Consider the following 57,671-nt stretch of genomic DNA (forward strand, 5'->3'; position numbering starts at 1 on the left):
AGAGCTTTTAAATAAAATATTAAAAATAGTAAGTTTTAATACTGTTGAAATATCTGAAGAAACTGAAAACAGCAATATAAATGGCAAAACATTTGTAATAACAGGTGACCTTAATAATTTTACAAATAGAAAAGAACTTCAAAATAAAATTGAAAGTCTTGGAGGAAAAGTTACAGGTAGTGTCACAAAAAAAACTAACTATTTGATAAACAACGATATACTTTCAGAGTCATCAAAAAATAAAAAAGCAAAAGAATTGGGAATACCTATAATAACAGAAGAAGATTTTATAAAAGAATTTTTAAATCAATAAATAAACTGAAATACCTAAAAATACATCAAAGACCTTGTGACATAATAGTTTCAAGGTCTTTCATTTTTATTATTACTATTGTATAATAATTATTCAGATAAAATATTTTTTGGAGGAATTAAATTGAATTATGAAGATGCCGTTTTTTATATAGAAAACGGAAGCGTAAGCACAGAAAAACCGGGACTTAAAAGAATGGAACAACTTCTTGAAAAGTTGGGAAATCCTCATAAAAATCTAAATATAATACATATTGCAGGAACAAACGGAAAAGGTTCTTCCTGTTCTATGATTAGTAATATACTAATAGAGGAAGGATATAAAGTAGGTTTATATACATCTCCTCATCTTGATAAATACAATGAAAGATTTATCATAAACAATGAATGTATTTCAGATGAAAAATTTGTATATTATACATTGAAGATAAAATCTGTATGTGATGAAATGACAAAATGTGAATATGGCAGACCAACAGTATTTGAGATACTTACAGCTTTAGGATTTTGTTATTTCAATGATGAGAATGTTGATTTTGTTGTTTTGGAAGTGGGACTTGGAGGAAGATTTGACGCTACAAACATTGTTGAAAAACCTGTTGTGTGTGGCATAGCCTCAATAAGTTTTGACCATACAGCTTATCTTGGCAATACACTTTCAGAGATAGCCTTTGAAAAAAGTGGTATAATAAAGAAAGATTGCCCTGTTGTTTTGTATTCTCAAAGTGATGAAGTTTATAATGTTGTAAAAAATATTGCTTTTGATAGAAATGCTCCTTTTTATTATACTGAGGATATAGGTATAAATATAAAAAGTGAAAATATTGAAGGTACTGTTTTTTCAGTTAAAAATAAATATTGTGACTATGAAAATATAAAATTAAATCTTCTTGGAGAATATCAGCCTTATAATTGTGTTTTTGTTCTCACAATGTGTAAAGCATTAAAAGACAGAGGAATAAAATTGTCTTATGAAAATATAATAAAGGGACTAGAAAATACAAAATGGAATGGAAGAATGGAGATATGTTCTGAAAATCCATTGATTATAATAGATGGTGCTCATAATGCCGGGGGAATAGATATGCTTTCAAAGTCCATAAAAAGATATTTTGAAAATAAAAATATAACCCTTGTTTTAGGTGTTTTGGGAGATAAAGAATATAAAAAAATGATAGAACTTATTATGCCTGTTGTTCATAAAGTTGTAATAACAGAACCTGAAAGTATAAGAAAACTTAATATTGAAAAACTTAGTGAAACTTTATCTGGTTATAATAAGTCTGTATTTAAAGAGAAAAGTATTAAAAAAGCTGTTGAACTTGCTAAAAGCATAACAGAAGAAAATGGAGTCATAATATGTTCCGGTTCTCTTTATATGGTTGGAGAAATAAGAAAAATTTTAAAATTATAATAGTATAATACTCTTATTTTTATGGGAGGTTTAATATATGATTGATTTCAAAAGTGAACTTGAAAAATATCAGCCTATGATGGAAATGGAAAACATAGAAAATTCCATACATACCGAAGAATTTCAGGATATTCTTGATATGCTTTCTTATATATCAAAACAGAATGATTTAAAAAGTAAGTGATAAAGTAAGGAGAGATATATTTTATGAAATGTCCAAACTGCGGGAAATCTTTCAGCTTTGGAAATATCTGTCCTCATTGTAATGCCGATATATATTTATATAATAAAACAATAAATGCTTCAATTAAACTTTATAATAAAGGACTTGATATGGCAAAGAAAGGAGATATGGCTTCTGCTGAAAAATTTCTTGAACATAGTGTAATGTTTAATAAATATAATGTAACTGCAAGAAATCTTTTGGGACTTGTATATTTTGAGAGAGGCAGAATTGGAAATGCTTTAAAAGAATGGATTGTAAGTTCATCAATTAAAAAAGAAAACAATCCAGCAAAAACATATATAGACAAAGTTTATAAAAATCCTCGTGAAATGGATAAAATGAATGATGCAGTACATATGTATAATCAAGCTATTATATATGCAAAACAGGATACAATTGACCTTGCTATAATACAGCTTAAAAAGGCTGTAAGTGTCAATCCTAAACTTATAGAGGCATATAATTTGCTTGTTCTTTGTTACATAAAAATAAAGAAATATAGTCTGGCAAGAAAATATTTAAACAGACTTTTAAAAAGAGAAAGAAAAAATGAAAAAGCACTAAAATATTTAGTTGAGTTAAATATTTTGAGTCCTTCAAAGTCTAAGAAATCACAAATTGATTATTATGATGATGAAATTGAAAATGTCAGTTCAAGAAAAAAAGCTAAAAATTCTCTGCCCTATAAAGAGTATAAAAAAAGATTTATAAAGAAAGGTGAGATTATAGCTTTTATTACAGGAGCTTTTTGTTCGGCTGCTGTTGTAATGGCTCTTTTGTTGCCTTCAATGATTGATACAAGAGACAACGAGATTATAAATCTTAAAAATCAAATAGAACAGATTACATCAACAGAAACAGATGAAAAAACTTTGGAAATAGAAAATCTTAAAGCAGAAAATGAAAATTTGAAAAAACAACTTGAGAAAAATCAAAATATTTTATATACTCAAGAAAATACAGCGTTGGTGAAGGAAGCCTTAAATCTTGAGGCTGAAAATAATTATGAAGAATGTGCTGTAAAAATTTTGGAAATTAAACCTGAGTATCTTGCAGAAAAAGAAAAATTACAGTATGATACACTTGTGGAGAGTGTTTATCCAAAAGCTTCTCAGAGTTTTTATAATAAAGGAAAATCTGATTTTTTGAGTAATAATTATAATGAAGCAAAAATAAACCTTGAAAATTGTCTTAAATTTGCAAACGGTGAAAATTTTGTTGATGATGCAATATATTATCTTGGAAAAATAGCCGAGAATAATGGAGATATTGACACAGCTAAAAGTTATTATCAAAGAATTATATCAGAATTTCCACAATCAAACCAATATAAAAATGCTGAAACCAGCCTCGGTAATATAGAGTAATTTAATTTGTATAGGGGGAACTTTTATGAAAAATATTTTATCTGAAAGCACAAAGGTTGCATCATATCTTTTGTGGGAGAAAACAAGACATAATTCAGCTCTTGACCTCTGGTACTGTTGTGAGAATATAGCATTATATCTTGAACAGAATGACATTATATCTATAATAAAACTTGAGGAAATTATCAAGAAAAATAAATCTGCCTATGAATACATAAATTTTGTGAGAAATATATCTTTTAGAATTTATCTTGTATCAAGGGACAGAAGTTCTCTTGAAAATTGGTATGTTGCTGAAAGTCTTTTAAATGATTATGAGTGGTGTCGAGCTATTGTAAATATGGCTTATGTTTATAGAGCTACAAGAGAAGGAAAAATTGAAACAACTGTTAGAAGTGAATGGATAAGACGAGAACTTGAAAAAAAATAAAGTTTAAGGTACAGATTTTCTGTACCTTTTTGTTTTTTGAAAAAATTAAAAAATGCTATTGATTTTTTATATTAAATGTGCTTTAATATTTATTAGCGATTTTTGCATAAATATTAAGGGGGATTTAAGATGAAAAAATTAATTTCAGGGGTTATTGCACTTGCAATGGCTTTAACATCTGCTATGCCTGTGTTTGCTTGTACAGGTACATATGTTGGAAAATATATGTCAGAAGACGGAAGTAGAATGGTTGCAAGAACAGAAGATATAGGAGGAGGACACACTAAGAGATTTGAGGTTATTCCTGCTACTACTTATAAAAACGGTGAATACTTTGTTGATGAACAGACAGGTTTTAAATATCCACAGCCAAAAGAAGCGTATAAATATACAGCTGTACCAGATTCAGAAGTTGAAGATGATGGTATATATGCAGAAATAGGATTTAATGAACATGGTGTTGCTGTTGATGCAACTGTATCAGCCAGTGCAAATGAGGCTGCTCTTGCTGCTGACCCGCTTGTATCTGATGGTCTTCGTGAGGCTAATATACCTACAATAGTTCTTCCTCGTGTTAAAACTGCAAGAGAAGGCGTTGAGCTTATTGCTTCAATAGTTGAAACACAGGGTTCTGCTGAGGGTAATGTTCTTATGATTGCTGATAAAAATGAAGCTTGGTATGTTGAGATATATACAGGACATCACTATGCAGCTATAAAAATGCCTGACAATGTTGTTTCTGTATTCCCTAACTGCTTTATGCTTGATTATGTAGACCTTTCAGACACAGAAAATGTTATAGCATCTGATGACCTTATAGATTTTGCAAAAGAGAACGGTTTTTATAAAGAATATAATGGAAAATTCCACGCTGCTCTCTCTTATGGTGAAGAACTTGAAACAGGTAACAGAGACAGACTTTGGGGAGGAATAAACTTCCTTGCTCCAGAACTTAATATACCTTATGATGCAGAAGTGTTCCCACTTTTCTTTAAACCTTCTGAAAAAATATCTCTCAAAGATGTTATGGAATTACAGAGATACAGATATGAGGGAACAGAACGTGACCCTGAAACTGCAACAGATGAAGTTCGTGTTATAGGAACAGAGAGACAGGCTGAATGTCATATACTTCAGTTTAAAGATGAATACCCAACAGATTTAGGCGGTTTAATGTGGCTTGCAATGGGAAATGCTGAACATTCTGTATATCTTCCTACATACGGAAATATAACAGACACAAATGAAGAATATAAAGTTAAAACAGCTGATTATGATAGCAATTCTGCATATTGGAAATTTAGAGGTCTTTCAACTCTTGCTGAACTTAACAGAGAAAAATATGGTCAGAGTGTAAGAGATTTCTGGAGCAAATATGAAGATGAACTTATTGCAAAACAGGAAGAAACAGACAAAGTTTTAATTGATTTATATGAAGAAAATCAGATAACAACAGCTGAAAAATATGCAACAGAACTTGGAATGAGTATTGCTGATGATGCTATGGAAAAAGCTGATACAATATATAACGAGCTTATGGCTTATGTTGCAACAGAGGCAGGAAGAGCTAATAAAAATCCTTTCACACCTTCAATTGCAGAGGAAAGTGCAGAATAATTAGTATAAAATAATAAAAGGTATCTGTAAATTTACAGATACCTTTTTTATTTAATAAGGACTGTTCCAAAAAATACCCTTTCCGTTGGAAACTATTTTTGCATCAGCTACATATATTTCACTTTCATTCCACACTCTGCCTTCATTATCAATGAATAAAGGATAACCCATTTCCATATGAAATCTTATAGCATCATTATCTTCTTCAGTGAGTCCTATCATTGTATCATAGTTGAATTCTTCCATAAAATTAAAACCTCCTTTTAGAATAATTATATTTTATATAAATAATGTTGTCAAAAAATAAAAATTCATATTATTTATTGAAATAAAAATATATATTATAGTATAATACCATTTAACAATAAAATAATATATTAAAATTTATAGAGGGGTACGTTTATATGCAGTTATTAAAAGATAGAATTTTAAAAGACGGTGTTGTAAAAAAAGGAAACGTATTAAAGGTTGATAGTTTTCTCAATCACAAAATGGACATAGAACTTTTTGAAGAAATAGGAAAAGAGTTCAAGAGAAGATTTGCTGACTGCAATATTAATAAAATACTTACAATAGAAGCTTCTGGAATAGGTATTGCTTGTATTGTTGCTCAGTATTTTGATAATGCACCAGTTGTCTTTGCAAAGAAAACTCAAAGCATAAATATTGATGGAGAAGTTTACAGTACAAAAATTCAGTCTTTTACACACAATAAAATTTATGATGTAATAGTATCAAAGAAATTTTTAAACAAAGATGATAGAGTACTTATAATAGATGATTTCCTTGCAAATGGTTGTGCTCTTGAAGGTCTTGTTGAACTTGTAAAAAGTTCAGGGGCAACTATTGAAGGTATAGGAATAGTTATAGAAAAAGGTTTCCAGAGAGGTGGAGACATTATACGTGAAAAAGGTTTACGTCTTGAGTCTCTTGCTATTGTGGATTCTATGGATGATGAAAAAGGTATAGTATACTTTAGATAAAATTTGATCAAATAAAATAATGGGATTTAAGCCTGTTGTCCTATTTTGTGACAGCAGGCTTTTTATATAGTAACTGATTAATATATAAAATATATATAATATACAGAAAATAATAAAAAAGTATTATTTATTTAAAACATTCATATAAATGGAACAATTATAAGTCTCTTTCAAATGTATTTTGTGATATTCCACAACTTGACAACAGAGCTATAAACTATACTTTTAAAAAATATCTTAAAAACTCTGTTGACTTGACAAATTTATATTTTGGCACATAAAAAAGAAGCTGCAAAATGCAGCTTCTTTTATTTTTGAAGAATATTTATTAATATGCTCTACCCCAGTAAACCATATGTTTTGCTTTCTTTCCACAGCATACACAAGTATCTGAAAGTTCTTCCTGTTCAAAAGGAATACATCTTGATGTTGCAGCTGTTTTTTCTTTTATAGCATCCTCACAAACCTGGTCTCCACACCACATAGCTTTTATAAATCCTGGAGTTTCGTTTATTGTCTTTTCAAACTCTTCCATGTTCTTTGCAACATATGTTTTGCTGTCGCGGGAAGCTCTTGCTTTTTCAAGAAGGTTTTTCTGAATATCATCAATAAGCTCTTTAACTTTTGTTTCAAGTTCGTCCATAGAAATAACAGTCTTTTCTCCTGTGTCACGTCTAGCAAGTACAACCTGATTGTTTTCAATATCTTTAGGACCTACTTCAAGTCTTACAGGAACACCTTTCATTTCATATTCAGAGAATTTCCAACCTGGAGAACGGTCTGTATCATCAACTTTAACTCTTGCAATATTTGCAAGTCTTTCTTTAAGTTCATAGGCTTTATCAAGAACACCTGGTTTCTGCTGTGCAACAGGAACAATTACAACCTGTATAGGAGCTACTGCTGGAGGGAGAACAAGACCACTGTTGTCACCATGTACCATTATTATTGCACCTATAAGACGTGTTGTCATACCCCATGATGTCTGATGAACATACTGGAGTTTGTTTTCTTTGTCTGTGTACTGAATATCAAAAGCATGAGCAAAACCATCACCAAAGTTATGGCTTGTACCTGACTGTAAAGCTTTTCCGTCATGCATAAGGCTTTCTATTGTGTATGTAGCCTTTGCACCTGCAAAACGCTCTTTTGCTGTTTTTTCACCTTTTACAACAGGTATTGCAAGAATATCGTTACAGAAGTCAGAATATACATTAAGCATTTTAATTGTTTCTTCCTGTGCTTCCTCAGCTGTTGCATGAGCTGTGTGTCCTTCCTGCCATAAGAATTCCATTGTTCTTAAAAATGGTCTTGTTGTTTTTTCCCATCTTACAACAGAACACCACTGATTGTAGAGTTTAGGAAGGTCTCTATGAGACTGTATTATATTTGAATAGTGTTCACAGAAAAGTGTTTCAGATGTAGGACGAACACAAAGTCTTTCTGTAAGCTTGTTTTCACCACCGTGAGTTACCCAAGCAACCTCAGGAGCAAAACCTTCAACGTGGTCTTTCTCTTTCTGAAGAAGGCTTTCAGGAATGAACATAGGCATATATACATTTTCATGTCCTGTCTCTTTAAATCTTCTGTCAAGCTCTTTCTGTATAAGTTCCCATATAGCATAGCCGTAAGGTTTTATAACCATACAACCTCTAACACTTGAATAGTCTACAAGTTCAGCTTTTTTAACAACGTCTGTATACCACTGTGGAAAATCAACTTCCATATCTGTTATGGAAGAAACAAATTTTTTGTCTTTTGCCATTTTAAAAACTCCTCTCAAAAATTTTAAACATAAAAAAAGCCTTCATCCCAACAAAAAAGGGACCAAGGTAAATTTTCGGCGGTGCCACCCTAATTGATATTTTTTAAAATATAAAAAAATATCCTCTCAAAACCTTTTAACGGGGGATACCGTCGCACTTTTATTCCTGCGAAACTCAGGGAGCAGGTTCGAAATACTATCATAAAGGCTTTCATCAACCGCCTTCTTTCTGTAATGAAACATAAATCTACTATTTCCCGTCACAGTTTTTACAATATACAAAAGTATAATAAACCAGATTTTATACTGTGTCAAGATAGTAAAATTAAATTTAAAAATAGGTTTATTTATTATATAATTAAAATATAAATTTTTAGTGATTTTATTATATGGAGGTGTTTTATATGAAAAATACAGGTATTTGTCCAAAATGTAATGGTAATGATATTTTAAAAGTTCCGGGAAAATCGGGGGCTTATGGTTCGGGAAATAATATTCAAGTAGGCTTAACTATTTTTTCAGCAGTATTAGTTGATAGATATGTTTGTTGCTCCTGTGGATATTCTGAAGAATGGATTAATAAAGAAGATATTGAAACATTAAAAGATAGATTTTAAAATAATTAAAATGTATTTATATATATTGTTTATTATTATAATTATATGATAGGATATACAATAGAAATAATTTGATATAATTTGACATAAAAAGGAATGAGCATTTTGAAAGATTACAGATTGGAAAAACTTGCAGATATACTTGTAAATTATTCAACAGAAGTAAAGAAGGGTGATAAAGTAGCTGTCTCTGGTGAGGAGGTCTCTTTACCTTTTATAAAAGCTGTTGCAAAGGCTGCTATAAAAAAAGGTGGAATTGTAAAATATTTTGTTGATATTCCTGAGATTGATGAATGTATAATAAAAGAGGGAAATGATGAACAATTAAAAGAGCCTAACTTTAGATTTGGTGAGTGTGCCAAAAGTGATGTTTGGATAAGTGCATGGGGTAGTGATAATTTAAAAACTTTTGTTTCTGCGTCTGGAGAACGACTTAAAAAAAGACGTCTTGGAAATATTGAAAACAGAAAAATATATAATAAACGTTCAGCAACAGGAGAATTACGTTGGTGTGGAACACAGTTTCCGGCAAATGGTGATGCTCAATGTGCTAATATGAGCCTTGATGAATATGAGGATTTTGTATATAAGGCAGGATTTATATATGAAGATGACCCAATTTCTAAATGGAGAGAGATTGAGAGTTTTCAAGAAAAATGGGTAAAATATCTTGATACAAAAAAAGAGCTTCATATTATAAGCGTTGATACAGATATAAAAGTTAATATTTCAGGTAGGAAATGGATAAACTGTTGTGGAAAAGAGAATTTCCCAGATGGTGAAATATTCACTTCACCTGTTGAGAATGATATAAACGGTTATATAACATTCTCATATCCTGCTATATTAAACGGTGATGAATTTGAAAATGTTAAATTTACTGTTAAAAATGGAAAGATAGAGAATATTGACTGTAAAAATAGAGAAAGCCTTGATAAACTTATTTCTTATATAGATACAGATGAAGGCTCAAGATTTTTTGGAGAGGTTGCTATTGGTACAAATTACAGTATAGATAGATATACAAAGAATATACTCTTTGATGAAAAAATGGGCGGTACTATGCATATGGCTGTTGGTGCTGCTATGGAGGAAGCCGGAGGAAAAAATGACTCCGCTATACATTGGGATATGATTAACGATATGACAAAATGCGGAGAAATTTACGCAGACGGTCAGCTTTTTTATAAAAATGGTCATTTTTTGGATGAAGTCTTAAAATAATTTGATTTTAAGGAAAATTTATGTTATTGTTATAAAATAGGTTTTTTATGTAAAGACTAAAATACCTTTTAGGTATAAAAATAGAAATTTCAGAAGGAGCGATATTAATGGAATATGTTACAGGAAGCTGTCAGCCAAAAGATATGGAAATATCCGATTTAATGCTTTTGGAAGACGGTGCTGAAGCAAAAACTCATGGTATGGTTTATTCTATAAAAGACATGGGTGATTTTGGTTTTGTTACTTTAAGAAAGAGAAACGGACTTGTTCAGTGTGTTTATGAGAAAGGTAATTCTCACTTTGAACTTTCCGATATAATGACAGAAGCGTCAATACAGGTTACAGGAAATGTTAAAAGAGATGACAGAGCTCCAAATGGCTTTGAAATCCACCTTGTAGACTTAAAAGTTCTCTCAACGCCTAAGGAACAGACTCCTGTAAATCTTTCAAAAAGAAAACTTGGAATGTCTCTTGAAACAAAAGTTTCAATGCGTCCTATAACTTTAAGAAACAACAGAGAAAGAGCTGTTTTCAAACTTCAGGAAGGTGTTGTAAGAGGATTTAGAGAATACTTTGAAAAAGAAGGATATACAGAAATCCGTTCACCTAAAATCGTTGCAAGTGGTGCTGAAGGTGGAGCTAATATATTTAAACTTGATTATTTTGGGAAAAAAGCATATCTTGCACAGAGCCCTCAGTTCTACAAACAGACTCTTGTAGGTGTATATGAGAGAGTATTTGAAATTGGACCTGTTTTCAGAGCTGAAAAACATAACACAACAAGACATCTTAATGAGTATATTGGTGTTGACATGGAACTTGGTTTCATTGATAGCTTTGTTGATGTTATTGATGCTGAAACTGGTGCTTTAAAACATATGTTTGAAGTTCTTAAGAGAGACTATGACAGAGAACTTAAAATATTAAATATTACACTTCCTGTTATAGATAAAATACCTATGGTTAAATTCAAAGATGCAAAAGAAATGGTTGCTGCTGAATATAACAGAAAAATTAAAGACCCATATGACCTTGAGCCAGAAGAAGAACAGCTTATTTCAAAACTCTTTGCTGAAAAATATGGCAGTGAATTTGTATTCGTAACACACTACCCTGTTAAAAAACGTCCTTTCTACGCTATGGACGACCCAGAAGACCCTAAATATACATTGAGTTTTGACCTTCTTTTCAGAGGTATGGAAATTACAACAGGTGGACAGAGAATTCATGATTATGATACACAGGTTGCTAAAATGATTAGCAAAGGTCTTGACCCTAATGACTTTGAGTCTTATCTTATGATACACAAATATGGTATGCCACCTCATGGCGGTCTTGGAATGGGACTTGAAAGACTTTGTATGAAACTTATGGACGGTGTAAACGTTCGTGAAGCTTCAATGTTCCCAAGAGATATGACAAGACTCGTACCTTAATTTTTAAAAATTTTTTGTATAAGAAGGTGTAAGTATATGAAAATTACAGACGAAATGATAGATTACATCAGCCAGCTTGCCCGTCTTGAACTTTCTGGAGAAGAAAGAGAAAAGGGTAAAGAGGAAATTGGAAAAATCATTGATTATATGGATACATTAAATACTCTCGATACAACTGATATTGAAGCTATGTCCCACGCTTTCCCTGTAAAAAATGTATTTAGGGAAGACGTTGTAAAACCTTCCGTTGACCGAGACATTATAACACTTAATGCTCCTAATAAGAAGGAAGGCTGTTTCAAAGTACCTAAAACAGTTGAGTAAAGGAGGAATTTACAAATGGAAATTACAGGTCTTTCAGCCCTTGAATTGGGTAAAAAGATTAAAGCTGGTGAAATCGGCGTTGTTGAAGCTACAAAAGCCAGCCTTGACAATATAGAAAAATACGATAGCACATATAACTGCTACGTTACAGTATGTAAAGATGAAGCATTAAAGAGAGCTGAAGAAGTTCAGAAACTTATTTCTGACGGCACTCTTACATCACCTCTTGCAGGTGTTCCTATGGGTGTTAAAGATAATATGTGTACAAAAGGTATACAGACATCTTGTGGTTCAAGAATGCTTTCAAACTTTAAACCAACATATACATCAACAGCAGTTTCAAAACTTGAAAATGCTGGTGCCGTAATACTTGGTAAACTTAACATGGACGAATTTGCTATGGGTAGTACATCAGAGACATCATTCTTTGGTGCTACAAAAAACCCTTGGAATACAGACAGAGTTCCTGGCGGAAGTAGTGGCGGTTCTGCTGCTGCTGTTGCTGCTGAGGAAGCATTCTGTACACTTGGTTCAGACACAGGTGGTTCTATAAGACAGCCTGCTGCTTTCTGTGGTGTTACAGGTCTTAAACCTACTTATGGCTCTGTTTCAAGATATGGTCTTGTTGCTTATGCTTCATCTCTTGACCAGATTGGACCTATTGGTAAAAACGTTGAGGACGTTGCTGAAGTATTCTCAACAATAATGGGACATGACCCTAAAGACAGTACATCTGTTAAACAGGAAGCAAAGAAATTTGTTCTTGATAACAATATTAAAGGTATGAAAATTGGTATACCTACAAACTATTTTGGAAAAGGTCTTGACCCTGAAGTTAAAGAAAGTATACTTGCATCAGCTAAAGTTCTTGAGGGAATGGGAGCTGTTGTTGAAGAATTTGAAATGCCTGCTCTTGACTATGCTATACCTGCATACTATATAATAGCTTGTGCTGAGGCTAGCTCAAACCTTTCAAGATATGACGGTATCAAATATGGATACAGTGCTAAAGATTTTGATGGTCTTGTTGACCTTTACTATAAATCAAGAAGCGAAGGTTTTGGAGAAGAAGTTAAGAGAAGATGCCTTATAGGTGCATTCGTTTTAAGTAGTGGATACTATGATGCATACTATAAAAAAGCATTACAGGTAAAAGCTGTTATCAAAAAATCTTTTGATGATGCTTTTGAAAAATATGATGTTATATTAACACCTACTGCTCCTACAACAGCCCTTAAGATTGGTGAAAACTTAAGTGACCCTCTTAAGATGTACTTAGGAGATATTTATACAGTATCTGTAAATCTTGCAGGTCTTCCAGGACTTGTTGTTCCTTGTGGATTTGACAAAGAAGGTCTTCCAATAGGTATGCAGCTTATAGGAAAACCATTTGGTGAGGATACACTTTTAAATGCTGGTTTTGCTTTCCAGAGCACAACTGACTATCATACAAAGAAACCTGTTCTTAAATCAGGAAAGGAGGCATAAAACAATGGAATTTGAAACCGTCATGGGTTTGGAAGTCCATGTAGAACTTTCAACTAAAACAAAAATATTCTGCTCTTGTACAACAGAGTTCGGAGGCGAACCTAATACACACGTATGTGAAGTTTGTACAGGTATGCCTGGAACACTTCCTGTACTTAATGAGCAGGTTGTAGAATATGCAATCCGTACAGGTCTTGCTACAAACTGTGAAATAACACAGTACAATAAATTCGACAGAAAAAATTATTTCTATCCTGACCTTCCAAAGGCTTATCAGGTGTCACAGCTTTATCTTCCAATATGCCGTAATGGACATATTGATATTGAGGTAAACGGTGTTAAAAAATCAATCGGTATCCATGAAATACACATGGAGGAGGACGCAGGAAAACTTATCCATGACCCATGGGACGATTGTACACTTGTAGATTATAACCGTTGTGGTGTTCCACTTCTTGAGATTGTAAGTGAACCTGATTTCAGAAGCGGTGAAGAAGTTATAGCTTACCTTACAAAACTTAAACAGATTTTACAGTACATTGATGTATCTGACTGTAAAATGGAACAGGGCTCAATGCGTGCCGATGTTAACCTTTCTGTAAGACCTTTCGGACAGGATGAATACGGTACAAGAACAGAAATGAAAAACATCAACTCTTTCAAAGCTATTGCAAGAGCTATTGAAGGAGAAAGAGCAAGACAGATTGAGCTTATTACAGAAGGTAAAAAAGTTGTTCAGGAAACAAGAAGATGGGACGATAACAAAGGCTCATCCTTCGCTATGCGTTCAAAAGAGAATGCACAGGATTATAGATATTTCCCAGAACCAGACCTTGTTCCTATTGAGATAAGTGATGAATGGATTGAAAGAGTAAGAGCTTCACTCCCAGAACTTCCAACAGAGAAAAAAGAAAGATATATGAAAGAGTATAAACTTCCTGAATATGACGTTGATATTATCACAGGAACAAAAGCTCTTGTTAAAATATTTGAAGAGGCTAACGCTGTATGCAATAATCCTAAAGAGGTTTCAAACTGGATTATGGTTGAAGTTTTAAGACTTGCTTCTGAAACAAACACAGACCCAGATGACATTAGCTTTGACCCTAAAAACCTTGGTGTACTTATAAACCTTGTTAAAAATGGTGTTGTAAATAGAAATACAGCTAAAGAAGAAGTTCTTGCAAAAATGTTTAGTGACAATGTTGACCCTGAACAGTATATCAAAGACAATAACCTTCAGATGGTAAGTGATGACAGCCTTGTTAGAGATATTGTTACAGCTGTTATTGCTGCAAATCCAAACTCTATTAAACAGTACAAAGAAGGTAATGAAAAAGTTGTTAAATTCCTTATGGGACAGTCTATGAAACAGCTTAAAGGAAAAGCAAATCCTGCTGTTGTTACAAAAGTTCTTGAAGAAGAACTTGCAAAACTTTAATATATAAATAAAAACAGTATCTCTTTTGAGATACTGTTTTTTTATATTTCCTCTGTTCCTGGAAGAACAACTTTAAATATATTTTTCTTTGTAAGATTTACAAATTTTACTTCATGTCCCTTTGTTTCAAGTGTATCCTGTACACATTTTAAACCTAAAGTTCCTGGAGTAAATCTCTGTTTTTTGTCAAATATAAGTAACCTTTGATAAAGCCAAGAGTTTCTTCGAGGAGGATTTATTTCAGAGTCTATATTTATTATACCTTCATTTCTCCAAACAGCTCCAGGATTTTCAATTTCAATCATTTTAGGCTCAATCCTAACAGTTATTTCTCTTGTATTATCCCAATAATCTCTATGAACAACAGCATTATATAAAGCTTCAAGAACAATATTGAGAGGATAGTTTTCATTTTTTATATAACTGTGTAGTATTTCTTCTGCTTTATCTAACATTGAAGGTATATTTCCCTCTATGTGTATTCTTTTTTTACAGTAGTCTATATTTATGCCTGTTGAAGGCAAAAAGTTTTGAGGATTTTTTCCAAAGAGTAACATTCCGCCAGCAGTAGGGTGGTATTCTGAACGCTCTGTATCTCTCCCTAAAATTCCTGTTGCCTCAAGAAGAAGTATTGTTTTTTTGTAGTCATCAGAAAAACTACTTGAAAAATATTTCTTTAAAAGTTCAAAATCAAGGTCTTTAAAATATGCATTTGGTAATATTGTAGTTTCGTAGGATAATATACCATTTTCCTGTAACATTGAAGCAACTTCATATCTTCTTGCAATGTCTGTTGTTGAGCCTCGTCTTACATAAAATGTGCCTGTCTGTAAAATTTGGTGAGGTCTTTGATTGCTTTTAAATATTGTAAGAACGAAAAGTTTTTTGTTTTTATATATTATTTCTTCCATACGAATTGGAACAGGAGGGTCACACCTTCCGCATATAAGTTGTTGTATTCTTTCTTCTTCAATTTTTTTGGCTGTAACTCCAACAATTTCTTTTTTCTTATCTTCTACACCAAATATAATGTATCCTCTGCCACCTTTTGAATTGGCTATTGCTGTAACATCTTTTACAAATTCCCGTTTTGATGATTCTTTATCAATATTAAAATCCAGCTTAAAATCAAGTTTTTCATACTCTGAACGTGAAATCAATTCTTCTAATTTCTGTATGGTCATAATATCACCTACCTATATTATTAATATAATAAAAAAATATACTTGTGTCACTATATAATTTAGTAATAATTGTTAAAAAATTAAAATGTATAATTTTTTAAGTTTAATATTTAAACAGTTAAAAATTGTGAGCTTTTTACAAAAATATAGTCGTAAAATAATGCAATTTGTATTCTGTTAATATTTTCTTAATAAATATATAATAATTTCGTAGGTATTCCTTAAAATTCCTTGACATATACTTGTAAATTAATTATAATAATACCTGTAATAAATATGTAATATTTATAGTGTTTTATTTAATTACGGAGGTTTTGCCGATGGGTTTTTTTAAACTTGCAGGTAGAGTTGCTGTTATAGGCTCCCTCGTTTCTATTATGGGTGCATCAACAGTGTTCGCTGCTGCATTTGGAGTGGTTTCAGGTAATAATGTTAATATACGTTCACAGGCTTCATCAACAGCTTCAGTTATAGGTAGTGCAAATGTTGGAACAGAGTTTAACGTTCTTGGAAAAGAAGGAGACTGGTACAACGTTATGTATAACGGTACTTCTGGTTATGTTTCTTCACAGTATCTTACTGTTAATAAAGTTGAAGCTACTGTTGTGGGAAATGGTGTTAATATAAGAAGTGCTGCAAGTACAGAAAGCAATGTTGTTTCTACTGCAAATAGTGGACAGGCTGTAACTGTTACAGCTCAGAATGATGAATGGTACAAACTTAGTGATAACTCTTTCATAAGTAAACAGTATGTTGAAGGTTCTCTTATTGAACTTGTTACAAACATGGAAAATACTACTGTTCAGGCTTCTGCTACAAAAGAGGAAACTTTAATGCAGAATACATATGGTATTGTTTTAGCAACATCAGGACTTAATCTTAGAAGCTCAGCATCAACAAATGGTGATATAATTGATGTTCTTCCTTATGGTGAGGTTGTAGATGTTTACAGCTACTCAAAATCATGGGTAAAAGTTAAAACTGCTGATGGACAGGAAGGATATTTAAGTGCTGATTATTGTTCAGTAAGAACAGGAGAAAAACCTTCAAGAAGTCTTTCTTCATCAAAAGGTGAACAGGTTGTTTCTTATGCAAAACAGTTTATGGGAACTCCTTATGTATGGGGTGGCACTAATCTTAATAGAGGTGTTGACTGTTCAGGATTTGTATACTCTGTATACAAAAACTTTGGTATAACACTCAACAGAACTTCTGCTTCAATGGCATCAAATGGTGTTGTTGTTTCTAAATCACAGCTTATACCTGGAGACCTTGTTTTCTTTGATACAACAGGTGTAAATAACGGTGGAATTTCACATGTTGGTATATATATTGGAAACGGTCAGTACATACATGCTTCATCAGGAAAAGAATATTGTGTTACTATATCAGACTTAAATAATTCATATGGACTTAGTACATATGTAACAGCTAGACGAGTAATAAGATAATTTTTCTTTTAGGAAATAAGACATTTTAATATAAAATGTCTTATTTTTTTGTCTAATATAAAATCCATATTTTTGTTAAATAATTATTGAAGTTACAATAATTTTGTATTATACTCTATTCATTGAGCATACAGAGTTTTTCGCTCAAAATAAAATAAAAAGCGTTGTATCTCTATTTTGAGAACGATAGCAGGAGGTAAAAATGAATACTAACAAAAAAACTCTTGAGCTTGTACAGCTCGCACTTTTTATTGCTATAATTGTTATTATGGCATTTACACCATTCTTGGGATATATCCCACTTTTTGTTACAAGAGCTACAATTATCCATGTTCCAGTTATAATAGGTGCTATACTTATGGGACCTAAAAAGGGAGCTATACTTGGATTTGTTTTTGGACTTACTAGCTTTGTAAACAATACTATCAATCCAACAGCCACATCTTTTGTTTTCTCACCTTTTTACAGCATAGGAGATGTAAGTGGAAACTTTTACAGTATTATAATATGTTTTGTTCCTAGAATACTTGTAGGAGTTATTCCATATTTTGTTTATAAACTTTTATCAAGAAATAATAAATCAAGCACTGCTGCATTAGCTGTTGCTGGTGTTTCAGGTGCTTTAACAAACACACTTCTTGTAATGAATTTTATATATTTATTCTTTACAGAAAGTTATGCTGCTGCTAATAATGTTGCACCTACTGCTCTTTATACTTTTATTATAGGTATAATAGGCACAAATGGTGTGCCTGAGGCAATAGTTTCAGGTATTTTAACTGCTGCAATATGTAAGGTGCTTATTAAATTAAACTTTGGAAATAGATGATTTTACATATAACTATATTTAAAAAGAGGTAAATTTTATGCTTAAGGATAAAACAGTTGTACTTGGAGTTACAGGAAGCATTGCGGCATATAAAATTGCAAATCTTGCCAGTATGCTTGTCAAAAAACACTGTGATGTACACGTTATAATGACAAAAAATGCTACTAATTTTATAAATCCAATAACTTTTGAAACTCTTACAGGAAATAAATGTCTTGTTGAGACTTTTGACAGAAATTTTCAATTTCATGTTGCCCATGTTTCTCTTGCCAAGAAGGCTGATGTTATGCTTATAGCTCCAGCCTCTGCAAATGTTATAGGAAAACTTGCCCATGGAATTGCTGATGATATGCTTACAACAACAGCTCTTGCTTGTAAGTGTAAAATAATAGTTTCACCAGCTATGAACACAAATATGTATAACAATATTATTGTTCAGGATAATATCAAAAAACTTGAAAACTATGGTTTTGAGATAATAAAACCGGATAAAGGTTTTCTTGCCTGTCGTGATGAGGGAGACGGCAAAATGCCTTCAGAACAGGTTTTATTTAGCTATATAGAAAAAGAAATCGCCTGTGAAAAAGATTTAAAAGGTAAAAAAATACTTGTGACAGCAGGAGCAACTCAGGAAAGTATAGACCCTGTAAGATATATAACAAACCATTCTACTGGGAAAATGGGTTATGAAATTGCAAGAGCTGCAATGCTTAGAGGAGCGGAAGTTATTCTTGTAAGCGGTCAAACAAATATACCGGAAGTGCCTTTTGTAAAAACTATTAAAATAAAGAGTGCACAGGATATGTTTGAAGCTGTAAGAGATAATTTTGAACAGTGTGATATTGTGATAAAATCTGCCGCTGTTGCTGATTATAGACCTGCAACTGTAAGTGATGATAAGATAAAGAAAAAAGACGGCGACATGATTATAAATCTTGAGAGAACAACAGATATTTTAAAATATATAGGTGAACACAGAAATAATAATCAGTATATATGCGGTTTTTCAATGGAAACAAGAGATATGATAGAAAACTCCAGGGCAAAACTTCATAAGAAAAATATTGATATGATTGTTGCTAATAATCTCAAAGAGAGTGGAGCTGGATTTGGTGTTGATACAAATAAAGTTACTCTCATTACAAAAGATGAAGAAATATCTCTTGAGCTTATGAGTAAACAGGATGTTGCTTTTACACTTATAGATAAAATTATTGAGAGAATGAATTAAATAAAAAAGCAGTTTATAAATTAATTTATAAACTGCTTTTTTATTGTTTATAATTGAAATTGACCTACATTGACAAAATATAAAAAAACACGTATATTATTATCTAGATTAATATAAAAATATACAAATGGAGGACTTTATGGCTGAAAAAGTTGCAATTATAACAGACACAAACAGTGGAATTACAAATGAACTTGCTGATAAATTAGATATATTTATATTGCCTATGCCTTTTATAATAAATGGAGTTTCTTATTTTGAAGGTCTTAATTTTACAAAAGAACAATTTTATGAAGAAATGAGAAAAGACTCTGACATATCAACTTCACAACCTTCTCCCGGTTCTGTAATTGAGCTTTGGGAAAATGTTCTTAAAGATTATGATACAATAGTGCATATACCTATGTCATCAGGTTTAAGTAGTTCTTGTGATGTTGCTAAAATGCTTTCAGATGATTTTGAGGGTAAAGTTCAAGTTGTTGATAATAAGCGTATATCTATAACACAGAAACAGTCTGTATTTGATGCAATAAAACTTAGAGATATGGGACTTTCTGCTGTTGAAATTAAAAATAAACTTGAAGAAACTGCTTATGATGCTAGTATATATATAGCTGTTGATACATTAAAATATTTAAAAAAGGGTGGTAGAGTTACTCCAGCCGGTGCTGCCATAGGAAGTGTATTAAATTTAAAACCTGTACTCCAGATACAGGGAAGTAAACTTGACGCTTTTTCTAAAACAAGAGGAATGAAAATGGCTGAGAAAAAACTTATTGAGGCTATAAAAAAAGATTTAACTGAAAGATTTAAGGATTATGACAACATGTGTGTTGCTGTTGCTTATTCCGGTGATGAAAGTATTGGAGAGTATTGGAAAGCAAAAGTTCAGGAAAATTTCCCAGATTTTGATATAGATTGTGACCCACTTTCTCTTAGTGTTGTTTGTCATACTGGAGAGGGTGCTTTGGGTATTGGTTGTTATGTAAAATTGTAATATTTATAAAAAACAGCACTGTCTTTTTTGACAATGCTGTTTTGTTTTATTGAGGATTTATTTTTTTAAGAATAAGTTTTTCTATAATTGAAACAGCCTGATACATAAGTGCAGACAGTATTGCAAGTATTATTACAGAAAGCATAACAACATCAAGTTTAAATGTCTGGCTTGAATATGTTATGAGATATCCAAGTCCGGCTTTTGCCACAAGAAACTCTCCTACTATAACACCGACATATGAAAGACCTATATTAATTTTTAAAGCATTTACCATTGTAGGTATAGAGGCTGGAAGTATTACTTTAAACAAAATTTGTTTTTTAGTTCCTCCAAAGGTCTTAATTAGCTTTATTTTGTCTTCATCAATATGCATGAAACCATCATATACAGAAAGTAACGTTACAATAACACTTGTAAGGAGAGCTACAACTATTATTGATGACATATTATTTCCCATCCATACAATTATAATAGGTGCAAGTGCTGTTTTTGGTAGTGAGTTTAAGACAACTAAATAAGGCTCTAAGACATCAGATATAAATTTATTCCACCACATAATAATAGCTACACCGACACCTATAAATGTTCCTAAAAGAAAGCCTATAACTGTTTCAAAAAGTGTTATACCTATATGAAGCCATAGAGAACCGTCTTTAAGCATATTAATAAGTGCTTTGAACATTCTTGAAGGACTGCTAAATATAAAAGGGTCAATAATGCCTAAATTTGCAGTTATCTCCCATGCTGAGAATATTATAACGAGTATTAAAAATCTGCTTATTGTTATATTTATTTTTCGTCTCTTTAATTTTTGAAGATATATTTTTTGTGATTGTGATATTTCATTGCTATTTTTATCATACATGAACATCAAGCTCCTTCCATATATTATTAAAATAATCCTTAAATTCAGGAGCTTCCCTTGATTTCATAGGAGTTCTGTTTTCTGCTGTAAGATTTATTTCATATATTGATTTTAATTTTGCCGGTCGTTTTGTAAGGACAAAAACTTTGTCACTAAGAGATATTGCTTCTGAAATATCATGAGTTACAAGTATTGCTGTCTTTTTTTCTTTTTTTATAATTGTTCCTATTTCATCAGATACAGACAATCTTGTCTGATAATCAAGAGCAGAAAAAGGCTCATCTAAAAGAAGTATTTCAGGTTTAAGCATTAAAGTTCTTATCAAAGCGGCACGCTGTCTCATTCCGCCAGAAAGTTGTGATGGATATGATTTTTCAAAATCTGATAGACCATATTGTTCAAGAAGTTTATGGGCATAATTTTTTTCTTCTTCTGTAAGTTTCTTTTGAATTTCAAGTCCTAAGCATACATTATCAAATATATTTCTCCATTCAAATAGATAATCTTTTTGAAGCATATAGCCTATTATTGAATTTGTATTTACATTTACAATTCCTGTTGTAGGTTTTAAAAGACCAGCTATAACAGAGAGTATTGTAGATTTTCCGCAACCACTAGGGCCTACTATTGCTACAAATTCACCTTTTTTTATTGACAATGAAAGATTATCAACAGCCAAAGTTTCACCTTCCGGTGTGTTATATATAAGGCTCATATCTTTTATTTCAACTATATTATTCATTACTGCCTCCCACAGTATCTTTATTTATATTATATTTAAAACAAATATACTTTGTGAAAAATATAGGCAATAAAAAAAGAGGTGATAATCACCTCTATTATATTTTTTTATTTAGCTTCTTCATTTACAACAAGAGCAATCATAACAAGGTCATTGTCAGTGTCGTTTTCCATACTGTGGAACTGACCAACCTCTATTGTACAAATATCTCCAGAAGAAACACGTATTTTAGAACCGTCATTGTCTGTGAATATACCTTCACCCTGAACTATGTAGTAAGGCTCTGTGTCGCCTACATGCTGATGCCAACCGATACTGCTGTGAGGTTTAACTACAACCTTTGCATACATTTTTCCATGTCCCATAAGCTCATCAGCGGAGAGAATATGGAAAATTTCAACAGAACCTTTTCCACCACGTAAATTTTCTTTTACAATTCCCTGTTCTTTTTTTACCAAAATAATAACCTCCTTAAATAAAATCAGTATACATATTATATAACATAATATTTTCATTTACAACAAAAATGATTATTATTTAACAATTTTATATATAAATATAGTATTATACACGAAATGAATTATAAAAATATGGTATATAATCGAAAGTATTGCCGATTATTTATAATATGATATAATATATAGGATTTTTTTAATAATATCAGAAGGAGGATAAATATGAAAAGAATAGTTCAAACAGCAACAGTTTTATGTGTAACAGCGTCATTTTGTTTTAATACAGTTTTTGCTGCTGATGTAAAGACAAATGCTAATAGTTGGGCTGTTAAAAATGTCCAGAAAACAGTTGAGCTTGGAATTATGCCTCAGTCTTTGGCTTATGATGCCCTAGCTGATATTACAAAAGAGGAACTCTGTATACTGGCTATAAATTTTTATAATATGTATACAGATAAAAGTGCAAAACCAACTATAAATAATCCTTTTAGTGATACAGATTTTGAAATGAATATACTAGCTTATGAACTTGGAATTATGAGTGATGTATCTAATGGAAAATTTGAGCCTACAAAAAAAGTCACAAGAGAACAACTTGCTGTTGTAATATATAAAACAATGAGTGCTTGTGGTATAAATATTTCAGGAAGCTATGACAGAAAATTTGCTGATGAGACTGATATTTCAGACAGTGCAAAGATAGGAGTTAATTTTGTTGTGTCAAATGGTATAATGAGTGGCTCTGGAAATTATTTTAATCCTAAAGTAAATGTTACAAAAGAACAGGCAGCCACAGCATTTTTAAATGCCTATAATACAGTAACATCGCAGCCTATAAATATAAATGGTAAAAGTATATATATAGGTGATAGTGAAGATAAAGTTATATCAGTATTTGGAAAGCCTCAGAGAATTGATAATACTATGTATGGATATAATAGATATATTTATAATAGCGATTATAAAAATCTTGTTATGATAGGAATTAAAAATGGTAAAGTTGTAGATGTGTATACATCATCTGAAAATGGTCACTATGAAAATATAAAAATTGGCGAAAAATTTTCATCTGGTGGAAATAAGTATGATTATGATGAAGAAATAAATAAAGCTGTTATGTATGATAATTTTGTCAAAATGGAAATTTACTGTGATGTAAATACAGGTGAAGTTTATAGTATTAAAATATCCGATAAAAAAGAGAATTATTCAAGAGATGTTTCAAATTATACAGAAAGCCTTGAAAGTCATATAGGAAAAGAGATTTTTGATATTATAAACGGTGAGAGAGCAAAAAGAGATATAGAGTTATTATTATGGGATGATAAAGTTTCTCTGTCTGCGGAAAATCATTCTGAAGATATGGTTAAAAATAAATATTTGGAATACAACAATAAAGACGGAAAAACTCCTTTTGAGAGAATGAATGATACAGGTGTTACATTTAATTTTGCCGCAGAGACTATATCTAAAGTTTCTGGAGATGTTTTTGATGTTATGGGAGATATTATGTCAAATGTAGGTAAAAGAGGTAATATTTTAGGAACATCTATGGACAAAGCAGGAGTTGGAGTAGGCTCTGAAAGTTTGAATATATATGTTACTATTGATATGTATAAATCATAATTTAATTATATATTGAAAATTTTTCTAAAAGTTATATAATTAATAATTAGGTAATTTTTTTAATAATATTTTATCATTTTATCATATCATAAGAGGAGATGTATTATGAGTAGTAGTTGTGACAAATCAAGCTGTGCTGGCTGTACTTCAAACTGTTCAGAAAGAAAAACTGATTTTCATGAACCATATAACAGTCTTAGCAATATTAAAAAAGTAATAAGCGTTGTAAGTGGAAAGGGTGGAGTTGGAAAATCTCTTGTAACTTCATCTTTAGCAGTTTCTCTTGCAAAAAGAGGATATAAAGTAGGTATACTTGACGCTGATATAACAGGCCCTTCAATACCAAAAGTTTTTGGTATAAAAGAGAAAGCTATGGCTTGTAAAGACGGAACTTTCCCAATAGAAACAGGAAAACTTGGCATAAAAGTTATGAGTATAAATGTACTTCTTGATGATGATGAAAGTCCTGTTGTTTGGAGAGGTCCTATTATTGGTGGAGTTGTAAAACAGTTTTGGCAGGAAGTATTATGGGGAGATATAGATGTTCTTCTTATAGATATGCCTCCGGGAACAGGCGATGTTCCTTTAACTGTATTCCAGACAATAAAACTTGATGGTGCTGTTATAGTAACTGCTCCTCAAGACCTTGTTTCTCTTATAGTTAAGAAATCATATCACATGGCTGAGAAAATGAATATAAACGTTCTTGGTATAGTTGAAAATATGAGTTATATGGAATGTCCAGACTGTGGAAAAGTTCTCTATCCTTTTGGAAAGAGCAATATAGAAAATGTAGCAGGTGAAATGGGTATTGATGTTTTAGCGAAACTTCCTATAAGACCTGAAAATGCAGCTTTATGTGACGGCGGAAATGTTGAGGACATTGACACTTCATATATTGAAGCTATGACAGATACAATAATAAACAAAATAAATCTTTAATTAATAAAATGTACTCCCTAAAGGGAGTACATTTTTTGATTTTTAAATTTTTAATAAAGGAGAGGTTTTATTTATTATTGTTTTAAATTATTATTTCATTTACAACCGCAACCACAGTTACAGTTTCCATTATCTGATGAATTGTTTGAAACTTTTCCTGTAAATCCCGGCTCAAAAAGACTCATTGGGAATTCAAGGTTATTAAAGAAATCACATGGGTCTTCTGTTGTTGAAGGACCTTTACATTCGTCAGGTATACAGAAACCTTCTGTTTTTACTACAATATTAACAGGTCTGAAAAGTTTTATTACTGCAAAAAGTCCTATTGTAACACAGACTGCAACAGGATATGAACCACTAAGGGTAATATTGCAATTATTGTTACAACCATTACAATTATTACAGCCACAATCACATCCACAGTCACAGTTACAATCACATCCACAACCGCAGTTACAATCACAGCAAGAAGAACGGTTTGTATATTTGAGTTCTGCAAGAAGTCCTATTGCTTTTCCCTCAACAGAAACAAAAGGTCCTGAAGAAAGAAGGTCATTACTGCAATATAAGTCTGATGCAACAACAACATCTCCGGCATCAGAGCCATATAATGTTACTTTAGTGTTGTATGATGATGTTGCTCTTACAGAACAAATCTCACATCCTTCTGAAGATTTAAACATAAGTGTATACACAAATGTAAATCTTACTTCAACGTCCCAATAACAGTTTTTGAAAGGATTTTTTTTCTTACTTACAATAGAAATTTTTGAAAGTACAAGGTCTCTAACTGAAACTGAAGAAGCGTTACTTGGTGGAGTTACTGGCTCGCTATCTTTGCAGCAATCATCACAACCACAGCTATAAGTTCTTGCAACTCCTAAAATTCCCGGTGTTAAACATTTTTGAATTCTACACTGGTCAAATATTTTCTGAGCTATTATACATTCTTCTTTTGAGCATTTTGAATCGATACAGTTTGCTTTGAGTTCAAATGTTGACATTTTAAAACCTCCTCAAGGTTTTGTTTTTAATATATACTATGCAGAGGTTAAAAATCGGTGAAAAAAAAGACCGTATTTTTACGGTCTAATTTTTAATACTGTTGTTTTCTTCTTTTTCAACTATATTAAATCTTGATACTCCTGTTATAATATCAAAAATTTCATCTGGTATTGAAAATATTATAAGAAGTGCTATTACACACAATCCTGAAAGTTTAAAGGCTCTAACACCATTTGCAACAGCATAAGGAATGTTTTCCATAATAACACCATAGGCAGCATAATATATATTTGCTCCCGGAACAAGAGGGAATATAGGTGGTAGGACATATAGCATTACAGGAAGTTTTCTTGATGAAGCATAAAGTTTTGCTATAAATGCAACAGTTACAGCTCCTATAAATGTGGCAAACATAGGCTCATTTGTATTTACATAGTATGTATAATAAGCTCCATATCCAAAAGCTCCTGTTATACCACAAGCAACAAGTTCGCTTTTTGGTGTTTTATATATTATTGCAAAAAATAGACAAGCAAAAAATGAAAATGTACTTTGTGCTATTATACTCATAAAACGCCTCCTTTTGTAAGGAAAAGCCATAATTTTACAGAAAATGCTATACCTGTTGCTATGGCTACACCTGTTATAAGTGCCTCAAGGGCACGTATTCCTCCGGAAATGTGTTCGCCTTTTAAAATATCATTTACAGCATGGAGAAATGGAACTCCGGGAGCTATGGCTATAAGAGAGCCTATTATTATTTTATCAAGACTTGTTCCAAAACCATATCTCATAAAAAGTACTGTTGAAAAACCAACTATAAATCCTCCAAATATATTTACAAGAAATGTTATTACACCCTTTGAATTTAATGTTTGAACAAAAATTCCCAAACATATTCCTACAAAAAACGATGTAAAAGCATCCCAGTAATTACCGTTAAACATAAGAGTTCTAAATGTGGCAGCTCCTCCAAAAGCTAGAGTTGTTATTAAAAATCTATAACCTGTATTTGTATTTATTGTATCAAGTCTTGATAAGGCTTCGTCTGCCGTTATTCTGCCATTTCTAAAACTGTCTATTATCTCTTCAATCATTGTTATTCTTTCCATGTGCATTGATTTTTTTTGAACATGTTTTACCATAGTCAATACACCTGTTGATTGACTTTCTATTGTTACGACTATTCCTGAAGTTGTAACAAAAACTTCATTTTTAATAAAGTTCTTTGTGGAAAGAATACTTTTAATAACTCCTTCAATGCGAGACGTGCCACAACCGTTTACCAACATAAGTTGACCTGTGTTTATTGCCAGCTCCAAAACTGCTTTGCTATCCATTTTTACCAAAAACTCCTCTTTTTCATTAGTATATAAAATAATATCAATATAATTATTATCTTTTTTTAATAAAATGTCAATATTTATACTGTGATAAGTATATATATTTCGTCAATTTATATAAATGTTACCGTTTTTAATTTAATTATATACAGCATATATATAAGAAAATTGTTGATAAAGCCTATTTTATTGAAAAATCATTTGTATTAAAAATTGAATTGTGCTATACTTGTTTACATCACAGAGACATTTGATTTTCTGTATTGGATATTTATACAAATTGGAGGTAATAGAAGTGAGTGAATTTGATTTTAGTGAAATTAGAAAAGTTGACCCTGAAATTGTTGACTGTATAGAAGCTGAACTTAAGAGACAGAGAGATAATATTGAGCTTATAGCTTCAGAAAACTTTGTTTCAAAAGCTGTTATGCTTGCTATGGGAACACCTCTTACAAACAAATATGCAGAAGGCTATCCTTCAAAGAGATATTATGGAGGTTGTGAAAAAGTTGATATAGCAGAAAATCTTGCTATCGCTCGTGCAAAAGAGCTTTTTGGTGCAGACCATGTTAATGTACAGCCTCATTCAGGTTCACAGGCAAATATTGCTGTATACTTTGCAATGCTTAAACCTGGAGATACAATTCTTGGTATGAACCTTGACCAAGGTGGTCATCTTACTCATGGTAGCCCTGTAAACATTTCCGGTAAATATTTCAATGTTATACCTTACGGTGTAAACTCTGATGGATTTATAGATTATGATGAACTTGAAAAAATTGCAAAAGAAAACAATCCTAAAATGATTGTTGCTGGTGCAAGTGCTTATGCAAGAACTATTGATTTTGAGAGAATAAGCAATATTGCAAAGAGTGTTGGTGCATATCTCATGGTTGATATTGCTCATATTGCAGGTCTTGTTGCTGCTGGACTTCACCCATCACCAGTTCCTTATGCTGATTTTGTTACAACAACAACACATAAAACATTAAGAGGCCCTAGAGGCGGTATGATTATGTGTAAAGAGGAATATGCAAAGGCTATTGATAAAGCTATTTTCCCTGGAATACAGGGTGGACCTCTTATGCACGTTATAGCTGCAAAAGCTGTATGTTTCAAAGAAGCATTACAGCCAGAGTATAAAGAGTATATGGAAAACGTTGTTAAAAATGCAAAAGCTCTTGCAAGTGCTCTTATTGAAAATGGTGTTGACATTGTTTCTGGTGGTACAGACAATCACCTTATGCTTGTTGACCTTAGAAAACTTAACCTTACAGGTAAAGAAGCAGAAAAAATGCTTGATGCAGTAGGTGTTACATGTAACAAAAATACAATTCCTTTTGACCCACAGTCTCCATTTATAACAAGTGGTGTTAGACTTGGTACTCCTGCTGTTACAACAAGAGGAATGAAAGAAGAAGACATGAAAGAGATTGCAGAAATAATTGCAATAACTCTTAAAGACTTTGAAGCTAATAAAGCAGAGGCTAAGGCAAGAGTTAAAGCTCTTACTCTCAAATATCCTTTATATTAATAATTAATAATATGTATTTTTACAGGCTCTTTTCTTATAGAAAGGAGCCTGTTTGTTATACTTGACATATATTTGTAATAGTAATAAACTATATTTGTAGTTTATCATACTGTATACAATTTGGAGGACTGATTTCTATTGCATTATTTGGTCATATTTATAATTACACTGGTTCTGACTACATATTTTTCTGTACTTGAGACAGCTTTAATATCTGTCAATGAAGGAAAAATAAAATCATTTGCAGAAACAGGAGATAATAAATACAGAATATTTTATGAAGGCATAAAAAATAAAACAGATAAAATATCATCACTTAGACTTTTAATTGTAACTGGTGTTGTAATAGGAAGTTTTCTTTTTACAAGATTTTCTGCTCTTACAATATTTAACTGGATTTTATCTTTAAATATAACAGTTATAAGTGATTTTGAAGTCTATGTTGCTTATATAATAGGCTTTATATTATCTATATTCTTTTTTTATACTTTTGAATATCTTGCAGCAAGACGTTTTGGTTTAAAAGACCCTGACAATACAGCTTTTAATAATTATGGAAAAATAGTTTTTATAACTTCAATAATGAAACCTTTTGTTACAATAAACACATTTATTGCAAATACATTTGTAAAACTGTTCGGTGTTGACCCTTCAAAACTTGATGTTAATATAACAGAAGAAGAAATTAGGATGATGGTTGATGCTGGAGGTGGAATGGGTTCAATTGATGAAAATGAAATGGAAATGATAAATAATATATTTGAGTTTGACAATACATCAGTTGAAGATATTGCAACCCATAGAACTGATATTGTTGCTGTTCCTGTTGAGGCCACTATTGAAGATATAAAGAAAGTTATAAATGAAGAAAAATACTCAAGAATACCTGTATATGAAGATAATATAGACGATATTGTAGGTATATTTCATATAAAAGATTTTGTCAAATATATATTAAATGATAATAATAAAGAGTTTAATATTAAAAACATTATTATGGAACCTTATTTTGTTCCAATATCAAAAAAGACTGATGAACTTTTTGAAGAAATGCAAGTTAAAAAAGTTCATATGGCAATAGTAATTGACGAATATGGTGGTACAGCCGGTATAGTTACTATGGAAGACCTTCTTGAAGAAATTGTTGGAAATATATTTGATGAATATGATGTTGAAGAAAAAGAAGATATTGAGACTATTGAAAATGGTGTCTATATTATGAATGGAAGTACAGACATTTATGATGTTGAGGAATTCCTTGGTGTAAAATTTGAAGATATAGAGGATTATGATACATTGGGAGGATACCTTATAGGTGAACTTGGAAGAGTTCCTAATGATGATGAACGACCTGAAATAGAAATATGTGGTTACAATTTTAAAATAGTTGAATTTGATGACAAGAGAATTAATCTTGTTAAAGTTACTAAGATATAAATAAAAACACTCATTGTTTAATTTTAATATATAAGTGTACTCAATTTTATTGAGTACACTTATTTTTTTGTTTGAATTTATAAGCTATTTTGTTAAAATTAGTATAAGATTAAAAATAAGAGGAGGAATAATATGAGATTTATTCATCTTTCAGACCTTCATATTGGAAAACGTGTCAATGAATTTTCTATGTTGGAGGAACAAGAATATATACTGGGAAAAATACTTAATATAATTGATGATGAAAATGTTGATTGTGTCATTATAGCTGGTGATGTATATGACAAATCTGTTCCATCAGCAGAAGCAGTTCAAGTTTTTGATAAGTTTTTATACAATATTTCAAAAAGAGATATAAAAGTTTTTGTAATAAGTGGAAACCATGACTCGGCGGAAAGAATAGCTTTCGGCTCAAATATTATGGATAAAAGCGGAGTTTATATGTCTCCGGTATATGACGGAAATATAAAGTCTGTAAAATTACAAGATAAATACGGCAATATAAATGTATTTATGATACCTTTTATAAAACCAGCCCATGTTAGAAGATATTTTGAAAATAAAAATATAGAAACTTATACTGATATGATGAGGGCAGTTATAGGTACAATAGATACTTATTTTAAAGAGAGAAATATAATAATAACTCATCAGTTTGTAACTGGTGCAACAAGGTGTGAATCTGAAGAAATAAGTGTTGGAGGATCTGACAATATAGATGCTGATGTTTTTGAAAATTTTGATTATGTAGCTTTGGGACACATTCATGGACCTCAATATATATCAAGGGAAACTATAAGATACTGTGGTACACCTTTAAAATATTCATTTTCGGAGATAAGACATAATAAGTCTGTAACTGTTGTTGATATGAATGAAAAAGGAAATATAAGTATAAAGAAAGTTCCTCTTACACCTAAAAGAGATATGAGAGAGATAAGAGGTAATTTTGAGGATATTACTAGAAAAGAATACTATGAAAAAATAAACAGAAATGATTATATGCATATAATATTGACTGATGAAAATGATGTAAATGACGCCATAGGAAAACTTAGAGTAATATATCCTAATATTATGAAACTTGATTATGACAATAAAAGAACAAGAAGTGAGTTTACCCTTGAAGCCTTGGAAGATGTAAAAGATAGAAATCCTGTTGACCTTTTTTCTGAATTTTATGAAAGTCAAAATGGTCAAACAATGTCAGATGAACAGAGGGAATTTATTTTAAAACTTACAGAAGAAATATGGGGTGATATATTATGAGACCTTTAAAACTTACAGTTTCAGCCTTTGGACCTTATGCCGGTAAAACTTATATAGATATGGAAAAATTGGGAGACAAAGGATTGTATCTTATTACAGGTGATACGGGAGCAGGAAAAACAACTGTTTTTGATGCTATAACATATGCTCTTTACGGTGAAACTAGTGGAGACAATAGAAAGCCAGATATGTTAAGAAGTAAATATGCTGATAAAGATACACCTACATTTGTTGAGCTTGATTTTGAATATAGAGGAAAAACTTATAAAATAAAGAGAAATCCAAAGTATGAGAGAGCCTCAAAAAGAGGTACAGGAACAACAACAGAGAGTGCAAAGGCTGAACTTACATATCCTGACGGTAGAGTTATAACAAAAGATGTCACAGATGCAGTGAGAGACATTATAGGAATAGACAGAAACCAATTTATACAGATTGCAATGATAGCTCAAGGTGACTTTTTGAAACTTCTTTTGGCTACAACAGAGGAAAGAAAAGAAATATTTAGAAGAATATTTAAAACTGATAACTATGAAAAACTTCAAGACAGACTTTTTCAAGAAAAGAGCAGTTTATCAAATGAATATGATAGCCTTGTAAAAATGAGAAACAGTGACATAAAAGGGGCTTTGTGTGACAGTGATAATGTTGATACTATTGACCTCGGAAAGGCTAAAGAGGGAAATTTAACTGTTGAAGATACTTTAAACCTTATTGAAAGAATAATATCAAGAGATACAGAATTAAAATCAAAATCAGAAAATTCTATTAAGGATATAAGTGATAATATTGAGAAAATAAATATACAGCTCAAAGAGGCTGAAACAATAGAAAATTTAAAAAGAGAACTTTATTTGACAGAGAAAAATTTTGAAAAATCAAAAGAAGATTTTGAAATTTTATCAAATCAATATGAAATTGCCAGCAAAAAAAGAGAAAACACTCCTAAGTTGGAGGCATCAAAAGCAATAATAGAACAAAAACTTGAAAAATATGATAATGTTGAAAAAGTAGAAAGTTTAATAAAAGATGATGAAAAAAATCTTGAAAATAATGAAATAAAACTTAAAAAATATAATGAAAAACTTGATAATACTAAAAATTTAATCGAAAAATATAAAAAAGACCTTGAAACAGTTAAAGACTGTGAAGTTAAAATGGCTGAAATTAAAAAAGAAGGCTCTGAAAATAAAACAAAACGTGATGATATAAAAATATTAAAAAATAATATTTTAGAGTATGAAAATTTATGTTTAGAACTTTCAAAGGCACAAGATGAATATATTAAATCTTCTGAAAAATCAAAAATTTTAAAAGAAAAGTATGAAATAATGAACAGAGCTTTTCTTGATGAACAAGCTGGAATATTGGCTATAAGTCTTGAGGAGGGCAAAAAATGTCCTGTATGTGGTTCTACACATCACCCACAACCGGCTATACTAAAAGAAAATGCACCAAAAGAGGAAGACGTAAAAAAGGCAAAAAATGAAATGGAAAAGGCTGAAAAAAATGAGTCAGATAAAAGCCGTATTGCTGGTGAAAAAGGTGTTGAAACATCTAAAAAGAAATCAGATATTATTGATATAAGTAGAAAACTTTCTATAAGCTGTGATTTTGAAGAAATAAAAAATATAAGTGAAAAAATGCTCTATGATGTTACAAAAAAATTAAAAGAGCTTAAAGATGAGTATACAAAAGAACAGCAAAACCAAAATTTAAAAATAAAAATAGAGGAGTTAATTCCTAATTTAGAAAATGACAGAGATTTTATAAACAATGAAATAAAAGAAATAGAAAAAATAATTTCCTCTCTTGAAAGAGGTATAAAAGAAAATATTTCAAAACTTTCAGAAATGAAAAAAGAGCTTTCTGAATTCAGCTCAAAATCTGAGGCAGAAAAACAAATACAGGTATATAAAAATGAAATTGATAGTATAAACAGAGAATTTTCAAATTCTGAGAAAAAATTAAATGAAAGTCGTACAAATATAGATACTCTTTCTGGAAAAATACAGTCTTATAAAAAACAGCTTGAAAATTCAAAGGATATAGATACAGAAAAACTTAACTATGAGAAAATGAAACTTGAAAGTCAAAAAATAGAATTCTCAAAACAATCTGATGAGGCATTTTCAAGACTCACAATAAATAAACGTATTGTGAATAATATAAATAATTACAGTGAAAAATTAAATAAATTGGAGAAAAAACTATCATGGGTTAAAGCTCTTTCAGACACAGCTAATGGTACTATAACAGGAAAAGAAAAAGTAAAACTTGAAACATTTATACAGATGACATATTTTGATAGAATAGTTTCAAGAGCAAATTTAAGATTTTTGAAAATGACAGGAAATCAATATGAACTTGTGAGAAAGAAAACTGCTGAAAATAACAGAGTTCAAACAGGTTTAGACCTTGACATTATTGACCATTATAATGGAACAGAAAGAAGTGTAAGAACATTATCAGGAGGAGAGTCTTTCAAAGCTTCATTATCCCTTGCCTTAGGTCTTTCTGATGAGATACAGTCATCATCTGCTGTAAAATTAGATACAATGTTTGTTGATGAGGGATTTGGTTCTCTTGATGAGGAGTCATTAAATCAGGCTGTACAGGTTCTTGCAGGTTTAAGTGAGGGAAATAGACTTGTAGGTATAATATCTCATGTCTCAGAACTTAAAGACAAAATAGACCGTCAAATTGTTGTTAAAAAAGACAAAACTGGTGGAAGTCATATAAACATAATTATATAAAGTTTATTTATAAAAAAGTATGCATTTTTGTGCATACTTTTTTTATATTTCTATTGAAAATATTATTTAGATATATTATAATCCAATTAAGTTAAACGATTAACTAAATTCTAAGGGGGAATTTTTAAAATGAAAAGAGTATGGTGGAAAGAAGCAGTTGTATATCAGATTTATCCAAGAAGTTTTATGGACTCAAATGGTGACGGCGTAGGAGATTTAAGAGGTATTATTTCAAAGTTAGATTATTTAAAAGAACTTGGAATTGATGCTGTTTGGCTTTCACCTTGTTATAAATCACCTAATGATGACAATGGATATGATATTTCAGATTACAGAGATATTATGGACGAGTTTGGAACTCTTGATGATTTTAAAGAACTTCTTTCTGGAATGCATGAAAGAGGTATAAAACTTGTAATGGATTTAGTTGTAAACCATTCATCAGACGAACATAAATGGTTTATAGAGTCAAGAAGTTCAAAAGACAATCCAAAGAGAGATTATTATATATGGAGAGACGGAAAAGACGGTAAAGCTCCAAACAACTGGACATCATGTTTCGGTGGAAGTGCATGGGAGTATGACAAAGAAACAGACCAGTATTATTTACATCTTTTTACAAAGAAACAGCCTGACTTAAATTGGGAAAATGAAACTTTGAGAAAAGAAGTTTATGATATGATGAAATATTGGTTTGATATGGGTATAGATGGTTTTAGAATGGACGTTGTAAGTATGTACTCAAAAGTTCCGGGACTTCCAGATGGAAAAGTATATGGTTCCGAGACAGACTGTGCAATAGGTGCTGAACACTTTACAAATGGTCCAAGAATACATGAATTTATGAAAGAAATAAACAAAGAAGTTCTTTCTAAATATAAAGATGTTATGACAGTTGGAGAGGCTTCTGGAGTAACAATAGAGGAAGCAAAAAAATATGCAAACTCTGACGGTAGTGAACTTAGTATGGTATTCCATTTTGAACATATGGGAGTTGACGCTGGAGAAGGCGGAAAATGGGATATAAAGAAATGGAAACTTACAGACCTTAAAAAAATACTTTCAAAATGGGAAACAGAACTTGAAGGAAAAGCATGGAACAGTATATATCTTTCAAACCATGACCAGCCACGTATGGTTTCAAGATTTGGAAGTGAAAAGTTTAGAGAAGAAAGCAGTAAAATGCTTTTTACAATGCTTTTAACAATGCAGGGAACACCTTATATATATCAGGGTGAAGAAATTGGAATGACAAATGTTCATTTCCCTTCAATAGATGATTATAGGGATGTTGAAGTTAAAAATATGTGGAAAGAGTATGTTGGAAATAGAGGTTATAAACCTGAAGATTTTATGAAAGCTGTTCACTATATAGCTAGAGATAACAATCGTACTCCTATACAGTGGGACGACAGTGAAAATGCAGGTTTCACAACAGGAACACCTTGGATTGGTGTAAATCCTAATTATAAAGAAATAAATGTTAAAAATGCATTAGCTGATAAAAATTCTATATTCTATTATGTAAAAGAACTTATAAAATTAAGACATGAAAATCCTATTGCTGTATATGGTGATTTTAAAGAATATATGGAAGACAGCGAAAGCCTTTATGTATATGAGAGAAATTTTGAAGGCAAAACAATGCTTGTAATATTAAATTTTACAGGTGAAGAACAAAACTTTGAACTTTCTGAAAAATTCAAAGATATGAATTCAAAACTTTATATTTCAAATTATGATAATACAGATAAATTTGAAAATAATACATTGAGACCATATGAGGCTATTGTATATATTTATGAATAAAAATTATATTAAAAATTCCTGAAATAAATTCAGGAATTTTTTTAAGTCTGAAGAAAAACTTGCTGATATAATTTGGGAAAAAGAACGTGTATCATCAAAATATATTGTAATATTGTGTGAAGAAAATGTGGGTTGGAAAAAATAAACAACATATACAGTACTTAAAAGACTTGAGGGAGAAGGATTTTTTAAAAATGAAAAAAGTATAGTTTCCTCTGTTATGTCAAAAAATGAATACCTTTCACAACAAAGTTGTAAATTTATAGATAATGCTTTTGGAAGTTTCCTTCCAGCTTTTATATCTGCTTGATAACAGTTTTTCTCATAACAAATATATAGGATTTATGGGTATTCATGATATGGTTTTTGAAAAAGGAACAGAAGAAGCAAATCTTGTAGCAAAATATCATTCAGATATTACAAATATACTTAAAACAGTAGAATTTAATTTAAAATAAATTATTTTATATAGAGGCTTTTAAAGCCTCTATTTTTTTGTATAATAATATATTATAATTATAAAAAATGTTATGAAAGGATTTTGTTATGGAAAAGAAAAAAGTAGCTTTTGTTTGTGTTCATAATTCATGTAGAAGTCAGATTGCAGAGGCTTTAGGAAAACATTTTGCAGGTGATAAATATGATTTTTATTCAGCGGGAACAGAGACAAAACCAGCTATAAATCAAGATGCTGTAAGACTTGTAAAAGAAATTTATGGTATAGATATGGAAAAAACACAGTATTCAAAACTTATATCTGATATACCTTCTGTTGATATTGTAATAACAATGGGTTGTAATGTTCAATGTCCATATCTTCCTTGTGAACATAGAGAAGATTGGGGACTTGATGACCCAACAGGAAAAAGTGATGATGAATTTATAAAAGTTATTAAAATTATAGAGTCAAAAGTAAAAGAATTATAATAAATTTTGAAAAGAGTAGATTTTGTCTACTCTTTTTTTATGAAATTAAATTTAATTTTGTTAAGTGTTTTTTAAAGGCTGTTAACAGTCAGTAAAGTCTATTGAATGTGATTTTTTTGTATGATATTTTATTTCTGCAATAATAAATTTGCAGATTTGAAAGGAGTATAGAAATGAAATTCAATTTAAAGAAATCAATATTATCATTACTCATTTGTGCTTCTGTTGTTTCAACAGCAGTTATATATGGTGGAAACAATAACACAGCAGATGCTGAAAGTACACGTGTTACTTTAAGCGAAAAACTTAAAAGTGTAACAAAAACACCAAAATATATATTCTTATTTATCGGTGATGGTATGAGTTATCCACAGTTCCAGTCAGCTTCTGACTATCTTGGAGCTTTAGAGCAGGGAAACTCACCAGAAATCCTTAAAGGTGGAAAATATTTAAGCTTTATGAATTTCCCTGTTGCTGGTTCTGCAACTACATATGACTCAAGTTCATTCTGCCCAGACTCAGCTTCAACAGCAACTTCAATATCAACAGGTCATAAAACATATAGTGGCGTAATCAATATGAATGAAGCTAAAACAGAAAAATTCGAGACTGTTGCTGAAAAACTTAAAAATCAGCTTGGATATGAAATTGGTGTTGTAACAAGTGTAAATCTTAACCATGCTACACCTGCTGCATTCTATGCACATCAGCCAAGTAGAAATAATTATTATGAAATCGGTCGTGAAATGGTAGAAAGTGATTTTGATTATTTTGCTGGTGGTGGACTCTTAGACCCAGAAGGTAAAGATGGAAATAGCGAAAGTATTTATACACTTGCTGAAAAAGCAGGATATACTGTTGCTGATACAAAAGCTGAAGCTGAAAAAGTAAATGCTAACACAGATAAAGCTGTTATTATAGGAGAAACTCTTGCAGATAGCGACTCTCTTTCATATGAAAATGACAGAACAGATTCTGAATGGGCTCTTGCAGACTATGTTAAAAAAGGAATTGAAGTTCTTGATAATGATAAAGGTTTCTTTATGATGGTAGAAGGCGGAAAAATTGACTGGGCTTGTCATGCTAATGATGCTGGTTCAACAGTTAATGACACAATAGCATTAAGTAATGCTGTTGATGAAGCAATTAAATTCTACAATGAACACCCAGATGAAACACTTATACTTGTAACTGGTGACCATGAAACTGGTGGTCTTACAATAGGATATGCAGGAACAGACTATGACACATATCTTGCAAATCTTGAAAATCAGAAAATTTCTTATGCTAAATTTGATAGCGATTATGTAGCTAAATATAAAGAAAACAAAACACCTTTTGAAACAGTTCTTAAAGACATTGAAGCAAACTTCGGTCTTGTAGCAAAAGAAAATGCTAAAGAAGATACAAACGAAAAACTTATACTTACAGATTATGAGTATAACAAATTAAAAGCAGCTTATGACAAAACAATGAGCGGAGAAGAAGTTGACAAATCAAATCAGGAAGAATATGTACTTTATGGAACATACGAACCACTTTCAGTAACAATAACACATATTTTAAATAATAAATCAGGTATCAACTTTGCTTCATATTCACATACAGGACTTCCAGTTGCAGTATTTGCAAAAGGTGCTGGACAGTCACTTTTTGAAGGATTTTATGACAACACAGATATATATAACAACATTGCAGGCTTAATGGGTCTTAAATAATAGATGTAAAATAAAGTTTGAAACCAACATAAAAATATCCCTGAAACTTAAAAATACCCTAGATTTAAAAAAGAAATAAACGGTCATTTTATGGCCGTTTATTTTTGATGAAAGGAAGAATATGACTTGAAAATAAAAAACTTAAATTACAGTATGCCTCTAATAATAAGTATAATTTTGTTTTTTATACTTATTTTTATACCAACAGGATTTGAGGACGCTTTGACATATAAAGAATCTGAAAAATGTAAAGCTGAGGTTATATCTGTAAATAATGACAGAATTATAGATACAGGATTAGTGCGTTCGGGAGAACAGACTTGTGAACTTGTTATGCTTAATGGAAAATTTGAGGGAAGAACTGCTGAAGGATATAATCTTTTAAATGGTTCTCTTGAAAATGATAAAATATTTGCTGTTGGAGATAAAGCCCTTGTTCTTGTAAACTATTCAGGTGATGAAATATTATCAGTTAGTATGGTTGACCATTACAGAATAAATTATGAGGCACTTTTGGCTCTTATATTTGTTGTTTTTCTTGTGCTTTTTGCGGGAAAAACAGGAGTTAGATCTATTGTATCTTTTGCGGTAACGGTTTTAACAATATGGAAAGTATTGATACCTATGTGCTTAAAAGGATATGAGCCTGTAATAATAGGACTTCTCATAACAGGTCTTTTGACAGTTATTATAATATCCCTTGTATATGGTTTTGACAGAAGATTTATTTCTGCTGTAACAGGAGCTTTCGCAGGACTTATTGTAACTTGTGTATTAGGTATAATATTTACAAAGTCATTAAAAATACATGGGGCTGTTATGGCATACTCCGAAAGTCTTTTATATTCAGGTTATTCAGACCTTAATTTAACTAAAATATTTATGGCAGGAATATTTATAAGTTCATCAGGAGCTGTTATGGATTTAGCTGTTGATATTACTTCCGCTGTCCATGAAGTTGTTGGAAAGAAGCCGGATATTTCTTGGAAAGAGGCTTCAATATCAGGAATGAATGTAGGTAAAGCAGCTATGGGAACAATGACAACAACACTTCTTTTGGCTTATTCCGGTGGATATATAGCCATGCTTATGGTTTTTATGGCTCAGGGAACACCTATATATAATATACTAAACTATAAATATGTATCAGCTGAAATTATAGATACAATAGTTGGTAGTTTTGGACTTGTCAGTGTTGCACCTTTGACAGCTTTGACAAGTGGATTTTTCTTAACAAAACATAATAAATAATATAAAGCACCTAAAAGGTGCTTTTTTTATTTTCAATTATTAAAAAAAACCATACAGTAGGGGGAGACTTTTTAAAATTTAAAAATTTTTTGATTTTTTGGCTTTTTAAAAGACTTTTTAATATATTAAAAATTTAAAATTTAAGTTTAAATCTCATTCAGTCACTGGAGGGTTTTTATTTTATTTTCAAAAAAATTTTTTAAAAATTTTTAAAAAACCTATTTACAATCCATTAAATGTATAACTTATTATAAAGACAGCTGATAGATAACAGCAATATAAAGGCTTTAAGATATAGAGCAACAATTATTATTTAAAGGAGGAATTTATATGATAGGCGAGAAAGTAGTTCTTCATGCTATGATGAAAGGTAGCGATGGACATTATGTAGGTGGACTTGTAAATGGTGCTAGAATTGTTCATTATTGGGGCGATGTTGGAACAGAGCTTATGGTTCGTGTAGATGGAGATATAAGTCTTTTCCTTGGATATGAAGAAATTAACTTTACAGCTCCTGTATATGTAGGCGATTTTATGGAGTATGTAGGCTGGATTGAAAAGGTTGGAAATACATCTTATAGATGCCGTTTTGAAGCATACAAAGTTGCTACAATGTGTGATAGAACAGATATGGACATGAATGGTGTTGAACATACAGCAGCAACAGCTTGCGTTCCTCCAATTCTTTGTGGTACAGGTATAGGAAGTCTTTACATTGCAAAGAAAGACCAGAGAGGGGAAACAGACCCAGCTTTCGTTCATGAACATACTACAAAAAAATAATAGATTATAATACATAAAATTATTGATATATATTGAAGGAGGAATTAACTATGGTAGGCAAAAAAGTAGTACATCATATAATGATGAAAGGTAGCGACGGACATTATGTAGGCGGACTTGTAAATGGTGCTAGAATTGTTGATATGTGGGGCGACGTTGGAACAGAACTTATGGTTTATGTAGACGGAGATATAAGCCTTTTCCTTGGATATAAAGATGTACAGTTTACAGCTCCTGTATATGTAGGTGACTTTATGGAGTATGTAGGCTGGATTGAAAAAGTTGGAAATCAGTCATATACATGTCATTTTGAAGCATACAAAGTTGCTACAATGCTTGACAGAACAGACGCAGACATGACAGGTATTGAACATACAGCAGCAACAGCTTGTGTTCCTCCAATACTTTGTGGAAAAGCAACAGGAAGTCTTTACATTGCAAAGAAAGACCAGAGAGGACCACAGCATCCAGATTTTAAAGACGCAGTTCATCCAGAAAAATAATTTTTTGAAAAATCAAAAAGGATAAATATTTTTGTTTATCCTTTTTGATATAAATATATTATAAATTTTATTATATAGTTATATAGAAAGTAGGGGTTATATGAAAGCATTACAGGGATTAAAAGTATTGGATTTAACACAGGCATATAACGGCCCCTTTTGTACAACAATGCTTGCGGATAATGGTGCGGAAGTAATAAAAATAGAGCCTGTGGAAGGTGACCAGTGTCGTACATGGGGACCAATTGATGAAAAAAGTGGTGAAAGTGGATTTTATGCCTTTTTAAATAGAAATAAAAAAGGCTGTACATTAAATCTTAAAAATGATAAAGCAAGAGAAATGTTTTACAAACTTGTAAAAGATGCTGATGTTGTTGTAGAAAACTTTAAGGGTGGTGTAACAAAAAGACTTAAAGTTGACTATGAAACATTAAAAGAAATAAATCCAAAAATAATATATGCATCAGGTTCAGGTTTTGGTCAGTATGGTCCTATAACATATCGTCCTTGTTATGATATAGTTGCTCAATCTATGGGTGGACTTGTAAATCTTACGGGCTTTCCAGATACTCCTCCTACAAAGGTAGGTCCTTCAATAGCAGATAACACAACAGGACTTTATCTCTGTATAGGTGTTCTTCTTGCCCTCTACAACAGAGAGAGAACAGGAATGGGACAACAGGTTGATGTATCAATGTTTGATACTATATTCAGTCTTTTAGAGAATGCCATTGTAAATTATACTATGACAGGAGAAATTCCACAGAGACAGGGTAATATTGACCCTTCAATAGCACCTTTCGATATATTTAAAGCAAATGATGGATATATTGCAATAGGTGTTGGAAATGACCGTCTTTTCAGAGAATTTTGTGCAATCATAGAGCGTGAAGACTTACTTTCAGACCCAAGATATGAGACAAATGACCTTCGCTGTAAATATTATAAAGACGGATTACAGCAGACAATACAGGAATGGGTTGGAAAGAGAAGTAAAAAAGAGATTGAAGAAATATTTGACAAGGGCGGTATACCATGTGGCCCAGTTCTTGACATGAAAGAAGCAATAGAACACCCTCATATACAAGCTAGAGAAATGATGGTTCACTGTGAGCACCCTACAATAGGAGATATGTATTTCCAAGGTTGCCCTGTAAAACTTTCAGAAACTCCTCCGGAAGTTTATGCACCAGCTCCTCTTTTAGGACAGCATAACAAAGAAGTATTTGGTCTTAGTGAAGAGGAATATGATATATTAAGAACAGAAGGCGTAATTTAATTGCCATTATAACCGCTGTGTAAAAATATATTATCTTTTGAATAGAATTACTATTCTTTGATGATAAATTTTTTGCAGCGGTTTTTTTGTTAAATATATTTTAATATTGTAGTATTATAATATATAATATTAAAATAGAATAAATTATGCTGGAAGGTGAGATGATAAAATGAGCGACAAAAAATTATATCTTATAGGAGAAGTTTCATCCATATGTAATGTACCAATAAAGACTTTAAGATACTATGACGACATTGAACTCATTGTTCCAAAGGAGAGGCGAAAGGGCTGTAATTATAGATATTACACAAAAGAACAAATGGTTACGTTGTTTTTTGTGAGAAAACTTAGGAGTATAGGTATATCATTAAAAGACATAAAAAGTGTTCTTAAAGATAATTCTGTTGCATCTTTATCAAAACTTGTTGAAAAGAGAATGGAAGAAATAAAAAGCGAAATAGAAAGATTAGAAGATTGTTATAATGAAGGTGAAATGTTAGTTCATAGATTTGAAAACAGTAAAAGTCTTGTGGAAGGTTACAGCAATAGTATTGCACAGGATTTGACTGATGGTATTGATGGAATACATATTGAAGAAATCAAAAAAATGAACTGTGTTTATACTATAAAAAATATGGAGACATACAAAAATGCCGATGTTTCATTGGAACGTTGGATTGAGATTATGGAAATGCCAGCGAAAAAAGGCGTAAAAGCAACAGGACCTGTTTTAATATCATATCATGGAGACCTTTTGTGTCAATTTTTAATGAAAGATTGTGAAGTTGAGTTTATGATACCTGTAAATGAGCTTAAAAACGAGGAAGGATTTAAAGAGTATGGTGGATTTAAAGCTGTAACCTGTATACATTTAGGTCCATGGTCAAATATGATTAATACATATATAAGAATTATACAGTGGGTTAATCTTAGAGGTGATAAATATAAAATATCAGGCTCTCCTTGTGATTTTTGCCTTATATCACAAGTTGATGTTGAGAATGAGGAGGAGCATATCACAAAAATTGTTATACCAGTAGAAAAAATAAAATAATATAAATATATTTCAGACATAATATAAAAAAATTATGTATTATATATTATAAATTAAATTTTATTGCATATATAAAAAATTTAGTAACTGTTTCACTGGCATACAAAGGGAGTGATAATATGCAGGAAAAATTCAAAAATAAATTACCCGATGAACTTCAAGGTATAGTTATGGAGGAGCTTTTACAAAATCCTTTTATGGGTATAAATATAACAGACGGTGAAGGGCGAGTTTTATTTCTAAACGAAGCCCATCACCGAATTACAGGACATAATCCTGAACAATATCTTGGACATACAATGCAAGAGATAAAAGATAAAGGAATGATTTCCGAGTCTGCCACAATGATTGCACTTGAATTAAAAAAGGCAGTTTTGATAAACCAAATTGCTTCAAAAGATAATACATTTCAAGTTAAAGCTATACCAATATACAATGACAATGGAGAAATAATATTTGTCATAAATTATCTTATAGACGTTTCAGACCTTGTGAATTTAAGAGAGACACTTCAACAAATACAAAGTTCCCACGAACAGCTTAAAGATGAATTTGAAATTCTCAGAAAAGAATTAAACAATAAAGGACTTCTTGTTTTTTGCAGTGAAGCAATGAAAAATGTTGTAGAATGTGCATATAAAGTTGCTGAAAGTGATGTAACAGTTCTTATAACAGGACCTTCTGGCTCAGGAAAAGAACATATTGCAAATATGATACAGGCAAGAAGCAAAAGAAAAGATGCCCCATTTATACGCATAAACTGTGCTGCGATACCTGAAAGTCTTTTGGAGTCAGAGCTTTTTGGATATGAAGCCGGAGCTTTCACAGGCGGTCTTGCAAAGGGCAGAAAAGGGCTTATAGAAAGTGCTGATGGTGGAACACTTCTTCTTGATGAAATTGGCGAACTTCCTATGACACTTCAATCAAAACTTCTTAGAGTTCTTCAAGACCATAAAGTTCGTAGAGTTGGCGGAAACAAAGATATAAAAGTTGATTTTAGACTTATAGCCTCAACAAATGCTAATATAAAAGAAATGATTGCAGAAAAACAATTCAGAGAAGACCTTTATTATAGACTTAATGTTATAGAAATAAGAATACCCGGTCTTGAACACAGACGAGATGACATTCCTTTACTTATTAATTATTTTCTGAAAATTTTTAATTTACAACATGGTATGAATAAATACATGTCTGATGAAGCTATGACCTATCTTTCAAAATCTGATTATCCCGGAAATGTAAGAGAACTTAGAAATATAGTTGAACGTACAATGATATTAAGCAGAGATGATGAAATTCAATTAAGTGATGCCTATGAGGCTTTTGGAATGTACATAGATAAAACAAATAAAAATAATTTTAATTTTAATAGTAATTTATTGCCAAATGTATCATTAAAAGATATGATTGAAGAATATGAAAAACACATACTTTCAGAGTATATGAATATATATGGTTCTGGGACAAAGATAGCTAAAAAACTAAAAACTGACCAATCTACTATTTCAAGAAAATTGACTAAATACAATATAAAACCTAAAAATCACAATTAAAAATAAAAACTGAATGCTATTATAGTATTCAGTTTTTTTGTTTTGTTACATATTTAATAAAGTTATTGAATTAGCAAACTAAATATAATATGTAAAAATGCATATCATGTAATTTTGCATATTTTAAAAAATGACAAAATAATAGGGTTTTTTATATAATACAAACTTTTTTATGCAAAAACGCATAATATGTTTGTTATGTAAACTTTAATGGTTATGTTTTATATTTTTAATAAAATAAATTAAGGTACTATTTTTTATGTATTTATTATAAAACATAGTTTGTTTATTTGTATATTATAACGATTATTGTTACAAAATTATTTTATAATAGAATTATTTGATTTATGGCACGAGAGTTGCTCTTAATATAGACATAAATAAAAAATAATGTACCGGGAAAGGTGGAATGAAGTATGTATAAATGTGACGTAGAAAGAATGAGAGACAAAATTGAAACATTTTCAAAATTTGGAGACGCAGGACATGGTGGTATAACAAGATATTCTCTTTCTCCAGAGGCAATTCAAGCAAGAGATGAGTTTGTAAAGAGAATGAAAGCGATAGGAGCAGTTATTGAAACCGATGACCTTGCAAATATGTACGCTACCATTCCAGGTTCAGACCCAAATGCAAAAAGAATAGTTATGGGTTCTCACTGTGACTCAGTTAAAAACGGCGGAAACTATGATGGAATACTTGGTGTTATGGGCGCTATGGAAGTTCTTGAGACAGTTGTAAAAGAAAACATTCCTCATAAACATCCTTTAACAGCTATGATATGGACTAATGAAGAAGGTTCAGAGTTCCCTCCATGTATGATGTGTTCAGGAATAGTAAGCCATGATTATATGCCAGAAAGATTTAGAGATAATTTTGAATATAATAAAATGATGGCATCAGTATCAATACTTGATAGAACAACAACTTTTGGAGAAAAACTTTCAACATTCAAATATAAAGGTGATGTTGCAAATAGAATTAATCCAGAACAGTATAAAGCTATGTTTGAACTTCATATTGAACAGGGTCCTATACTTGAGGATGATGGAAAAGATGTTGGAATTGTAACTTGTGTTCTTGGACAGATGCTTTATAGAGTAAAATTCTATGGACAGGCAGCCCATGCAGGAACATTCCCAATGAAAAAGAGACTTGATGCATTCCATGCAGCAGCAGAAGCTCTCTGTTACTTACATGATGAAATAGATAAACTTGGACATGATGACCTTGTATATACAACAGGTGAAGTTGTAATACATCCTTGTGTAAACACTGTAATACCTGATTTCTTTGATTTCTCAATAGATGTAAGACATGAAAATCCTGATGTATTAAACGAAGTAAGAAAAATACTTATGAGTCTTCAGGAAAGAACATGGAAAGGCTGTAAATGTGAAGTTGTTCTTGGTTGGAACAGAGACACAGTATATTGGGATAAAAAACTTGTTGGATATGTTAGAGAAGCAGCAGAAGAACTTGAAACAAAACATATGGATATACATTCTGGAGCAGGACATGATGCTCAGTACATATCATATATGCTTCCTACAACAATGATTTTTGTAGCTTCACAGAAGGGACTTTCCCATTGTGAGGAAGAATATACAACTCCTGAACAGTGCACAGAAGGTGCTAGCGTGCTTTTAAATGCAGTGTTAAAATGTGATAAAGAAGATTGATTATAGTTTATTAATTAGAAGTTAAAGGACAAAATGAAAGGAGCAATGCATTATGAAAACTTTAATAAAAAATGGTATTATACTCACAACTGAAAACGAATTTAAAAGTGATGTATTAATTATAGATGAAAAAATAGCAGCAATAGGAGAAAATCTTCCAGCTGATGGCGTTGATAGAGTTATAGATGCAGAAGGCAAATATGTTATGCCTGGAGGCATAGACCAGCATGTGCATTACTCTTTTGTATACAAAGGAAGTAGAGTTCGTGGATTTGAAACAACAAACGCTGCCGCAGTAGGTGGAACAACAACAGTTATTGAGTTTGTAAATCAGGAAAAAGACAGAGGACTTATTGAGTCTATTGAAGACTATAAAGAAAAAGATGTTGACGGAATAGCTATGGTTGACTATGCTTTCCATATTGTTATGACAGACCCAAGACCAGAAGTTATAAAAGAAATTCCTAAACTTGCAGAAGCTGGATATCCAACACTTAAATTATTCCTTGCATATAAAGGTCAGTTCTTCCATGCTGATGATGAAGCTGTTATAAATGCTCTTACAGCTGGAAAAGAAGCAGGAATAACAATTATGGTTCATGCTGAAAATGCTGATATGGTTGACTATTTGACAAAGAAACTTATCGCAGAAGGAAAAACAGGAACATATTATCATGCAGTTTCAAGACCTCCTATTGTTGAGGCTGAGGCAACTCGTAGAGTTATATATTTAGCAGAAATGGTAAATGCACCTATTTATATTGTTCATGTAACTTGTAAAGAAGCTCTTGAAGAAATAAAAGCAGCATATCAGAAAGGACAGTCTGTATATGGTGAAACTTGTGCTCATTATCTTCTCTTTGATGAGTCAGTTCTCGATTTACCAAACTTTGAAGGTGCAAAATATGTATGTTCACCAGCTTTAAGAACAAAAGACCATCAAGAACCATTATGGGAAGCTATAAATAAAGGTTGGCTTAATGCAGTAAGTTCAGACCATTGTGGATTTGACTTTGAATATCAGAAACATCTTGGATTTGGAGAAGGAAAATCCTTTGCAGATGTTCCAAACGGTGCTCCTTCTGTTCAAAATAGATTAAATGCATTATGGACATATGGTGTATGTACAGGAAAACTTTCAAAACAAAGATTTGTAGACGTAATGTCAACATCACCTGCTAAAGTAAACGGACTTACAGAAAAAGGTCATATCGCAGTTGGATATGATGCAGATATAGTTGTATTCGACCCTGATTATAGAGGAGTTATGGGTGTAGAAAGCTGCCTTGAGGGCGTTGATTACAGTATATATGAAGGAATGGAACAGAAAGGCAGACCAGAAACTGTACTTTTAAGAGGTCAGGTTATTGTTGAAAATGGTCAGTATGTAGGAAAACAGGGACAAGGAAAACTTATAAAAGGAAAACCTTTCGGTTCTGCTTATGATAAATTTAAAGGATAATAATATTTAATATTTTGGCGATTTAAAAAGGAGGTACAGCCATGTTTACTTATATAACTTGTTTAGGACTTTCGACAACTATTCTTTGTGCTATATGGTCTAATGTAGCTCCTCTTATAGGGCTGGGAGCTATAAGCTGGGCCGGATTTTCAGGTTGTACATCCTATTTTGCCTGTCCAGATAAAGGTTGGAAAGGTGTAAAATCCTGTGTAATATGTCTTATGAGTGGTGTTGCTTATGCTATGCTAACAATATATCTTGGCAAAGTTCTAACATTCCCGGGAGCTGGAATATTTGTTGCTCTTGTAACAGTACATCTTATGTGTATACAGAGTAAAATAAGTGTATTTTCATATATTCCAGGAACATTCTTTGGTTCTTTCTCAACATTTGCCGCAGGCGGAGACCCTATTGTTATACCTTGTCTCCTTCTTGGAATACTTTTAGGACTTGGGTGTGACAAGTTTGGTGGTGTCATATTTAAGTTTATAGGTAAAAAAGAAGATGCATAAATTTATATAAAAATCCCTAACTATAAAAACAGAGAGTTATTTTAACTCTCTGTTTTTATTTTCTCCATATATGGAGAATTTAATTTTTTAAATAAAAATATTTTGTTTAAATTTATAAATCTAGTTTTAATATTAATAAAATTTTTTTGAAATTATAGTTATAAAAGACTAATGTGTTAAATAAAAATTAAAACGACAGATTTTATCTGTCGTTTTTTTATATATTTAAAGAATTAAAAAACTCTCCAATTTTATAATAATCATCATTAAAAATACTGTTTTTTCTCCATACAAAGTTTATTTCATGAAATAAAGGAAATCCTTCAACTTTTATTTCTTTTAAAATACCCTTTGAAATTTCATCTTTAACAACAGCCTCAAATAAAAATGCTATTCCACAGCCTTTTTCAACAAGAGCTTTTTGAACATTTATATTGTTTATTTCTATTTTATTTTTAAAGTCTGATACTGATATATTATGACGTTTAAGGCTATGTTCAAGTATTTCACGATTTCCAGAACCTGTTTCACGAAGTATCAAAGTTAAATCAGTTAAACATTCTATTGTTTTTATTTCTATATCAAAGTTTGATGAACACACAGGAAAATATTTTTGTGTTGAAAATTTCATATATTCATAATCTTTTTTTGGAAAATTTCCCTCCACAATGGCAAAATCAATTTCTCCATTATCAAGTTTTGAAAGTAAAGAAACTGTATTATTTATAATCATATTTACTTCAGAAAAAGGATATTTTTTAAGATATTTTGATAATATTTGAGGAAGCATAAATTCTCCAGGGGTAGGAGTTGAACCGAAACAAAGTTTTATATTATCTGTGTTTCTCATTTCATTAATAAGACGGATTTCATCAGCCTTAGCTGTTTTTGCAGAGCGACAGAGTTTTTTTCCTGCCTCTGTTAAATACATTTTTTTACCCTCGTATCTAAAAAGATTTACACCATAATATTCCTCAAGACTTTTCATTTGTCTTGACACTGCTGGTTGTGTCATATTTAGATATTCAGCAGCATGAGTGAAATTCATGTGGTCACATACTGCTATAAAAGTTTCCATTCTTATATCTTGCATATACAATCACCTCTTATTAATCATAACATAAATGCATGGTTAAATAAAGTATAATTATTTTACATTATGGTTTGTAAATGATATACTTATTTCAACAAAAAAACAGGAGGAAAAATAATGAAAACAAAAGATAATAAAATCAAAATTTTATGGCAATTATTTAAAGCTACATTCACACTTAGTGCCTTTACATTTGGTGGAGGATTTGTAATAGTATCACTTATGAAAAAGAAATTTGTAGAGGAGCTTGGCTGGCTTGATGAAAATGAAATGCTTGATATTACAGCGATAGCTCAATCTTCACCGGGACCTATACCAATAAATGCATCTGTAATACTTGGTTATAGGATGGCAGGAATAGCAGGAACAATAGTTGCAATACTTGGAACAGCAATTCCTCCTATGATAGTAATTTCTTTGATATCAATATTTTATACACAGTTTAGAGAGAATAAAGTTATAGCAACAGCTTTACAGGTTATGAGAGCAGGAGTTGCAGCAGTAATATTTGATGTTGTTATAAATCTTGCAAAAAATGTTGTAAAAACAAAAAGATTTTTATATATAGGTCTTATGACAGCAGCCTTTGTTGGAACAGTATTTTTTGATATAAGTGCAATGTTAATAATATTAATATGTCTTGGAATAGGTATTGCTGATGTTATTATACCAATTTTAGTAAAGAAACCAGTAAAGGAGAGAGTTAAAATATGATATTACAGCTTTTCTTAAGTTTTATAAAAGTAGGAATGTTCAGTGTAGGAGGAGGATATGCAGCCATACCTCTCATACAAAATCAAATAGTAGATGTTCATAAACTTATGACATTACAAGAATTTACCGACCTTATTACAATAGCAGAAATGACACCGGGACCAATATCAATAAATTCTGCAACATTTGTAGGAACACGACTTGCAGGACCTTTTGGAGCCATAATCTGTACATTAGGCTGTATACTTCCGTCATTCTTTATATGTCTTGCACTGGCATTCTTTTACTATAAATATCGTCAGCTTGGAGGAGTACAGAAAGTTTTAGCAGCATTAAGACCAGCAGTTGTAGCTCTCATAGCATCAGCAGGTCTTTCAATACTTGTTCTTGGGCTTTTTGGTGGAAATGCAGCAGTTTTTGCCAATATAAGAATTGTTGAACTGGGACTTTTTGCAGTAGCTCTCTTTTTACTTAGAAAATATCACTTAAGTGCAATACAGATTATATTTGGAACAGGTGTTGCAGGAACATTAATATATTCATTTATATAATAAAAAAGCCGTTTTTAAACGGCTTTTTTTATTTTTATAAAATATATAAATTATAAATCATTTTATATAGATAGAGTTTTTTTGTTAAAAAATTTATTGTAATAGTGTATAATGTATTAAAGTTCTTTTATATATTGAACCATATAGTGTAATTATTATATAAGGAGTAAAAATTTTATGAATAAAAAATGCAATAGAGAAAAAGAAGGTTTGCCTAATAACAAGCGTATAAGGCTTACTGTAAGGGGAGTTCTATCGTTTTTAATACTTTTAACATTAGCTCGTTCGGCTTTTATGGGAAGATATGAAAATGTTTTTGTATGTATACTTTCTTTAATACTTTTCTGTGTACCTATAATACTTGAAAAACGTCTTGCAATAGATATACCATCTGTAATGGAAGGATTTATATATTGTTTTATATTTGCAGCAGAAATTTTAGGAGAAATAAATTCTTTTTACACAGTTATACATGGTTGGGATACTATGCTTCATACAATAAATGGTTTTCTTGTGGCAGCAGTAGGTTTTTCATTGGTAGATTTATTTAATAGAAGTGAGAGAATGACATTTAAACTTTCACCTCTTTTTCTTGCAATAGTAGCTTTTTGTTTTTCTATGACAGTAGGTGTTCTTTGGGAGTTCTTTGAATTTTCAATGGACCAAATATTCCATACAGATATGCAAAAAGATTTTATTATTCATAGCATAAATTCTGTAACATTAAATCCAAGTGGTCTTAATAATGTTGTTCATGAACCTATAAAAAGCCTTGTTGTAAACGGTAAAGACTGGATGGAATTTCCGGGAGGTTATATTGACATAGGAATAATTGATACTATGAAAGATTTAATGGTAAACTTTATTGGTGCTGTTGTATTCTCTATAATAGGATTTATATATGTAAAAACTAGGGGAAAAGGCAGAGTTGCATCATCATTTATACCTGTTGTATTAAGTGATGAAGAAATTAAAGAGCGTGAAGATAAAGAAAAATCAACAAAATAATTTAAAATTTGGTTCAATATAAAAAATAAAAGCCTGAAATAAAATATTTTCAGGCTTTATTTTTATTCTGTATATAATATTACTTCAGAATTTTCATATAAAACACTGCCATATTTAGGGTATTGATTTTTTATAATTTTTCCTCCACCGACAACAGTATAATTTATATTATTTTGATTGAGTATTGAAATTGAATATCCTGTATCTTTATTTGTAAAATCAGGAATTTTAAAACCCTTATATTCATTAAAATCTTCTGTTAAATATCCTGTTTGACATAACAATAAATTCATAAAAATGACAAATATAACTCTTATAAATTTAAGTTTTTTAATCATTTAATATCACTCCTATTTTAATATTACAGCTGTAATATTTTTAATTATTACATACGTAATAATTAATGTCAACAGGTTTGACAAAATTTTTATATGTGATAAAATAAAAATATTACAAATGTAGGGGTTGAAATGTATGAAAAATATACCTAAGATTTCTGAGGCAGAATATGAGATAATGAAAGTTATATGGGAGTGTGCTCCTATAAGTACAAATGATGTTATAGAAAAATTTCAAGGTAAAAGTGAGTGGAGTCCTAAGACAATACAGACGCTTTTATCAAGACTTGTAAAAAAAGGTGCTATTGGATATGAGAAAAAGAGTAGAGTTTTTATATATACTCCTCTTGTGGAAGAAAAAGAGTATGTAAATGAGGAGAGTGACTCTTTTCTTAAAAGATTTTACAATGGTGCTTTAAATTCAATGGTTTTAAATTTTATTGAGCAAGATAGACTTTCAAAGGATGATATTGATGAATTAAAACAGATACTTGAGAGTAGAAAAAAGAAAGGTGAAAAATAATATGGATTTTTTTACGAAAGACTTTTTTGCAAGTTTTTTCGCAGTTTCCGCTGTCATAGTTTTTATAATTATGATAAAAAGAATTCTTAAAAATCATATATCTGAAAAATGGCAATATAGAATATATTATCTTGTTTTTTTACTTCTTACATTGCCTTTTGTGCCTTTAAAATATATTAATTTTATTGATTTTTCACCAAACAATGAAAATATTTTAAAGACTATATCACAAAATACTAATGTTGCAAACTTTGAAAATACAATAAATAGTGGAGATTTTGCTGTTTCTGTAAAGTCTCATTTTGATTTTTTTAAAATATTTTTTGTTATATGGCTTATAGGTGCAATTATATTAACTGTTGTTATGGTTATAGGATTTGTTGCTATGAGACAAAAAAGAAAAAACATATCAATGGTTGATTGTAAAATTAAAAATATTTTATATGAATGTAAAAATATTTCAGGTATCAAAAAAAATATAGATATAGCTTTGTCTGATGTTAAATCTCCTGTAATATTTGGTATGTTAAAACCTATTATACTTGTTCCTTATAACTGTGTTGAAAAAATGAGTGATAGTGAAATAAAATATATAATTCTCCATGAGTTAAGCCATTATAAAAACAAAGATATATTAATGAATTATTTAATGTGCCTTTTTCAAATACTTTATTGGTTTAATCCTCTTGTATGGATAATATTTAAACAAATGAAAATTGAAAGAGAAATTGTATGCGATAGTTCTGTTTTAAATATGCTTGATGAAGATAATTATACTGATTATGGTATGACAATAATACGTTTTGTTGAGACTGTTCCTCAAAAAAGAATTTTTGCTCTTTCAGCAGATATGGGAGGAAGTAAAAAGCATATAAAAATGCGTATTGAGAAAATAGCTTCATTTACAAAAGAAACTTTATGGTCAAAACTTAAAGGAATAGCTATATTTACAATGGTTTTTGCTGTGATATTGTCACAGGCTTCTGTAATATCAATTGCAGGAGGATATAATTATTTTAATGATAAAAAAGATAATATAAATATTATAAATCTTGATAAATACTTTGAAGGGTATAATGGAAGTTTTGTTCTCTATGACATGAATAATGATGAATATACTGTATATAATGAGGAAAAAAGTAGGGAGAGAGTATCTCCAAACTCAACATATAAAATATATAGTGCTCTTTCAGCCCTTGAAAATGGTGTTATAACAGAGGAAAACTCTCTTATGAATTGGGACGGAGTTTTAAGATACTATGATGAGTGGAATAGAGACTTAGACCTTTATGGTGCTATGAAATATTCTGCAAACTGGTATTTTGATAAAATAAACAGTATAAATGGTATTGAAAATGTACAAAATGATTTGATAAAAATAGGCTATGGAAATTGTGATTTTAGTGGTGGAAATGATTGTTGGTTAGAGTCATCTTTAAAAATATCACCATTAGAGCAAGTTGATATATTAAAAGACTTTTATACAAATAATTTTGGTTTTTCTCAAAGCAATATTGATACTGTAAAAAATTCAATAAAAATTTTATCAGAGAATGACACTGTTCTTTATGGAAAAACAGGTACAGGCAGAATTGATGATAAAGACATAAATGGTTGGTTTGTTGGATTTGTTGAAAAGGGTGATAATGTTTATATATTTGCAACAAATATTGAAGCTGATGAAAATGCAACAGGTTCGGTTTCAATGGAAAAAACTATTGATATTTTAAATAATGAAATATATTGATTTAAAAAAAGACAGTTTATTTTAACTGTCTTTTTTTATTGACAATTAATTATTACAGATGTAATATATAAATTATTACAAGTGTAATATTAATTGGAGGATACCACATGACAAATGAAAAATATAATAAACCCACATATAGAATAATAGTTGTAATGGCTGTTGTTGTGTTTATGTTCATAGTTCTTACAATAAGACTTTATATTTTGCAAATTAAAAATGGAGAAGAACATCTTAATGAGGCGAAAGCCACATCTTTAAGAACAATACCCATAGAGTCTCAAAGGGGAACAATATATGATAAATGGGGAGTTCCCTTGGCAGAAAATAAAGTTGTATATGAAATAAAAATGGATTTAAGTATGGAGTATGATAATGTAAACGATATTATTATAAACCTTATAAGACTTTTAAATTCAAAGGGAGAAAATATAAAATACAATTTGCCTATAACAGAAACAGAGCCTTTTCAATATACTTTTACATCTGAAAATGCAGAAAAACGCTGGAAAACAGATATGGGAATTGAAAGTGAAAATATGAATATGATAGCCTCTGAACTTTATGATTATTTGAAAAATAAATTTGATATAACAAAAATAGAAGGTTTATCAAAAGAGGAAGAAAGACAGCTTATATCCCTTCGTTCTGAAATGTATATGCAGAGATATAAAAAATATAATGATATAACAATATCAGAAGATGTAAGTTATGAAACAATATCAGAAATAGAGGAGGACTCTGACAAATATAGAGGAATATATATTGAGACAGGTTCAAAGCGTGTTTATAATTTTGGAGAAGCTTTTTCTCATATATTGGGATATACAGGTTCAATAAATGATACAGAGTTGGAAGATTATAAAGATTATGGATACAGTATGAATGATAAAATAGGAAAGATAGGAATTGAAAAATATTGTGAATTGACTTTAAGAGGAGATGACGGACAAAAATTAATAGAAGTTGATTCATTAGGAAGACGTGTAACAGAAAGAGAAATAACACCACCACAGAAGGGGGGAGATGTTTTTTTATCAATAGATAGTAGATTGCAACAGAAAACATTTGAGATACTTGAAAACAATCTTAAAGCTGTTTTAATTCAAAGTATAAATTCAGGTAGCACAACAAAATCTGAAATTATAGAAAATATGAGAAATAGTCAAATTGTGTCTGATGAAAAAATAAAAGAAATAGAAAGTCTATCATTAAATGAAATAGTAGATAAAATAAATAAAAATGAAATAAGACTTAATGAAATAAATATTGAACCATGTACAGGTTCAGTTGCTGTTATTGATATAAATACAGGAAAACCACTGTCTCTTGTGACCTATCCTTCCTATGATAATAATAGACTTGTAAATGACTTTGATAGTGATTACTATAATATGCTTTTAAATGATAAGACAACTCCTCTTATAAATCGTCCACTAATGGAGAGAAAAGCTCCCGGTTCAGTGTTTAAAATGCTTAGCTCTGTTGTAGGTTTAGAGGAGGGAGTTATAAGTGAAAATACAATAATATATGATAAAGGTGAATATAAGGAGGCGGGAAAACCCTATGCAAAATGTCTTGTATATTCAAGATATGGAATAACCCATGGTGCGACAGATGTTAAAAAAGCCTTGGAGGTTTCTTGTAACTATTTCTTTTATGAAGTGGCTTATAGATTGGGAAATGCCAAAGAGGGTAACACTTTAAACTCAATAGAAACATTTAATAAATATATGAAAATGTTTGGTCTTGATGACTATACAGGAATAGAGATTGAGGAGTCAAAACCAGTTATAGCCTCACCTGAAGTTAAAAGAAAATCTATTGAAAATTATTATGAAAATCCAACAGAGTCCCAGAAAAAATGGATGGACGGAGACTCTATAAGATGTGCCATAGGTCAATCATATAATAGTTATTCTGTTATGAATATAGCTAAATATATAACGACTATTGCCAATGGTGGAACAAGATACAAAACATCAATAATTGAAGGAACAAGAGAAAAGGAATTTGAGAGTATAAATTATAATTTACCTGAAGTTGAAGAAGTTTTAAATATTAGTAGTGATACAATAAGAATTGTAAAAGAGGGAATGTATAGTGTAACTCATGGAAGTCAAGGAAGTTTAAGAAATTATTTTAGAGATTTTTCTGTTGAAGTTGCAGCAAAAACAGGAACAGCAGAGGAGGCAAAAGATAAACCTTCTCATTCATGGTTTGCAGGATTTGCACCTTATGACAATCCACAAATAGCTGTTGTTGTTATGGTTCCATATGGAGAATTACCTCAAAGTCCTGCTGTAAAAACTGCTCAGGATATATTTGAATTTTATTTTTCTTTAAATGAAAATAAAGAGTATACAGATTATTATAGAAATATTCTTGCAGAGTAAGGAGAATTTTATGAAAAAAATATATATTATAACAGCTGTTTTTGTGTTTATATTTTCGGCTGTTTATGGATATATTTCAACGTGTGAATTTGAAGATGTTAAAGAAAATGTTCAAATAGAAGAACTTAAAACTTATGACACTGAAAATGTTCTTGAAACCAGTTATAATATAAATAAAAAAACAAAAGATTATATTTTAAATTTATATAACACATGGATTGATTTTAAAGAAAATATAAATCAAAATAAAAATCCTGAAAATGATTTTAAAAATTCTGAATTTATCAAAACTCTTAAAGAGTATTTTTCAAGTAGAGAAAGCCTTGAGGTAAGTATAGAAGAACTTTGTTTTTTAATAAATCAAAGAGGATTTGATTATATTGAAAAAAATTGCACTGTTAATAACAAAAATTATACAGTAAGAGTTATATGTTATTCGGCAAATTTAGATG

54 protein-coding genes and 1 other annotated feature (2 of these 55 running past the window's edge) are annotated in these 57,671 nt (G+C 30.7%); of the genes, 43 read left to right on the top strand and 11 right to left on the bottom strand.

Annotation, left to right across the window (positions count from 1 at the left end; translation table 11 throughout):
• The 6 genes from ligA to B5E58_RS03830 form a co-directional block, all read left to right on the top strand.
• Positions 1-313, top strand: the 3' end of a protein-coding gene (gene ligA / locus B5E58_RS03810; protein ID WP_334293185.1) for an NAD-dependent DNA ligase LigA. 1,631 nt of this gene lie to the left of the window's left edge; 313 of the gene's 1,944 nt are visible here — the last part of the coding sequence; its start codon lies beyond the left edge, outside the window; the stop codon is at positions 311-313.
• Positions 314-436: 123 nt separating this feature from the next.
• A complete protein-coding gene (locus tag B5E58_RS03815) occupies positions 437-1,726 on the top strand; it encodes a bifunctional folylpolyglutamate synthase/dihydrofolate synthase (RefSeq protein WP_088108365.1) in 1,290 nt (429 codons plus the stop codon).
• A 37-nt stretch (positions 1,727-1,763) separates the two neighbouring features.
• Positions 1,764-1,910 (top strand): hypothetical protein, encoded by a 147-nt coding sequence (locus B5E58_RS13420; RefSeq protein WP_158097659.1) that lies wholly within the window; start codon positions 1,764-1,766, stop codon positions 1,908-1,910.
• A gap of 23 nt (positions 1,911-1,933) precedes the next feature.
• Positions 1,934-3,319: a tetratricopeptide repeat protein gene (locus tag B5E58_RS03820; RefSeq protein ID WP_088108366.1), complete on the top strand. Its 1,386-nt coding sequence runs from the start codon at positions 1,934-1,936 to the stop codon at positions 3,317-3,319.
• A 25-nt stretch (positions 3,320-3,344) separates the two neighbouring features.
• Entirely contained in the window at positions 3,345-3,749 is a 405-nt protein-coding gene (locus B5E58_RS03825) for a hypothetical protein (RefSeq protein ID WP_088108367.1), read from the top strand.
• Between the two features lie 129 nt (positions 3,750-3,878).
• Positions 3,879-5,366, top strand: a complete 1,488-nt coding sequence (locus B5E58_RS03830) for a C69 family dipeptidase (RefSeq protein ID WP_088108368.1) — start codon at positions 3,879-3,881, stop codon at positions 5,364-5,366.
• A gap of 51 nt (positions 5,367-5,417) precedes the next feature.
• Here B5E58_RS03830 and B5E58_RS03835 read toward each other — a convergent pair whose 3' ends face one another.
• Positions 5,418-5,612: a hypothetical protein gene (locus B5E58_RS03835; RefSeq protein ID WP_088108369.1), complete on the bottom strand. Its 195-nt coding sequence runs from the start codon at positions 5,610-5,612 to the stop codon at positions 5,418-5,420.
• Positions 5,613-5,770: 158 nt separating this feature from the next.
• Between B5E58_RS03835 and B5E58_RS03840 the strand changes: the two genes are divergently transcribed.
• Positions 5,771-6,349, top strand: a complete 579-nt coding sequence (locus B5E58_RS03840) for a xanthine phosphoribosyltransferase (protein WP_088108370.1) — start codon at positions 5,771-5,773, stop codon at positions 6,347-6,349.
• Positions 6,350-6,677: 328 nt separating this feature from the next.
• Here B5E58_RS03840 and proS read toward each other — a convergent pair whose 3' ends face one another.
• Positions 6,678-8,114, bottom strand: a complete 1,437-nt coding sequence (proS, locus tag B5E58_RS03845; RefSeq protein WP_088108371.1) for a proline--tRNA ligase — start codon at positions 8,112-8,114, stop codon at positions 6,678-6,680.
• 54 nt (positions 8,115-8,168) lie between these two features.
• Positions 8,169-8,387: a binding site (T-box leader), on the bottom strand.
• Positions 8,388-8,518: 131 nt separating this feature from the next.
• On the opposite strand from proS, the gene B5E58_RS03850 reads away from it, so the two are divergent.
• From B5E58_RS03850 to gatB, 6 genes are all read left to right on the top strand, one after another.
• The gene (locus B5E58_RS03850) at positions 8,519-8,731 is read left to right on the top strand and encodes a hypothetical protein (protein ID WP_088108372.1); all 213 of its coding nucleotides are present in this window, start codon (positions 8,519-8,521) and stop codon (positions 8,729-8,731) included.
• Positions 8,732-8,827: 96 nt separating this feature from the next.
• The gene (locus B5E58_RS03855) at positions 8,828-9,955 is read left to right on the top strand and encodes an aminopeptidase (protein ID WP_330395606.1); all 1,128 of its coding nucleotides are present in this window, start codon (positions 8,828-8,830) and stop codon (positions 9,953-9,955) included.
• 107 nt (positions 9,956-10,062) lie between these two features.
• Positions 10,063-11,391, top strand: coding sequence for an aspartate--tRNA(Asn) ligase (gene aspS / locus B5E58_RS03860; protein WP_088108374.1), 1,329 nt, complete (start codon positions 10,063-10,065; stop codon positions 11,389-11,391).
• A gap of 36 nt (positions 11,392-11,427) precedes the next feature.
• Positions 11,428-11,715: an Asp-tRNA(Asn)/Glu-tRNA(Gln) amidotransferase subunit GatC gene (gene gatC / locus B5E58_RS03865; RefSeq protein WP_088108375.1), complete on the top strand. Its 288-nt coding sequence runs from the start codon at positions 11,428-11,430 to the stop codon at positions 11,713-11,715.
• 15 nt (positions 11,716-11,730) lie between these two features.
• Positions 11,731-13,203, top strand: a complete 1,473-nt coding sequence (gatA, locus tag B5E58_RS03870; RefSeq protein ID WP_088108376.1) for an Asp-tRNA(Asn)/Glu-tRNA(Gln) amidotransferase subunit GatA — start codon at positions 11,731-11,733, stop codon at positions 13,201-13,203.
• Between the two features lie 4 nt (positions 13,204-13,207).
• Positions 13,208-14,644: an Asp-tRNA(Asn)/Glu-tRNA(Gln) amidotransferase subunit GatB gene (gatB, locus tag B5E58_RS03875; RefSeq protein ID WP_088108377.1), complete on the top strand. Its 1,437-nt coding sequence runs from the start codon at positions 13,208-13,210 to the stop codon at positions 14,642-14,644.
• 41 nt (positions 14,645-14,685) lie between these two features.
• Here gatB and B5E58_RS03880 read toward each other — a convergent pair whose 3' ends face one another.
• Positions 14,686-15,828 (bottom strand): AlbA family DNA-binding domain-containing protein, encoded by a 1,143-nt coding sequence (locus tag B5E58_RS03880; RefSeq protein ID WP_088108378.1) that lies wholly within the window; start codon positions 15,826-15,828, stop codon positions 14,686-14,688.
• A 320-nt stretch (positions 15,829-16,148) separates the two neighbouring features.
• On the opposite strand from B5E58_RS03880, the gene B5E58_RS03885 reads away from it, so the two are divergent.
• The 4 genes from B5E58_RS03885 to B5E58_RS03900 all read left to right on the top strand — a co-directional run bounded on the left by B5E58_RS03885 (position 16,149) and on the right by B5E58_RS03900 (position 20,336).
• Entirely contained in the window at positions 16,149-17,279 is a 1,131-nt protein-coding gene (locus tag B5E58_RS03885; protein WP_088108379.1) for a C40 family peptidase, read from the top strand.
• A 202-nt stretch (positions 17,280-17,481) separates the two neighbouring features.
• Positions 17,482-18,108, top strand: coding sequence for an ECF transporter S component (locus tag B5E58_RS03890; RefSeq protein ID WP_088108380.1), 627 nt, complete (start codon positions 17,482-17,484; stop codon positions 18,106-18,108).
• A gap of 37 nt (positions 18,109-18,145) precedes the next feature.
• Complete coding sequence (coaBC, locus tag B5E58_RS03895) at positions 18,146-19,339, top strand: bifunctional phosphopantothenoylcysteine decarboxylase/phosphopantothenate--cysteine ligase CoaBC (protein WP_088108381.1); 1,194 nt, start codon at positions 18,146-18,148, stop codon at positions 19,337-19,339.
• A 139-nt stretch (positions 19,340-19,478) separates the two neighbouring features.
• On the top strand, positions 19,479-20,336 hold the full coding sequence (locus tag B5E58_RS03900) for a DegV family protein (protein WP_242956590.1): 858 nt from the start codon (positions 19,479-19,481) through the stop codon (positions 20,334-20,336).
• A 46-nt stretch (positions 20,337-20,382) separates the two neighbouring features.
• On the opposite strand, the gene B5E58_RS03905 is transcribed toward B5E58_RS03900, so the two are convergent.
• From B5E58_RS03905 to B5E58_RS03915, 3 genes are all read right to left on the bottom strand, one after another.
• Positions 20,383-21,204 (bottom strand): ABC transporter permease, encoded by an 822-nt coding sequence (locus tag B5E58_RS03905; RefSeq protein WP_088108501.1) that lies wholly within the window; start codon positions 21,202-21,204, stop codon positions 20,383-20,385.
• Positions 21,197-21,946, bottom strand: a complete 750-nt coding sequence (locus B5E58_RS03910; RefSeq protein WP_088108383.1) for an ABC transporter ATP-binding protein — start codon at positions 21,944-21,946, stop codon at positions 21,197-21,199. The genes B5E58_RS03905 and B5E58_RS03910 overlap by 8 nt, the downstream gene beginning before the upstream one ends.
• Positions 21,947-22,053: 107 nt before the next feature.
• Positions 22,054-22,404 (bottom strand): cupin domain-containing protein, encoded by a 351-nt coding sequence (locus B5E58_RS03915; RefSeq protein ID WP_242956591.1) that lies wholly within the window; start codon positions 22,402-22,404, stop codon positions 22,054-22,056.
• Positions 22,405-22,623: 219 nt separating this feature from the next.
• Here B5E58_RS03915 and B5E58_RS03920 point away from each other — a divergent pair, with 219 nt between their 5' ends.
• Together B5E58_RS03920 and B5E58_RS03925 are read left to right on the top strand one after the other, a co-directional pair.
• Complete coding sequence (locus tag B5E58_RS03920) at positions 22,624-24,027, top strand: CAP-associated domain-containing protein (protein WP_088108385.1); 1,404 nt, start codon at positions 22,624-22,626, stop codon at positions 24,025-24,027.
• A gap of 105 nt (positions 24,028-24,132) precedes the next feature.
• On the top strand, positions 24,133-24,969 hold the full coding sequence (locus B5E58_RS03925) for an Mrp/NBP35 family ATP-binding protein (RefSeq protein WP_088108386.1): 837 nt from the start codon (positions 24,133-24,135) through the stop codon (positions 24,967-24,969).
• A 95-nt stretch (positions 24,970-25,064) separates the two neighbouring features.
• Here the strand turns inward: B5E58_RS03925 and B5E58_RS03930 are convergent, their stop codons facing one another.
• From B5E58_RS03930 to B5E58_RS03940, 3 genes are all read right to left on the bottom strand, one after another.
• Positions 25,065-25,973: a hypothetical protein gene (locus B5E58_RS03930; RefSeq protein ID WP_088108387.1), complete on the bottom strand. Its 909-nt coding sequence runs from the start codon at positions 25,971-25,973 to the stop codon at positions 25,065-25,067.
• 85 nt (positions 25,974-26,058) lie between these two features.
• Positions 26,059-26,544: a threonine/serine exporter family protein gene (locus B5E58_RS03935; protein WP_158097660.1), complete on the bottom strand. Its 486-nt coding sequence runs from the start codon at positions 26,542-26,544 to the stop codon at positions 26,059-26,061.
• The gene (locus tag B5E58_RS03940) at positions 26,541-27,314 is read right to left on the bottom strand and encodes a threonine/serine exporter family protein (protein ID WP_143597230.1); all 774 of its coding nucleotides are present in this window, start codon (positions 27,312-27,314) and stop codon (positions 26,541-26,543) included. The genes B5E58_RS03935 and B5E58_RS03940 overlap by 4 nt, the downstream gene beginning before the upstream one ends.
• Positions 27,315-27,612: 298 nt before the next feature.
• On the opposite strand from B5E58_RS03940, the gene glyA reads away from it, so the two are divergent.
• The 17 genes from glyA to B5E58_RS04025 all read left to right on the top strand — a co-directional run bounded on the left by glyA (position 27,613) and on the right by B5E58_RS04025 (position 48,849).
• Complete coding sequence (glyA, locus tag B5E58_RS03945) at positions 27,613-28,851, top strand: serine hydroxymethyltransferase (RefSeq protein ID WP_088108390.1); 1,239 nt, start codon at positions 27,613-27,615, stop codon at positions 28,849-28,851.
• 138 nt (positions 28,852-28,989) lie between these two features.
• The gene (locus tag B5E58_RS03950) at positions 28,990-30,288 is read left to right on the top strand and encodes a hemolysin family protein (protein WP_088108391.1); all 1,299 of its coding nucleotides are present in this window, start codon (positions 28,990-28,992) and stop codon (positions 30,286-30,288) included.
• A gap of 132 nt (positions 30,289-30,420) precedes the next feature.
• Positions 30,421-31,557: an exonuclease SbcCD subunit D gene (locus tag B5E58_RS03955; RefSeq protein WP_088108392.1), complete on the top strand. Its 1,137-nt coding sequence runs from the start codon at positions 30,421-30,423 to the stop codon at positions 31,555-31,557.
• Positions 31,554-34,313, top strand: coding sequence for an AAA family ATPase (locus tag B5E58_RS03960; RefSeq protein ID WP_088108393.1), 2,760 nt, complete (start codon positions 31,554-31,556; stop codon positions 34,311-34,313). The genes B5E58_RS03955 and B5E58_RS03960 overlap by 4 nt, the downstream gene beginning before the upstream one ends.
• 129 nt (positions 34,314-34,442) lie before the next feature.
• The gene (locus tag B5E58_RS03965; protein ID WP_088108394.1) at positions 34,443-36,122 is read left to right on the top strand and encodes a glycoside hydrolase family 13 protein; all 1,680 of its coding nucleotides are present in this window, start codon (positions 34,443-34,445) and stop codon (positions 36,120-36,122) included.
• 275 nt (positions 36,123-36,397) lie between these two features.
• Positions 36,398-36,580, top strand: coding sequence for a hypothetical protein (locus B5E58_RS03970; RefSeq protein WP_143597231.1), 183 nt, complete (start codon positions 36,398-36,400; stop codon positions 36,578-36,580).
• 88 nt (positions 36,581-36,668) lie between these two features.
• Positions 36,669-37,049, top strand: coding sequence for an arsenate reductase ArsC (locus tag B5E58_RS03975; RefSeq protein WP_088108396.1), 381 nt, complete (start codon positions 36,669-36,671; stop codon positions 37,047-37,049).
• A 173-nt stretch (positions 37,050-37,222) separates the two neighbouring features.
• Positions 37,223-38,767, top strand: a complete 1,545-nt coding sequence (locus B5E58_RS03980) for an alkaline phosphatase (protein WP_088108397.1) — start codon at positions 37,223-37,225, stop codon at positions 38,765-38,767.
• Between the two features lie 126 nt (positions 38,768-38,893).
• Positions 38,894-40,018: a YibE/F family protein gene (locus tag B5E58_RS03985; protein ID WP_330395608.1), complete on the top strand. Its 1,125-nt coding sequence runs from the start codon at positions 38,894-38,896 to the stop codon at positions 40,016-40,018.
• 330 nt (positions 40,019-40,348) lie between these two features.
• Positions 40,349-40,801 carry a hotdog fold domain-containing protein gene (locus tag B5E58_RS03990; RefSeq protein ID WP_088108398.1) on the top strand — a complete coding sequence of 151 codons (453 nt, stop codon included), beginning with the start codon at positions 40,349-40,351 and terminating at the stop codon, positions 40,799-40,801.
• Positions 40,802-40,851: 50 nt separating this feature from the next.
• Positions 40,852-41,304 (top strand): hotdog fold domain-containing protein, encoded by a 453-nt coding sequence (locus tag B5E58_RS03995; RefSeq protein WP_088108399.1) that lies wholly within the window; start codon positions 40,852-40,854, stop codon positions 41,302-41,304.
• Positions 41,305-41,404: 100 nt separating this feature from the next.
• The gene (locus tag B5E58_RS04000; protein ID WP_088108400.1) at positions 41,405-42,583 is read left to right on the top strand and encodes a CaiB/BaiF CoA transferase family protein; all 1,179 of its coding nucleotides are present in this window, start codon (positions 41,405-41,407) and stop codon (positions 42,581-42,583) included.
• A 169-nt stretch (positions 42,584-42,752) separates the two neighbouring features.
• On the top strand, positions 42,753-43,637 hold the full coding sequence (locus B5E58_RS04005; protein ID WP_088108401.1) for a MerR family transcriptional regulator: 885 nt from the start codon (positions 42,753-42,755) through the stop codon (positions 43,635-43,637).
• A 119-nt stretch (positions 43,638-43,756) separates the two neighbouring features.
• A complete protein-coding gene (locus B5E58_RS04010; RefSeq protein WP_088108402.1) occupies positions 43,757-45,193 on the top strand; it encodes a sigma-54 interaction domain-containing protein in 1,437 nt (478 codons plus the stop codon).
• A gap of 416 nt (positions 45,194-45,609) precedes the next feature.
• Complete coding sequence (locus B5E58_RS04015; RefSeq protein ID WP_088108403.1) at positions 45,610-46,875, top strand: Zn-dependent hydrolase; 1,266 nt, start codon at positions 45,610-45,612, stop codon at positions 46,873-46,875.
• A 52-nt stretch (positions 46,876-46,927) separates the two neighbouring features.
• Positions 46,928-48,337: a dihydropyrimidinase gene (gene hydA / locus B5E58_RS04020; RefSeq protein ID WP_088108404.1), complete on the top strand. Its 1,410-nt coding sequence runs from the start codon at positions 46,928-46,930 to the stop codon at positions 48,335-48,337.
• A gap of 41 nt (positions 48,338-48,378) precedes the next feature.
• Positions 48,379-48,849, top strand: coding sequence for a DUF1097 domain-containing protein (locus B5E58_RS04025; RefSeq protein WP_088108405.1), 471 nt, complete (start codon positions 48,379-48,381; stop codon positions 48,847-48,849).
• Between the two features lie 217 nt (positions 48,850-49,066).
• Here B5E58_RS04025 and B5E58_RS04030 read toward each other — a convergent pair whose 3' ends face one another.
• Entirely contained in the window at positions 49,067-49,942 is an 876-nt protein-coding gene (locus B5E58_RS04030) for a LysR family transcriptional regulator (protein ID WP_088108406.1), read from the bottom strand.
• 117 nt (positions 49,943-50,059) lie between these two features.
• On the opposite strand from B5E58_RS04030, the gene B5E58_RS04035 reads away from it, so the two are divergent.
• The 3 genes from B5E58_RS04035 to B5E58_RS04045 all read left to right on the top strand — a co-directional run bounded on the left by B5E58_RS04035 (position 50,060) and on the right by B5E58_RS04045 (position 52,215).
• Complete coding sequence (locus tag B5E58_RS04035) at positions 50,060-50,656, top strand: chromate transporter (RefSeq protein ID WP_088108407.1); 597 nt, start codon at positions 50,060-50,062, stop codon at positions 50,654-50,656.
• Positions 50,653-51,207: a chromate transporter gene (locus B5E58_RS04040; RefSeq protein WP_088108408.1), complete on the top strand. Its 555-nt coding sequence runs from the start codon at positions 50,653-50,655 to the stop codon at positions 51,205-51,207. Before B5E58_RS04035 ends, B5E58_RS04040 begins: the two co-directional genes overlap by 4 nt.
• Before the next feature lie 177 nt (positions 51,208-51,384).
• Entirely contained in the window at positions 51,385-52,215 is an 831-nt protein-coding gene (locus B5E58_RS04045) for a hypothetical protein (protein WP_088108409.1), read from the top strand.
• Positions 52,216-52,277: 62 nt separating this feature from the next.
• Here B5E58_RS04045 and B5E58_RS04050 read toward each other — a convergent pair whose 3' ends face one another.
• Positions 52,278-52,553, bottom strand: a complete 276-nt coding sequence (locus B5E58_RS04050; RefSeq protein ID WP_088108410.1) for a PASTA domain-containing protein — start codon at positions 52,551-52,553, stop codon at positions 52,278-52,280.
• Between the two features lie 136 nt (positions 52,554-52,689).
• Between B5E58_RS04050 and B5E58_RS04055 the strand changes: the two genes are divergently transcribed.
• From B5E58_RS04055 to B5E58_RS04070, 4 genes are all read left to right on the top strand, one after another.
• Positions 52,690-53,076, top strand: coding sequence for a BlaI/MecI/CopY family transcriptional regulator (locus B5E58_RS04055; RefSeq protein WP_088108411.1), 387 nt, complete (start codon positions 52,690-52,692; stop codon positions 53,074-53,076).
• A 1-nt stretch (position 53,077) separates the two neighbouring features.
• A complete protein-coding gene (locus B5E58_RS04060) occupies positions 53,078-54,823 on the top strand; it encodes a BlaR1 family beta-lactam sensor/signal transducer (RefSeq protein WP_088108412.1) in 1,746 nt (581 codons plus the stop codon).
• Between the two features lie 107 nt (positions 54,824-54,930).
• Complete coding sequence (locus B5E58_RS04065; protein WP_088108413.1) at positions 54,931-57,219, top strand: penicillin-binding transpeptidase domain-containing protein; 2,289 nt, start codon at positions 54,931-54,933, stop codon at positions 57,217-57,219.
• A 10-nt stretch (positions 57,220-57,229) separates the two neighbouring features.
• Positions 57,230-57,671 carry the 5' portion of a hypothetical protein gene (locus B5E58_RS04070; RefSeq protein ID WP_088108414.1) on the top strand. The gene runs 221 nt beyond the window's last position, so the window shows 442 of its 663 coding nt (coding positions 1-442); its start codon is at positions 57,230-57,232; its stop codon lies off the right edge, out of view.

Origin of the sequence: Tyzzerella sp. An114, assembly GCF_002161055.1 — a bacterium.
Classification (GTDB): Bacteria; Bacillota; Clostridia; order Lachnospirales; family Anaerotignaceae; genus Fimicola; species Fimicola cottocaccae.

Coding starts and splice junctions, on each gene's coding strand:
- B5E58_RS13420 (WP_158097659.1), top strand. CDS start 1,764: ATGATTGATTTCAAAAGTGAACTTGAAAAATATCAGCCTATGATGGAA.
- B5E58_RS03820 (WP_088108366.1), top strand. CDS start 1,934: ATGAAATGTCCAAACTGCGGGAAATCTTTCAGCTTTGGAAATATCTGT.
- B5E58_RS03825 (WP_088108367.1), top strand. CDS start 3,345: ATGAAAAATATTTTATCTGAAAGCACAAAGGTTGCATCATATCTTTTG.
- B5E58_RS03830 (WP_088108368.1), top strand. CDS start 3,879: ATGAAAAAATTAATTTCAGGGGTTATTGCACTTGCAATGGCTTTAACA.
- B5E58_RS03835 (WP_088108369.1), bottom strand. CDS start 5,612: ATGGAAGAATTCAACTATGATACAATGATAGGACTCACTGAAGAAGAT.
- B5E58_RS03840 (WP_088108370.1), top strand. CDS start 5,771: ATGCAGTTATTAAAAGATAGAATTTTAAAAGACGGTGTTGTAAAAAAA.
- proS (WP_088108371.1), bottom strand. CDS start 8,114: ATGGCAAAAGACAAAAAATTTGTTTCTTCCATAACAGATATGGAAGTT.
- B5E58_RS03850 (WP_088108372.1), top strand. CDS start 8,519: ATGAAAAATACAGGTATTTGTCCAAAATGTAATGGTAATGATATTTTA.
- B5E58_RS03855 (WP_330395606.1), top strand. CDS start 8,828: ATGAGCATTTTGAAAGATTACAGATTGGAAAAACTTGCAGATATACTT.
- aspS (WP_088108374.1), top strand. CDS start 10,063: ATGGAATATGTTACAGGAAGCTGTCAGCCAAAAGATATGGAAATATCC.
- gatC (WP_088108375.1), top strand. CDS start 11,428: ATGAAAATTACAGACGAAATGATAGATTACATCAGCCAGCTTGCCCGT.
- gatA (WP_088108376.1), top strand. CDS start 11,731: ATGGAAATTACAGGTCTTTCAGCCCTTGAATTGGGTAAAAAGATTAAA.
- gatB (WP_088108377.1), top strand. CDS start 13,208: ATGGAATTTGAAACCGTCATGGGTTTGGAAGTCCATGTAGAACTTTCA.
- B5E58_RS03880 (WP_088108378.1), bottom strand. CDS start 15,828: ATGACCATACAGAAATTAGAAGAATTGATTTCACGTTCAGAGTATGAA.
- B5E58_RS03885 (WP_088108379.1), top strand. CDS start 16,149: ATGGGTTTTTTTAAACTTGCAGGTAGAGTTGCTGTTATAGGCTCCCTC.
- B5E58_RS03890 (WP_088108380.1), top strand. CDS start 17,482: ATGAATACTAACAAAAAAACTCTTGAGCTTGTACAGCTCGCACTTTTT.
- coaBC (WP_088108381.1), top strand. CDS start 18,146: ATGCTTAAGGATAAAACAGTTGTACTTGGAGTTACAGGAAGCATTGCG.
- B5E58_RS03900 (WP_242956590.1), top strand. CDS start 19,479: ATGGCTGAAAAAGTTGCAATTATAACAGACACAAACAGTGGAATTACA.
- B5E58_RS03905 (WP_088108501.1), bottom strand. CDS start 21,204: ATGTATGATAAAAATAGCAATGAAATATCACAATCACAAAAAATATAT.
- B5E58_RS03910 (WP_088108383.1), bottom strand. CDS start 21,946: ATGAATAATATAGTTGAAATAAAAGATATGAGCCTTATATATAACACA.
- B5E58_RS03920 (WP_088108385.1), top strand. CDS start 22,624: ATGAAAAGAATAGTTCAAACAGCAACAGTTTTATGTGTAACAGCGTCA.
- B5E58_RS03925 (WP_088108386.1), top strand. CDS start 24,133: ATGAGTAGTAGTTGTGACAAATCAAGCTGTGCTGGCTGTACTTCAAAC.
- B5E58_RS03930 (WP_088108387.1), bottom strand. CDS start 25,973: ATGTCAACATTTGAACTCAAAGCAAACTGTATCGATTCAAAATGCTCA.
- B5E58_RS03935 (WP_158097660.1), bottom strand. CDS start 26,544: ATGAGTATAATAGCACAAAGTACATTTTCATTTTTTGCTTGTCTATTT.
- B5E58_RS03940 (WP_143597230.1), bottom strand. CDS start 27,314: ATGGATAGCAAAGCAGTTTTGGAGCTGGCAATAAACACAGGTCAACTT.
- B5E58_RS03955 (WP_088108392.1), top strand. CDS start 30,421: ATGAGATTTATTCATCTTTCAGACCTTCATATTGGAAAACGTGTCAAT.
- B5E58_RS03960 (WP_088108393.1), top strand. CDS start 31,554: ATGAGACCTTTAAAACTTACAGTTTCAGCCTTTGGACCTTATGCCGGT.
- B5E58_RS03965 (WP_088108394.1), top strand. CDS start 34,443: ATGAAAAGAGTATGGTGGAAAGAAGCAGTTGTATATCAGATTTATCCA.
- B5E58_RS03975 (WP_088108396.1), top strand. CDS start 36,669: ATGGAAAAGAAAAAAGTAGCTTTTGTTTGTGTTCATAATTCATGTAGA.
- B5E58_RS03980 (WP_088108397.1), top strand. CDS start 37,223: ATGAAATTCAATTTAAAGAAATCAATATTATCATTACTCATTTGTGCT.
- B5E58_RS03990 (WP_088108398.1), top strand. CDS start 40,349: ATGATAGGCGAGAAAGTAGTTCTTCATGCTATGATGAAAGGTAGCGAT.
- B5E58_RS03995 (WP_088108399.1), top strand. CDS start 40,852: ATGGTAGGCAAAAAAGTAGTACATCATATAATGATGAAAGGTAGCGAC.
- B5E58_RS04000 (WP_088108400.1), top strand. CDS start 41,405: ATGAAAGCATTACAGGGATTAAAAGTATTGGATTTAACACAGGCATAT.
- B5E58_RS04005 (WP_088108401.1), top strand. CDS start 42,753: ATGAGCGACAAAAAATTATATCTTATAGGAGAAGTTTCATCCATATGT.
- B5E58_RS04010 (WP_088108402.1), top strand. CDS start 43,757: ATGCAGGAAAAATTCAAAAATAAATTACCCGATGAACTTCAAGGTATA.
- B5E58_RS04015 (WP_088108403.1), top strand. CDS start 45,610: ATGTATAAATGTGACGTAGAAAGAATGAGAGACAAAATTGAAACATTT.
- hydA (WP_088108404.1), top strand. CDS start 46,928: ATGAAAACTTTAATAAAAAATGGTATTATACTCACAACTGAAAACGAA.
- B5E58_RS04025 (WP_088108405.1), top strand. CDS start 48,379: ATGTTTACTTATATAACTTGTTTAGGACTTTCGACAACTATTCTTTGT.
- B5E58_RS04030 (WP_088108406.1), bottom strand. CDS start 49,942: ATGCAAGATATAAGAATGGAAACTTTTATAGCAGTATGTGACCACATG.
- B5E58_RS04035 (WP_088108407.1), top strand. CDS start 50,060: ATGAAAACAAAAGATAATAAAATCAAAATTTTATGGCAATTATTTAAA.
- B5E58_RS04040 (WP_088108408.1), top strand. CDS start 50,653: ATGATATTACAGCTTTTCTTAAGTTTTATAAAAGTAGGAATGTTCAGT.
- B5E58_RS04045 (WP_088108409.1), top strand. CDS start 51,385: ATGAATAAAAAATGCAATAGAGAAAAAGAAGGTTTGCCTAATAACAAG.
- B5E58_RS04050 (WP_088108410.1), bottom strand. CDS start 52,553: ATGATTAAAAAACTTAAATTTATAAGAGTTATATTTGTCATTTTTATG.
- B5E58_RS04055 (WP_088108411.1), top strand. CDS start 52,690: ATGAAAAATATACCTAAGATTTCTGAGGCAGAATATGAGATAATGAAA.
- B5E58_RS04060 (WP_088108412.1), top strand. CDS start 53,078: ATGGATTTTTTTACGAAAGACTTTTTTGCAAGTTTTTTCGCAGTTTCC.
- B5E58_RS04065 (WP_088108413.1), top strand. CDS start 54,931: ATGACAAATGAAAAATATAATAAACCCACATATAGAATAATAGTTGTA.